Raw genomic sequence first — 48,623 nt, forward strand, 5'->3', positions numbered from 1 at the left:
GCGGGCGCGGCGGCCCGCGCGGCCGCGGCCGCGGGCGGTTCGCCGACACCCGCCCGGCCGAGGAGCTCGTGCCCCGCTCCGAGGTGGTCGAGATCCTCGAGGGCAAGAACCTGCTCCCGGCCATCTTCTTCGTCTTCAGCCGGGCCGGGTGCGACCAGGCCGTGCGGCAGGTCCTCCGCTCCGGGGTCCGGCTCACCGAGCGGCACGAGCGCGACGAGATCCGCGCGATCGTCGAGGAGCGGTGCCGCACCATCCGCGACGAGGACCTCGCAGTCCTCGGCTACTGGGAGTGGCTCGACGGCCTGCAGCGCGGCGTCGCCGCCCACCACGCGGGCATGCTGCCGGCGTTCAAGGAGGTCGTCGAGGAGCTCTTCCTCCGCAAGCTCGTCCGGGTGGTCTTCGCGACCGAGACGCTCGCCCTCGGCATCAACATGCCGGCGCGCACCGTCGTGCTCGAGAAGCTCGAGAAGTTCAACGGCGAGGCGCGCGTCCCGATCACTCCGGGCGAGTACACGCAGCTGACCGGCCGCGCCGGTCGCCGGGGCATCGACGTCGAGGGGCACTCCGTCATCCAGTGGCGGGCCGGGATGAACCCGCAGGCCGTCGCCTCCCTCGCCTCCCGCCGCACCTACCCGCTCAACTCGAGCTTCCGCCCCAGCTACAACATGGCCTGCAACCTGATCGAGCAGTTCGGCCGCACGCGCACCCGCGAGATCCTCGAGTCGTCGTTCGCGCAGTTCCAGGCCGACCGCTCCGTCGTCGACCTCGCCCGCCGGGTGCGCCAGCAGGAGGAGTCGCTCGCCGGGTACGTGACCGCGATGCAGTGCCACCTCGGCGACTTCGAGCAGTACGCGGCGATCCGCCGCGAGATCGGCGAACTCGAGCGTCGAGGCGCCGTCCGCGGTGAATCCGCTTCGCACGCCGAGCGCGAGAAGCGTCAGGGCCAGCTCAACTCCCTGCGCCGCCGGATGAAGGCCCATCCGTGCCACGCCTGCTCCGATCGCGAGCAGCATGCTCGCTGGGCCGAGCGCTGGTGGAAGCTCCGCCGGGAGACGGACGAGATCGAGCGTCAGATCCGCTCGCGCACCGGCGCCGTCGCGAAGGTCTTCGACCGGATCACCGAGGTGCTCCTCGAGCTGGGCTACTTCCGCCGCGACGAGGCCGGCGAGCTCTCGCTGACGCCGAACGGTCGGACGCTGCGCCGGATCTACGGCGAGCGGGACCTCCTGGTCGCCGAGTGCCTCCGCAAGCAGGCCTGGACCGAGCTCGACCCCGCGGGGCTCGCCGCCATGGCCTGCTGCCTCGTCTTCGAGCCGCGTCGCGAGGAGGGCACGCTCAACGAGAAGTTCCTGCCGCGCGGCGGGTTCCCCGAGGCGCTCGAGAAGACGCAGCTGCTGTGGGCGCGCCTCGACGACGTCGAGCGCGACCACCGGCTGCCCGGCAGCAACCCGATCTCGACGAGTCTCGCGCTCGCGATGAACATGTGGGCCAGGGGGCTGCCGCTGGACGCGGTGCTGCGCGAGGCCGACATGGCCGCGGGCGACTTCGTGCGCTGGGCCAAGCAGACCATCGACCTCCTCGACCAGCTCTCGGTCGTCGCCGACGGCAAGGTGGGCCGTGCCGCCCGCACGGCGCTCGACTCCGTCCGCCGGGGCATCGTCGCCTACTCGACGGTCGCATGATCGCAGCGACTCCCGCGCCCCTCGGGCGCTCGGCACCTCTGTGGCTGGCGCTGATCCTCGCCGGACTCGGGGGAGCGGTCCTCGATCGGGGCTTCCCGGACACCGATCTCTGGCCGCTCGCGATCCTCGGCGCCGCGGCGATCCTGTTCGCTCTGGCCGGCCGGGGCTTCTGGAGCGGGGCCCTCGTCGGCCTCGTCGGCGGCGGCGTGTTCTGGGGCGTGCACATCGAGTGGCTGACGCTCTACCTCGGCCCGGTCCCGTGGCTCGCTCTCGCCGGCCTCCAGGCGATCTTCTTCGCCCTGTCGGCGGGGCTCATGGCGGTGCTGTCGACCCGCGGCCACCGGGTCTGGACCGGTCCCCTCGGACGCATGGTCGGCATCCCCGCCCTGCTGGCCGCTCTCTGGGCGGGACGCGAGACGATCACGAGCGTGTGGCCCTACGGCGGCTTCGCCTGGGGGCGGCTCGCTCTCTCGCAGTCGACGGGTCCGCTCGCCGACCTCGCGGCGTGGGTGGGCTTCACCGGGCTGAGCTTCGTGGTCGCCTTCCTCGCGGCCGTGCTCGCGCAGGCGGTGCGCGAGGTCGGCGTGCCCGCGAGCGCGCGGGTCGCGACGGCAGCCGGCTTCGCGATCGTCGCCCTCGTCTTCCCGGCGTGGCCGGCACCGACCGACGGCACCACGCGGATCGCCGCGATCCAGGGCGACTCCGACGCCGGGCTCTTCTCGGCGAGCTACCGGGGCCAGATCCTGGAGGATCACACCTCCGCCACCCTGCCGGTCCTCGACGAGGACGTCGACATGGTCGTCTGGCCGGAGAACGGGGTCGACATCGACCCCACCAGGAACGCGCAGTCCGCCGCCGTGCTCGACTACCTCAGCCGCACCATGGACGCGCCCTTCATCGTCGGGACCATCACGAATCCTGCCGAGGACGTCTTCTACAACAGCTCGCTCCTCTGGAAGGCGGGGGAGGGGGCGACGCAGGTCTACGACAAGGTGCACCCCGTGCCCTTCGCCGAGTACATGCCCGATCGGGCGTTCTGGCGGATGTTCGCGCCCGACCTCGTCGACCTGGTGAGCCGCGACTACTCGATCGGCACGAAGCCCAACGTCTTCGACATCGACGGGGTCCTGGCGGGGATCGCGATCTGCTTCGACATCTCGGACGACGCCCTGACCAACGCGATGATCGACGGCGACGCCGAGATCATCCTCGCGCAGACCAACAACGCCGACTTCGGCCGCACCGACGAGAGCGTGCAGCAGCTGGCCATCGCCCGGTTGCGGGCGATCGAGACGGGCCGCAGCGTGGTCAACATCTCGACGGTGGGGACGAGCGCCGTCATCGCGCCCGACGGCTCGACGCTCGACTCCCTGACATGGTTCGAGCCGGGTGCCATGGTGGACGAGGTCCCCCTCGCCTCCACCACGACCCCGGCCCTCGTGTGGTCCCGGAACCTCGGCTGGTACTTCCTCGCCGCAGGTCTCGCGGGCCTGGTCTCGTTCGTCCTGCGGACGCGCGATCCCCTGCCCCGGGACGCAGGTCGGCGCTAAGCGCCGATCTTGTGCTCGCCTCGACGGGCACGGAGGTAGGCGAGCCGCTCCTCGAGCAGCTCCTCCAGCTCCGCACGGGTCCGGCGCTCGAGCAGCATGTCCCAGTGGGTGCGGGGAGCCTTCTGCTCTCCGCGATCCACCACGACGGGCTTCGAGTCCACCAGAAGGGTGGCCTCGTGACCGCAGGAGCGGCACTCCCAGGTCTCCGGCGCTTCGGCGTCGGCCGAGAACACCATGTCGGTGTCGTGGCCGCAGTTGGTGCAGTGGTAGGTGTGCGTCGACCGCGGTGAGAAGACGACGCCTTCCTCGCTCTGCAGGCTCTGAGAGCCCAACCTCATTCCGCGCAAGCTTCGATCTGCCATTGTGTGGTCTCCTCTCGCTGTGCTCCGACAAGTGTCGACCGCGTACCTGGAGGTGGTCTTGCGGTCCGGTCCTTTGCCAGAGAACCTTCAGGTCGTCGGAGTAGTTCCGGTCTCCCGGGCGTGGAGGGCGTCGACGGCCGCGCGGGCGAGGTCGGTCCGGTCGGTGACCAGGCCGTCCACTCCGAGGGCGAGGAGCTGCCGCATCCGCTCCGGATCGTTGATGGTCCACAGGTGGATCTCGGCTCCGGAAGCGCGCAGACGGGCGAGGATCGGGGAAGCGGTGACGCGCAGACCGAGGGCGGACTCCGGGACCTGCAGCGCGTCGATCCCTGCGAGGGCGAGGCGGACGAGGAGCGGCGCTCTCAGGTGCGCACCGACGAGGGCCGCGAGGAACCGCGGCGCGGAGGCGGACGTGGCGACTCCGGGGAGCAGCCGGACCGCGGCGGCGCGACGCCGCTCCGAGAAGGAGGTGAGCAGGACGCGATCCGCTGCTGCGGAACGACCGACGGCGTCCACCGTGGGGACGACGGCCTCGCGCGCTTTCACGTCGATGTTGAACCGCGCCTGCGGCAGTCGGTGCAGCGCGTCCTCGAGACTCACCAGGCGCTCTCCTCCCGGCAGGACCACGCGCGCCAGATCCTCCCACCGCTCGTCGGCGATCCGGTGCACGGCGCCGCTGTCGTCGAGGACCTCCGGGTCGTGCACGAGCACCGCGATCCCGTCGACGGTGGCGCGCACGTCCGTCTCGAGCAGATCCGCCCCGGCGGCGATCGCGCGTTCGAAGGACTCGAGCGTGTTGCCGATCCGGTCGGGGCCGAAGCCGCGGTGGGCGATCACGCGCGGCCGCCGTCCCTCCAGGAACGGCGGCCGACGATCGATCACGCGCGTCGCTCTAGAGACCCGGGGCCGGGGGAGCGGCCGCGCTGTCCTGCGGGCGGTCGGCGCGCTGGGCGTTCTGGCCGAACGCGGTGCCGATGCCCTTGAGCGCCTCGGTCAGCTCGCTCGGCACGATCCAGAGCTTGTTCGCGGTGCCGTCGGCGATCTTCGGAAGCGTCTGCAGGTACTGGTAGGCGAGCAGCTCCTTGTCGGGTCGACCCTGGTGGATCGCCTCGAACACCGTCGTGATGGCCTTCGCCTCGCCCTCGGCACGGAGGACGGCGGCCTTGGCGTCACCCTCGGCGGCGAGGATCGCGGCCTGGCGGTGCCCCTCCGCGTTCAGGATCTGCGACTGCTTCGTGCCCTCCGCGGTGAGGATCACGGCGCGGCGGTCGCGCTCTGCGCGCATCTGCTTCTCCATGGAGTCCTGGATGGAGATCGGCGGGTCGATCGCCTTCAGCTCGACGCGTCCGACGCGGATGCCCCACTTGCCGGTGGCCTCGTCGAGCACGATGCGCAGCTGGCCGTTGATGTTGTCCCGGGAGGTCAGCGCCTCCTCGAGGTTCAGCCCGCCGACGACGTTGCGCAGGGTGGTGGTCGTGAGCTGCTCGACCGCACCGAGGTAGTTCGCGATCTCGTAGGTGGCGGCGCGGGCGTCGGTCACCTGGAAGTAGACCACCGTGTCGATGGAGACGACGAGGTTGTCCTCGGTGATCACCGGCTGCGGCGGGAACGAGACGACCTGCTCCCGCAGATCGACGGAGGGGCGGACCCGGTCGATGAACGGGATGACGAGGTTCAGACCGGGGAGCAGGGTGCGGTGGTACTTGCCGAGCCGTTCGACCACGCCGGCTGTCGCCTGCGGGACGATTCGGATCGCTTTGAAGAGGACGACGAGCGCGAGGACGACGATGACCGCGACGATCACCAGTGTCACTGCGGCGGAGGGATTCACGAGCGGCTCCTTTCGGCGGGGACGACGACAGCGGTCGCGCCGTCGATGGCGGTGACGACGACGCGTTCGCCGACACCGAGTGGACGCTCCTCGACGAGGGGGGACAGTCGTGCCGTCCACGTCTCGCCGTTCACGAGCTTCACCTGATCAGGACCGGGGCCGGCGACCACGACACTCCCGCCGAGGCCGAGCAGGGCGTCGGCACCGGTCGGCGCGGGATCGCCTCCACGGGCGAGCAGGCGGAGCAGCGGAGGCCGGACCGTGAGCAGGAGCAGCACGGCGAGGACGGCCGCGACGGGCACCTGCACCCAGAAGGGCGCGCCGAGCAGCCCGGCGACGAGGCCGCCGATGCTTCCGACGGCGAGCATCAGGAAGGTGAACTCGAGGGTGAGCGTCTCGACGACCACGAAGATCAGGATCAGCGCGAGCCAGAGGATCCACGCGTACTGCATCAGAGCGTCCATGCCGGGTGCTCCTTCCCCTCGACGAGCGGTCCCACGCTAACAAGAGCGCCGGAGAACGGGCTGGGAGGGGGAGAGGCCGAGTGAAGGGCCCGTTCGGTAGGATCGCCTGTCGGGGCTCCGGCCCGACATCGTGCCCGCTCCGGTCTTCGCGCCGGCGTCCTGGAGGAACTCCTCGTGCCCAACCCCCTCGCTCCCGGCTCGCTCGACGGCAAGCGCGTCCTCGTCACCGGGTCGTCCCGTGGCATCGGCGCCGACACGGTCCGCTACTTCGCCGAGGCCGGTGCCCGCGTCGTCGTGAACTACCGCTCGAAGGCCCCCCGCGCGAACAAGCTCGTCGACCAGATCGTCGCAGCCGGAGGATCCGCGTTCGCCGTCGGCGCGGACCTCACGGACGAGCAGTCCCGTGCGGAGCTGTTCGCCCGCATCCGCGAGGAGCTCGGCGGTCTCGACGTGCTCGTGCTGAACGCGTCCGGCGGAATGGAGAGCAACATGGGGGAGGACTACGCCATGGTCCTCAACCGCGACTCGCAGGTCGCCGTGCTGGAGGCGGCGCTGCCGCTGCTGGGCGAGGGGTCCCGCGTCGTCTTCGTGACCAGCCACCAGGCCCACTTCATCCGCTCGACGCCGACCATGCCCGAGTACGAGCCCGTCGCCCTGTCCAAGCGCGCCGGCGAGGACGCTCTGCGCGACCGGATCCCCGAGCTCGCGGAGCGCGGGATCGACTTCGTCGTCGTCTCGGGGGACATGATCGAGGGCACGATCACGGCCACCCTTCTGGAGCGCTCGAACCCGGGAGCCATCAGCTCGCGCCGTGAATCGGCGGGGAAGCTCTACAACGTGAGCGAGTTCGCGGCCGAGGTCGCCTCGGCGGCCGTCGACCCGATCCCGACGGAGAACACCCGGCTCGTGGGCGACACCTCGGACTTCATCGGGGCGTGACCGCCGGGCTCATCAGCTGATTCCCAGCTTCGGGGTCCGCGCTGAGTCCTCGGCGGACCACTTCGGCGCTGTCCCGATGGGCCTCGTCGTCGGCACCGCGCGCGATCCCTCGCGTCCTCAACGGGAGCGGACCGCTCGACGGGCGGCGCGCACGCTTCTTCCGTGGATCGCGGCGTCGACCATCGATCCCGCGGTCGGCATCCTGCGTCCCGGCAAGTCCGCGGGAAAGGTGCAGCGTGAGTGACGCTCACCCGCTTCCCCGATATCCGATAATGCACATTATGTCAGTTCGCGGGTCCGTGTCGGCGACGGCGCTTCCTGTTTTTGGACTGTCACAACCGATCTGACCGCGACCGGCGTCGCTTGATCACAGCGACGTAGTGCCCGTGCGGGACGCATCCTCGCCGATTGTTTCGGTCGGCGTTGTTGGTAGGGGTTTTCCGGTGATGAAGTCGGTCTGCGGTTCCCCTCGTTTTGCTCGAGCGATGTTCTCGCTCATGTGAGCGATCCGCGCTTCCCAGTCGCCTCCATCGGACACTCCGCCGGACAGCACCAGATTACGTTCTCGAACAAGATCGTTCGCCGCATCGATGACAGCCGCGTTGTCACCCCAGCAGCGGTCGAGGACCCAGCCGGTCACTTCCTCCATCGCCACCAAATACGGACTCAGAAGCGGGGACACCCGCAGGCGCATCAAGCGGCGGTCGTTCACGCTGGAAGGAATCGGTGTCCAGGGAGGCACCCCATGCTCGCTCATCCCCCCAGTATCGAGACCACCACCGACACGAGTTCATTGAATCCTCTGCATCGACGGTTGCCGACTGTGGCTGCAGGCGTTCGATGGCGCTGAAGCTGACAGCCGTCGAGCCCCAGGCCATCAACGGATCGCGCCCGCGACCCCGCCGTCCAGTGCTCCGACCCCTGCGACAGCGCAGGGCGCGCAGTTGACACGTGATAAGCATCGTGATTCACTCCGTTATCACGTGGTAAGTCGCTGCGCGCAAGATCTGTTTCCGGCACCCCGAGGCCGGATGACGAAGGAGTCATGATGTCGGACAACCCCCTCGCGTTAGGCGCGCCCGGCGCGTCGCCCTCACCGGCCCAGCAGGCTCCCGAAGCGGAGTCGCACCGCCGGGCCGACGCAGTCGGAATCGCTGCTGGACTGGGCGATGGGACAACCTTCCCGATCACCGCTACACCGACAGCAGCCGAGGCCGGCGCTGGGAGTGAGCGCGGTGTCGTCGAAGAGGACGACCGACCTCGAGTGTCCCGGCGGTACATCACGTTCCTGCTCCTGGCGCTCTTCGGCGCGAACCTCGCGTTCGTCACGCCGATCGCCATTTCCCTCGCGATCCAGGTGCAGAACCTCGCGCCGGAGAACGTCGAGTACCTCGGGCTAGTCCTCGGTCTCGCCGCGGGAAGCGGCGTCCTCCTCGCTCCCCTGTTTGGAGTGCTGAGTGACCGCACTCGCTCGCGTCTCGGCCGACGTCGTCCCTGGATGATCATCGGCCTCATCGTCGGTCTTCTCGGCCTCACCGTCCTCGCACTCGCACCGAACATCGTCGTCCTGGCGATCGGCTGGATCATCTCCACGCTCGGATGGGGCCAGGTCATCGGCGGCCTGCAGAACTCCCAGGCGGATCGCCTCCCTGCCTCCCAGCGCGGCAAGGTCGCTGGGCTCACCGGAGTCATCGGGCAGGTCGCGCCCGTGGTCGGTGCGGTCGCCGGCGGAGGACTGGCATCGAACTCCTTCCTCCTCTTCCTCGTTCCTGGTGTCGTCGGCGTCGTGCTCGTGCTGCTGTTCCTGCTCTTCGTCAACGAAGCCGACTCGCGCGGGATGGTCCACGAGGACAGGCTCGACGTGCGCGGGATGCTGGGCAAGTACGTGTTCCAGCCCAAGCGCTACCCCGACTTCTCCTGGAACTTCGTCGGACGCTTCTTCTTCTTCTTCGGCCTCACCCTGAACTCGACCTTCACCGCCTTCTTCATCGGCTCCAAGCTCGGTCTCCCCGTCGATCAGATCGGCGGAACGATCGCACTTCTCGGCCTGCTCGGCATCGTCGGCACCATGGGCGGTGCGATCGGCGGTGGCTTCCTCTCCGACAAGCTGCGGCGCAGACGCCTGTTCGTGATGACCGGCGGCGTGATCTTCAGCGCCGGCGCGGTGATCGTCGCCTTCGCTCCCAGCCTCGAGGTCATCATCATCGGCTCCGTGCTCAGCAACCTCGGCATCGGCGTCTTCTCCGCGGTCGACCAGGCCCTCGTCCTCGACGTCCTCCCCGAACGCAACACCCAGGCTGCTCGGTTCAACGCCCTGAACAGCTTCTCCTTCACGCTCCCCCAGGCGCTCGCCCCCCTCATCGCTCCGGCATTCCTCCTCATCGGTGCTGCAGCGGACGGGGACAAGAACTACACGCCGCTCTACCTCGCCTCCGCTGTATTCACGATCGTCGGAGGACTCGTGGTCCTCGCGAAGGTGAAGGCCGTGCGATGACCTCGAGCACCACCTCCGCCACCCCGCCCAGCGCAGAAAGGCCCCTGATGACCTCGGACCTCCCCTACCGGAACTCCGACCTCCCCACCGCCGAGCGCGTCGAGGATCTCCTCTCCCGCATGACGATCCAGGAGAAAGCGGGGCAACTCACCCAGTACTTCCTCTTCGATGTCGGTGAGCTCCCCGACGACTTCGATATCGACTCTCTACCCGAGGAGCACCAGGTCTTCGTCCGGCAGCCGCGCATCGTCCTGGCCGCAGCGAAGAACGGCGGAGTCGGCTCTCTGCTGTTCATCAAGGACCCCGCCGTGGCCAACCGGTACCAGCGGGAAGTCGTCGAGAACAGCCGGCACGGCATCCCCCTCCTCTTCGGATTCGACGTCATCCACGGCCTGCGCACCGTCCTCCCCGTCCCGATCGCTCTCGCCGCCACCTGGGACCCTGCCATCGTCGAAGCCGGACAGCGCATCGCCGCCCGCGAGGCCCGAGCCTCAGGCATCCACTGGTCCTTCGCGCCCATGATCGACATCGCGCGCGACCCCCGCTGGGGCCGCATCGTCGAAGGAGCCGGAGAGGACCCGCACCTCGGATCGGCCGTCGCCGCAGCCCAGGTCCGCGGCTTCCAGGGCGACCTTGGACCGAGCAGCGTCCTCGCCGGCCCCAAGCATTTCGCCGGCTACGGCGCCGCACGTGGCGGCCGTGATTACGAGGACGCCGAGATCTCGGAGTCCGAGCTGCACAACGTCTACCTCCCGCCCTTCAAGGCAGCCATCGACGCAGGCGCCGCGAACATCATGAGCGCCTACATGGACCTCAACGGAGTCCCCGCCAGCGGAAACCGGCGACTCCTCACGGAGCTGCTCCGCGACGAGCTCGGATTCGACGGCTTCGTCGTCTCCGACGCCAACGCCGTCAAATCGATGGAGACGCAGCACTTCGCCGCCGACCCCACCGACGCCGCCGCCCGCGCCATTCGCGCCGGCAACGACATGGAGATGGCCATGTCCGAGCCCGCGTTCGACAACCTGCCGGCCGCCATCGAACGCGGACTCCTCGACGAGGAGCAGCTCGACACCTCCGTGCGTCGAGTCCTCACCGCGAAGTTCGCACTCGGCCTCTTCGAGAACCCCTACGCCGACGCCGAATCCGCCGAAACGGTCCTCACGGACCCGGCTCACCGGCAGGTTGCCCGCACAGCAGCTGAACGCGCCATTGTCCTGCTCAAGAACGACGGCGCACTCCCCCTCGCCGACGACCGCGGAACGATCGCCGTCATCGGCCGCCTCTCAGACAGCAAGCGAGACACGCTCGGGCCGTGGGTCTTCGGTCACCACACCGAGGACACCGTCACCCTCCTCGAGGGACTGCGATCTCGCGCCGTGGACTCCGCCGCAATCACTTACGCGCCCGGCGTCGGAATCCCTGACCGCCTCTTCCCGTCCCCCTTTGATCGGCAGGACCCCGATCCCGGCGAGAACCCGTGGGCGTCCGTCGACGACGAGCAGGAGCTCACGCGAGCAGTGGAGACCGCCGCGGCAGCCGACGTCGCGATCGTCGTTGTCGGAGAGCGGCAAAACCAGATCGGGGAACTCGCATCCCGATCCACTCTCGACCTTCCCGGCCGCCAGCTCGAAATGGTCCAGCAGATCATCGCCACCGGTACGCCCGTCGTCGTGGTCGTCATGTCGGGTCGTCCGCTCGACCTCCGTTGGATCGACGCACACGCCGCAGCGGTCCTGCAGGTCTGGTACCCGGGCACCCAGGGTGGAGACGCCGTCGCCGCCGCTGTCTTCGGCGACGTGTCACCCGCGGGGCGTCTCCCCTTCAGCTGGCCGCGTCACGTCGGCCAGGTGCCGATGATCTACTCCCACAACCGCACCTTCTCCCCCGAGAACAGCGGAACCCGGTACTGGGACGAGGAATCCACGCCGCTCTACCCGTTCGGGTTCGGTCTGAGCTACGCGACCTTCGAATACTCCAACCTACGAGTTGAGAAGACGAGTCGGTCCGCCGACGAGTTCGTCACGGTCTCCGTTGACGTCGCGAACACCTCCGATCGTGACGGTGACGACGTGGTGCAGCTTTACCTGCACCAGCGCTACGGCACCTCCTCTCGCCCGGTCCGTGAGCTGAAAGGCTTCGAGCGCGTGCATGTCGCCCGCGGAGACGTCCGCACGGTCCGCTTCGAGCTCGGACCCGACCAGCTTCGCTACTGGAGCGCAGCCACCGGCTCGTGGGTGCAAGACGACACGGTTTTCGACGTGTGGGTGGGCGGAGCCTCGACCGCGACGCTGACAACGACGTTCGAGTCATCGCTGTAGAAGTAGGCGAAGAGCAGTGGGCGGCACTCCGTGAAGGAGTGCCGCCCACTGCTCTTCGCCCTTCTCCCACCTGCTGGTGTTTGTGCGCGACCGACTCACCCGTCGGCTACTGCACCGACCAGCCGCCGTCTGAGGCGAGGACGACGCCGTTGACGTTCGCGGAGTCGTCGCTGAGCAGCCAGGTGATCGACGCGGCCATCGTGTCGGCCTCGACCACCGGCGGGATGAGGGTGAAGAACGGCGCGAGGCGCTTGCGCGCGAAGTCGCTCGACATCGTCCCTTCGATCCCCGTGGCGGTGGGGCCGGGAGCGACAGCGTTGGTACGGATACCGGAGGGACCGTAGAGGAAAGCCGAGCTCTTCGTGATGCCCACGACCGCGTGCTTGGACGCTGTGTAGGCGGTGCCGGCCGCGTTACCGCGCAGCGACGCCTCCGACGCCACGTTCACGATCGCCCCGCGACCGGCCTCGAGCATCGCCGGCAGCACCGCGCGGCTGAGCGCGAACGTGCCGTCGACGTTCACTGAGAACACGCGACTCCAGAGGGCGTCCTCCGTCTCGTGTAGCGGCGTCATGCCGTCCATGATTCCGGCGATGTTCGCCAGCGCATCGATCTGCGCGCCGGCCGCGGCGACGATCGACGCGACCCCCTCAGCCGACGTGATGTCGGCGGCGACGGCGACGACGGAGCCTTCCGGGGAGGCGGCAGCGAGGGCTTCGATGCCGGTCGGTACGACATCGACGGCGATCACTCGTCCGCCCTCGCGGAGGATGCGGCGGGCCGTTGCACGTCCGATGCCGGATCCTGCGCCCGTGACGATCACGGTCTTCCCGGTGAAGCGCCCGACTGCGCTCTCCGGCGCGTCGTCGGTCTCCTCCCGCGGGATCACCCCGCCGTTCGCCTGCTCCACCATGGCGTTCACGAGTTCCTGCGGGAAAGCGTCACCGCCCATCTCGACCATGGCGCGCAGGCTCAGGTGCCGAGCGGGCTGCAACGACTCCTCGGAGTGGCCGGCGTGGGTGAGCAGTTCCCGCAGGATGCGGCCGCCGACCGGGTCGTCGAGCCACTGCTGCAGCGTGTTCTTCGAGGTGAGGGTCATCTCTGTTCTCCAGAAAGGGTGTCTCTGTTCTCCAGAAAGGGTGTCGTGGTGATTGTGGAAGATCCCCGCAGTCATAAACCTCGCCTGGAAGGTCCGGTGAGACTGCGGTCGACGGTGTGGTGTGCGGATGAGTGTCAGGCCGAGCGGGATGTTGAGGACTCGAGCAGCCGTGCTACCCAGGAGTCCCGGGCGGCGGCCGCCAGCTCTGCAAGTGGTGTTCCGTGCATCAGTGCTTCCCAGCCGTGGGTCATGCCGGGCCAGACGTGCAGCTCCGCGTCGCCGCCGTCGCGCCACAGTGATGACGCGTAACTCACCACCTCGTCGCGGAACACCTCCGCGCTGCCGACGTCGAGGTAGGTGGGCGGGAGGCCGGTAAGGTCCGTCGCCCGGGCAGGGGCGGCGTAGGCGGAGACATCGTCGGTTCCGCGACGGCCGCCCAGGAGGGATTTCCAGCCGACGGAGTTGCTGCCGCGATCCCACAGCCCGATCCCGTCGAATTGGCGGGTGGAGACTGTGGCGTCGCGGTCGTCGATCATCGGGCACAGCAGAAGCTGACCCAGGAGAACCGGTCCGCGTCGGTCTCGGGCGAGGAGCGCCACTCCTGCGGCAAGGCCTCCGCCGGCGCTGGCGCCCGCGATCAGGATCCGGCCCTGATCGATTCCAATGTCGTCTGCGTTCGCTGCGATCCACAGCAGCGCGGCATAGCAGTCCTCGACCGGAGTCGGGTCGGGATGTTCCGGCGCGAGCCTGTACTCGACGGTGGCGACGACGGCGTCGTGCTCGAGCACCCATCCGGCGACGAGGGAGATGCCGGTCATCCGGTCTCCCATCACCATCCCGCCGCCGTGGATGTGCAGGATGCCGGGTCCTGCGCCGGCATGGTTCTTGCGCCGGAGCACCGTGAGGGCGAGCTGCGTGCCGTCTGCGCTCGGGAGGGTGTATTCGCGCTGCTCGAGATCCAGGGCGCTGATGTCTTCGGGCACGCTGTATCCGCGCATCGTCGGGATCGACTCGGAAGTGAGTGGCGCGAAGATCGGAAGATCCGCGAGAGCGTTCAGTCCGGCTTGAACCCGCGGGTCGAACGGTGGCCGCGGGATCGAGCGGGCGTTGCTGTCCTCAGTGACGTGCATGGCTCCTCTTTACTGATGGGGTGTGCGGAAGTGGGGCGCTTACGCGCGCATGCTGGTTCCACCGTCGACGCTGAGGATCTGCCCGGTCGTCCATTCGGAGAGGTCCGACATGAGGAAGGCGACGGTGGCGCCGATGTCGTCCGGTTCGCCGAGACGGTGCGACGGAGTACCGCCGAGGATCTGCTCACGGAACTCTTCCGGGAGGTTGTTCTTGGTCTGCTCGGTGAGGACCATGCCGGGCGCGATGCCGTTCGAGCGGATGCCCTGCTTGCCATAGGCGCGAGAGACGTGACGGGTGAGGGCGCCGATTCCAGCCTTGGTGACGGAGTAGGCGACTTTGTCGGCCATGCCGGCGTAGACCGCTCCGGAGAGGGTGTTCACGACGGAGCCGCCGCCGCCCGCGATCATGTGCGGCAGTGCCGCGCGGAGGGTTCGCAGGTAGCCGGTGAGGTTGATGTCCAGGCTGCGGTTCCACGCCTCCAACTCGATGTCGATGACGGTGGTGTCGCGTGCGACTTCGTCGGGGGCGATGTTCGCGGCGACGTTGAAGAGTCCGTCGATGCGGCCGTATTCGCTGATCGCGAGGTCGATGAGTGCTGCGACGTCGGCGTCGTCCGCGATGTCCACCCGCAGGGCGTTCCCGCGGCCGCCGGCGGTCGTTGCGGCTTCCACGGCGCGTTCCGCGGCGCGGACGTCGATGTCGCCGATGACGACGGTGGCGCCGCTCGCGCCGAGGTAGCGCGCTGCGCTGGTGGCGATGCCGCCGGCTCCGGCGAAGACGATGACCTTGTCGGTGAGGCCTTCCATGGCTGACTCCTACTTCTCGTGGTGCGGGCGACGGGTGGTCGTCCGGATGCAGAACGGGGTGACGCGGTTCACGATGCGTCCAAGTGCGCGCCGCCGGTGCGGGCGACCTCTCCCAGCCACGCCAGGCTGGGCTTGGGGGTTCGGGTGAAGGTGGTGCGGTCGACGGCGATGAGGCCGAAGGTGGGTTCCCAGTGGCCCCACTCGAAGTTGTCCAGCGCGGTCCAGTGCAGGTACCCGCGCACGTCGATGCCGTCATCGATGGCGGCGAAGAGGTGCTGCAGCGCCTCGGTCGTGTAGGCGATGCGTCGCGTGTCGTCGTCGGTGGCGATGCCGTTCTCCGTGATGAGGATCGGCACTCCCCCGGTGATGTCCCACGCGTGGCGGACCGCGATGCCGAGCGCGTCGGGACGGTACGCGGTGCCGACGAGGGTGTTGTCCGGGTGCGGCGGGTGCGGGACGAGCCCGTCCTCGTTGACCTCCTGCGTGGAGTAGGCCTGGACGCCGAGGAAGTCGTCCCCGCGGGAGGCCTCGAGGAACACGTCCTCCCGGGCGTACCGTTCCGAGCGGAGTCGTTCCTCGGAGGCGGGGTCGGCGGCGGAAAGTGCGAGGCCTGCGATGGTCCAGCCGACCTTGGCGTTCGTGCGTTCTCGCACGATTGCGCGGGCGGCGTGGTGCGCGTCGATAAGGCGTCGGGTGCCCTCGGGAAGCGGAAGCGGGAGCGTGAATCCGCCTTCGGGCTGAACGGTGGGTGTGTCCATCGCCGGGATGGAATCGCTGTTGATGGAGCCGGCCATCAGCATCATGAACGCGAACATGTTCGGTTCGTTGATGGTGCAGACCCACTCGACGCCGTCGAGGATGTCGCAGACCCGCGAGATGTAGGCGGCGAAGCGTTCCAGGGCGGTGTCACCCAGCCATCCGCCTTCCTCGATGAACCAGCGGGGGCTGGAGAAGTGGTGCAGGGTGACGATGGGGGTCAGCCCGAGGTGGAGAGCGGTATCGATCATCCGGCGGTAGTGCGCGAGCTCGGCGAGGGAGAACTGGCCCGGGAGGGGTTCCACGCGCGCCCATTCGACGCCGAAGCGGTAGGCGGTGAGTCCAGCTTCTGCGAGCAGTCGCATGTCCTCTTCGTAGCGGTGGTAGCTGTCGACGGCGTCGCCACTGGGCGCGAACATCGGCAAGCGCTGTTCGTAGACCCACCAGTCGCTGTTGTCGTTGTTTCCTTCGATCTGGTGGGGGGCGCTCGATGCTCCCCAGAGGAACGAGTCGGGCTGTGTGGTCATCGGAAGTCCTTCGTCGGGGTGGCAGTTGTGAGGAGCGGTGCGTCAGCGTGAGACGTGGCCGCCGGGACGGTGCTGGTGGGCGCGATGCTCGTACCGGTCCCGCGGCGAAGCGGCGGCGGCGCAGGAGACGGAGCCGGTCGGGACGTTCTCGAGCCTGGGTACAGAGCGGCGGGCGCTCAGCCCTGGGGGGCGGTCGTGTAGGTGAACGACTGGAGCAGCGTCTGGCCGATGAGTGGCTCTACGCCAATGACTCGTCCGGTGAAGCCGCCCGCGACCTCGGTGGAGAGGTAGCGGCCGTCGAATTCGCCGAAGACGTGCTCGCCGGTCGAGTCGGACGCGGCGAGCTCGATGAGGTCGGGTTCCATTGAGACACCGTGAGGAAGGACCTGGGGCGGCTTCGCGCTGATGCGCAGAGCAGGCGTATCGCCTGCCGCGGGTGTCCAGCGGCCGACGAGGTGCTCGAACGGGCCGATGGTGACCGTGGCGGTGACGATTTCCCCGTCGTAGAGCAGCCCGTACCAGTGCCGGTCGTCCAGGCGCAGCGAGAACCGGGCGGTGCCGTCCTCGACCCAGAGGCGGGTGGTCGCGGTCCACACGTCGTCGGTGGTGCGGGTGCACAGCAGTGCACGGCCCTGGTCCGGGTCGGCCTCGAGGAGGAGACCTCCGTCTTCGGTGGGGCGGCTGAAGGAGGAGGGGAAGCGTCCGACTCCGAGCCAGCGCTGATCGAGCACTTCGCTGTCGAACCGATCCTCGAACGAGCGGTCGATGGCGGGGACGGTGAAGCGGTCCTCGTCGAAGACGGGCCATCCGTTCACCCAGTCGATGCCCGCGAGGAAGGTTTCGCGGCCGTTGACGTGGAAGCCCGGGGTCTGGCCGCGAGGGCGGACTCCGAGGTGCACGGCGGCCCAGCTTCCGTCGGGAAGCTCCACGAGGTCGGCGTGACCGACGTTCTGCACGGGGTGGGGCAGGCTGCGATGGCTGAGGATCGGGTTCACGGGGGCCGGCTCGTACGGGCCGTCGATGGTTTGGGCTCGGGCGATGGTGACCGTGTGTCCGCGTTCTGTGCCTCCCTCGGCGAGCAGGAGGTACCACCAGTCGTCTTTGCGGTAGAGGTGCGGGCCTTCGGGGAAGGAGAGACCGCTTCCTTCCCAGAGCTGGCGAGGCGGGGCGAGGAGGGTGCCGGTGCTCGTGTCCACGGGAGCGGATTGGATGCCGGGGTTCTCGGAGTCGAGGGAGCACCAGGTGACGTGGGCGGTCCCGTCCTCGTCCCAGACGATGTCGGGGTCGATTCCGATCGCTTCGGGGATGTGGACCGGCTCGGACCAGGGGCCGGCTGGGTCTTCTGCGTGGAGGAGGAAGTGGCCGCGCCCGAGAGGGATGTCGTTGACGTTGGTGCCGATGAGCCAGAACTGGCCGTCGTGGTGGCGGAGGGTGGGGGCGAAGATGCCGGCGCTTCCGTAGCCGCGATGCTCGGCGATCTGCTCGGGTCGGGTGAGTGCGTTGCCGATCTGGGTCCAGGTGGTGAGGTCGGTGCTGCGATGCACCGGGATGCCGGGGAGGTATTCGAAGCTGGAGGTCGCGAGGTAGTAGGTGTCGTCGACGCGGCAGATGGTCGGGTCGGGGAAGAATCCGGGGATGATCGGATCGGTGGTCATGACTGCTCCTTTGTGCCGAGCACTGCAGTGCCGGCGTGCTCGGGCGGGAGGTCGGTGAGCGCCTCCACGGTGATGGTCGCGCTGCCGTGCTGATCAGAGGCGACGCTGAGGGTGATGAGGCCGGGTTCACCGGTTCCGCGGAGGATGGCGAGGGCTCGGCCGCGGTAGGTGCTGTGCTCGTCGTCGACGAAGCTCTCGCGTGTGGACGGGGCCGCGCTGGCCAGGCTGATCAGCGAGGCCGGTCCTGTGACGGTGACGCGGACGCGATCTTCAGCGACGGTGTCGACGGTGCCGTCGTGGTCGGCGAGCTCGATCCACGCGAAGCACAGGTCGTCGGCTCCGGTGATCTGCGTCGACTCGGGCCGGAGGGTGAGCTGGGGTGCTGCGGCGGAGCGGAGTGTGCTGCGTCCGATCTCCGCGCCGTTCCGGTAGGCGATCGCGGTCAGCTCGCCCGGCTCGTACGGTGTGCTGAATTTTGTGAGGAACCCGGTCTTGGCACCGCTGCGGCGCCGACCGAGGGATCGGCCGTTCAGCTGCAGCTCGACCGTGTCGCCCGCGGAGTACACCTCGATCTCTGCTCTTCCGGTCAGGTCGCCCCAGGACCAGGAGGACACGGCGTCGGTGAAGAGCCATGGTGTCTTGTTGGGGCGTTGACCGGTGCGGTCGAGGGGGCGGACGGCGATGCCGGGGCGATCGGTGATCCCCCAGACCGCTTGGATCAGGTGGACGGGCGCTCCGGGTTGTCCGGTGATGTCGAAGACTCCGCAGCCGGCGAGGATGCCGGGGTGCGGTTTGGCGATGCCTCCGGGGTCGGAGCCGTAGCTCCAGTAGCCCAGTCCGACCTCGCCGAGGTAGTCCCATCCGGTCCAGCTGAAGTCGCCGATCATTCCGGGGATCGAGGTGACGCGCTTCCAGATCGCAGGGAGGTCGCCGACCATGGATTCGGTGCCGAGGATGACCCGGTCGGGGGTGCGTCGACGGGCGCCCTTGTACCCGGCGTAGCCGTAGTTGTAGCCGGCGATGTCGACGACGTCGAATACGTCCCGGGTCGCCCGGTCGGCGGCGGGGAGCATGGAGGCGAGGACCATCAGGCGCCCCATCTTCGCGGTCAGCTGATTAGCGACCGTGCTGGTCGCGGGTGAGCGTTCCGGAGGCCCGCCCTCACTGGCGTCTTTGGCTTTCGCTGCCATCATCGCCAGCAGCGGGTTGACGGCGATGGTCGTCGGCCGAGTCGGGTCGAGCTGCTGGAAGCGCCGGTGGATTTCCTGCGCGGTCTTCACACCTGCCGGGGTCGCCGATTCGGCGATCTCGTTGCCGATGGAGTACAGGATGACGCAGGGCCGATTGCGGTCTTCCGCGATCATCGCGGCGACGTCATCGGGCCACTCCTCGTAAAAGCGCGGCGACTCGTCGTGCGGTGTCTTCTTGCGGAACCAGATGTCACTGAGCTCGTCCATGACGTAGAGCCCGATCTCGTCGCAGGCGTCGAGGAACGCCCGGGAGAGAGGGTTGTGGGCGCTTCGGATCGCGTTGAACCCGGCGTCCTTCAGCAGCCGTGCTCGACGTGTCTCGGCGGCGTCGAAGGTCGCGGCTCCGAGTGGGCCGTTGTCGTGATGGACGGCGGTTCCGCGCAGCAGCACCCGCTGTCCGTTGATGCGGAGCCCGTGCTGCGCGTCGACCTCGATCGTCCGCAGTCCCGTGCGGACGGTGCGTTCGTCCTCGATTCCGCCATCGAGTGCGATCAGGCGAGTGCGCACCGTGTACAGGTGCGGATGCTCGGCGGACCACGGTCGGGCCGAAGGCACGTGCAGTTCCAGATCGACGCTCGCGCCCTCGACCGGGTGCGAGGTGCGGGCGAGGATCCGACCGTCGTCCTCGAGCTCTACCTCGACCGAGGCGAGATCGACGTGATCCCCCTGAATGGCGATGTGGACATCGACGACGGCGGCGGAGGGGGCTGTTGCTCCGATGCTTCGCGTGTGGACTCGGACGCCGTCCGACGCGATCCGGGTCACAGCGACGCTGGTCAGCCAGACGGGTCGGTAGATGCCCGATCCCGTGTACCAGCGGCTGTTGGGTGTCTTGGAGTTGTCGACGCTCACCTCGATGAGCACCTGCTCGTCGGGGGTCAGGTCCTTCAGGGGAAGGGTGAACTTCCGGTAGGGGCTGTTGTTGCGGCCGATCTCGGTGCCGTTGACGGACACGATGGCGGCGCCGTAGACGCCTTCGAAGCTGAGCGAGTACTCGAGCGCGTCCGCGTCGCTGGGGACGCTCCAGGTCTTCCGGTAGAGGTAGGTGCCGCCGGGGAAGAACCCGCCGTGGTTTCCGGTGCCGCCGGTCTCGGTGCGGGGCTCCGCGATCATCGCGTCGTGAGGGAGGCGGACAGGGGCGCCGGTGGTGTCCCCGCTGCGGTGGAAGGTCCAGCCGTCGGTGAAGAGGGTGGTGGTCATGGTGCTGCTCCAGGTCGAGGGTCAGGCGTGATCGCGGTGTCGACCTAGCGGACGCCCTTGACCTTCCACTGGACGATGACACCGGCGACGATCGTGAATCCTGCGGCGACGAGGAAGAGGAGGCCGTAGTTCTTCTCGTCGCCGCTCACGCCGATGAGGATGAGAGGTGCGGCGAGCAGGGGGGCCATGGCCTGCGCGATCGAGGTCGAGTAGCCGTTGATGCCGAGGAAGCGTCCGGCGTTGGTGTCCCTCTCGGGCAGCACGTTGAGCACAAGCGCTTGGTCGACGGAGGAGAAGACGCCTAGCGCGAGTCCGGTGAGGCACGAGCCGGTGAGGAGGATCGCGAGATCGCTGCCGCCCAGGGCCAGGATGACGGCGCCGATCGTGTAGACGATGCCCGAGCCCAGCACGAAGATCCTGCGGCGCTTGAGCTTGTCGGAGAGGAAGCCTCCCAGAAGAGCTCCGGCGCCGGTGACGACGATGCTGACCAGCGACAGGCCGACGATGATGCCGCCGATGTCGGCGACCTGCCCTCCCGCGCTGAGTCGGGACGCGAAGAACAGGGAGGTGAACGTCGAGGAGAACGTGACGCCCGTCATGAACAGCAGGCGGGCGAGCCAGTTCCAGGCGAAGTCCGGGTAGCGGCGTGGATTGAAGACGAGGCTGCCGAACACCTTGCCCACGGTGAGGTGGTCCTCGAAGACGGCGTCTCGCGTGTCGCGCTCGCGGATGAAGACGACCCAGGCGAGAAGCGCCAGCAGTCCGACGGCGCCCGGGACGAGGAAGACGAGGAAGTTGTTGCCGATGAAGGCGCTGGCGATCCCGACGCCGGCGACCGGAGCGACCATCTGGACGAACCCGGTCAGCCCGGCGACGCGGCCGTACTGCGACTCGGGCAGACGGTCCGCCTGGGACTGGATCAGCGAGTTCATGCTGCTGCTCCACCCGGCGGAGGTGATGGTCCATCCGATGAGCAGGACCGGGATGCTCGGCGCCTGCGCGATGATCACCAGTCCGACGAAGCCGAGGAGAGCTGACCCGATCGCGAAGGGGCGACGGCGTCCGAAGCGGGATCGGGTGCGGTCGCTCCAGATGCCCACGAGGGGACCGGTGATGGTCGTCACGATCGCTGCGATGCCGATGACGTAGCCGAGCACTTCGACGTTCGATGGGGCGAGCTCCTGAATGCGGAGAGAGAGGGAGAGCCCGATCGGCGCGACCAGAGCGACGTACGCGCCGAACATCGCGAGAAGCAGGAATGAGATGTACTTCCGCGGAACGGGAGTCCGGATAGTGCCGGTGGGCGTGCTCTCGGCCTGCGTGTCCGCGGCGAGAGCCTGCTGGGCCGGCGAGGTCGACGCGCCTGGTGCGGCCGACGCGAGGGGGTTGTCCGACATCATGACTCCTTCGTCATCCGGCTCGGGCGCCGGAACAGATCTCCGAGGTGGCGTTTACCACGTGATAACGGAGTGAAGCACGATGTTTATCACGTGTCAACAGCACGATGTTGTGGTTAGACTCGCCACCAACGACGGGAGCATCGATGGCTGTGACGAGTGCGGACGTAGCGCGACGCGCTGGTCTCTCGCGAGCAACGGTGAGTCAGGTCCTGAACGGCTACACCGACCGTTTCGCGGCCGACACGACGGAACGGGTGCTCCGCGCCGCCAAAGAACTCGACTACGAGCCCTCCGCCGTCGGCCGAATGCTCCGGACGGGCTCCAGCAACTTCGTCATCGCGCTCATCCCCAACACGACCTTCGGCGGCAATCTCCAGGACATCTTTGACACCGTCACCGCCCTCCTGGCGGATCACGGACTGAGCCTCGTCCTGCACCTCTCCACGCAGTCCCCCGGCGCACTCGATCGGATCCTGAGCGGCATCCGACCGCGCGCCGTCCTCTCCCTCCAGCCCTTCACCCCCGACGAGCGCCGCATCCTCGCAGAAAGGAAAGTCCCGGCCTTCGATCCAACGATCGATGGCGACACGAACTATGACATCGGACTGCTACAGGCCGAGTACCTCATCGGTCGGGGCTACCAGAGGCTCGCTTTCGCGCATCTGCACGATCAACGCTCCGACCCCTACGGCTCCGGGCGCGAGAGAGCAGTCACCGACGCGTGCGCCGCAGCCGGCCTACCCGCGCCCGAGAGCCTCGGAGTCGCCATCGATCAGCCGTCCGCGGACGCCGCTCTCGCAACGCTTCAACCCGGAACCGGCGTGATCTGCTACAACGACGACGTCGCCATCGCGTTGATGACCGCAGCTGCACGACGGGGATGGCGGGTGCCCGACGAGGTCGGACTCATCGGCATGGACGACACTCCCCTGGCTCAAGTGATGAATCCCCGCCTGACGACCGTGGGATACAGCCTCGCCGCAGCCGCTCACCAGACCACGGAAACAGCCCTGCTCGCGATCGGCCAGGAAGTCACCGCGTCGCCCATGGACATCGGCCTGCGCATCGTCCACGGCGACTCCTGCTGATCCGCCCACTCCACTAGCCGACCAGTCCGAACCGCCGCGTAGTGCGGCAGAGATCTTTGGCGCACCATTTTGCGCACTCGAGGTGCGGCCCCGATCCGGGGACCCACCGCAGTTCGACGTGCCTTCACGTCCTCGGCTTCACCGGGGACCGACCATCACCAAGGAAAGAGAGAACACATGGGAAAGCTCGACGGCAAGACGGTCATCCTCACCGGAGCCTCCTCCGGTCTCGGTAAGCAGCAAGCGATCCGCATCGCCGAAGAAGGAGCGAACCTCGCGATCTGCGCCCGCACCCAGAGCAAGCTCGACGAAACCCGCGCGCTCTGCGAGCAGGCCGGCGCCACCGTCCTCGCCATGCCGGTCGACATCACCGATTACGACGCCCTCGTCGGCTTCGTCGACGCGACCGCCGAGACGTTCGGCACGATCAACGCTCTCGTGAACAACGCGCACACCGTCACCACCCCCGCTCCGTTCCTCGAGAAGACGATCGAGGACCTCGACATCGAGATGCGCAGCTCGGTCTACGCCTACTGGCACCTGATGAAGCTCTGCTTCCCGCACATGAAGGACCACGAAGGCGCGGGCGCCTCCATCATCAACTTCGCCTCCGAGGTCGGCATCACCGGAGAAGCCCTCTACGCGCCCTACGCCGCGTCCAAAGAGGCAGTCCGCGCACTCTCGCGCGTGGTCGCCCGCGAATGGGGCGCACACAACATCCGGGTCAACACCATCTGCCCCAACGGTCTCACCGACAACATCGCCCAGGGCATCGACTGGATGCCCACCGAAACCCGCGAGCACATCGAACGGCTCTTCGTCGCCAACCCCTTCGGACGCCCCGGCGACCCCTACTCCGACGTCGCCCCCGTCACCGTGTTCCTCGCCTCCGATGACAGCCGCTGGCTGACCGGGCAGAACCTCAACGCCGCAGGCGGAGGACTCATCACCGCGTAGCGAATCCGATGGTGCGCCCAGACCACCTCGGCAGTTCGCCCCCGCGACGAACGTCGACGAAGGAGCGGTCGAGGTGGCCTGGGCGTACGTACTCTCCTCGCTGTTACCGCCGTGGAAACTCGATGCCAGATGCCCGTTGATGGAGCAGAGGTGACGGGGCCAGGTGAAATTGATGGGTCTAGAAGATGCGTCCGACGACTAATTATTGATATTATGTCAGTTTGCAGAACCGCGAGAGCGGGAGTGGTGGTCCGTTCCCGCCCCCGCTTCCGTCCTCGTGCGCCGAGTAGCCCCCGTCCACGAGGTGGTAGCTGCCCGAGATGAACGAGGCGGCGTCGCTCAGCAGGAACAGCGTCAGTGCGGCGACCTCGGCGTCGGTGCCCAGGCGTCGGGCGGCGTGCTCGTTCTCGAGCGTCGTGATCGCATCGCTCGACAGGCTGGCGCGGACCAGCGGCGTGTCGATGAAGCCGGGTCCGACGGCGTTCGTGCGGACGCCCTGCGCGGTGTACTCGAGCGCTGCGACCTTGGTCAGGCCGACGAGCGCGTGCTTGCTCGCGACGTAGGCCGCGTCCTCGGCGATCCCCACCGATCCCAGCACCGACGCCATGTTCACGACGGCGCCTCCGCCGGCCGCGACGATCGCCGGCAGCTCGAACTTGAGTCCGTAGAAGACTCCGTCGAGGTCGACGGCCCGGACGCGGTCCCAGGCGGCGATGTCGTAGTCGCCGATCATCTGGAGTGCGGCGCCGATGCCGGCGTTGTTGACCGCGAGGTGCAGTGCGCCGTAGGTCTCCTGCGCGAAGGCGACGGCGGCCTGCGAGTCCTCCCACTTCGCGGTGTTCTGCTCGAACGCGCTCGCTACTCCCCCGGCGGCGACGATCCCGTCCACCACTGCCTGAGCCGCGTCCTCATCGATGTCGGTCACGACGACCGACGCGCCTTCGGCGGCGAGCTCCCGGGAGATCGATGCTCCGATGCCGCTCCCGCCGCCTGTGACGAGCGCCGTCTTCCCTGCGAAACGGGTCGTCCCGATCACGTCCTTCCGTCGCGGACCTGCCGCGCCGGGTGCGCGACGTCCGGAACCACTGCGCCGCAGTTGTCGTTCTGCACTCCTGAGCGGGTGCCCGATCCCCCTGTCGTTCACAGTCGCCGCACATGTCGCTGAGTATCGTTCGGAGAAACGGAGGTCATCATGAACACTTCTTCTTCCTCGACCGGCGCGTTCGGCTCCGGCAACCCGATCGACAGCATCTGGCAGGCCATGGAGCAGGCGCGCTCGAGCTTCGAGAAGCGCGTCGGCACCCGGGTCGGGCGCGGCGACGTCCGTGCCGCCGTGCTGGCGCTGCTCGCGGAGCAGCCCATGCACGGCTACCAGATCATCCACGAGATCGAGGAGCGCAGCGGCGGCAGCTGGAAGCCCAGCCCGGGCTCCGTGTACCCGACGCTCCAGCTCCTCGCCGACGAGGGTCTGATCTCGGCCGACGAGTCGAACGGTCGCAAGACGTACTCGCTCACCGAGGCCGGTCACGCCCAGGTCGCGGCATCCGGAACCGGCTCGCCCTTCTCGGAGGGCGACCAGGTCGAGGCGGGGGCACTGCCGAAGGCCGGCATCGCGCTGGCCCAGGCCGCCGCCCAGGTCCAGCGCTCCGGCACCCCTGCCCAGATCCGGCAGGCCGTGACCGAGCTCGAGGACGTGCGCCGCCGCCTGTACGCGATCCTCGCGCAGGACTGACCCGGGTGTCGTCGGTCAGCCCGGGTCCGAGTGACCCGGGCCGCCGAGCGAGCAGTGAACGGCGGCGCTACCGCCGCATCCTGCGATTCGCCGCCTGGCACCTCGCGGTGACCTGGTGGTTCGATCTGGTCCTCCCCCGGTTCGGGCTGTCGGTGATCGCTCTGCGCACCCGCCCCGCCCGGATGCGGCGCTTCGCGCGCAGCTTCCACGTGCTCGCGGTCGAGCTGGGCGGGCTGATGATCAAGGTCGGCCAGTTCATGTCGTCGCGCCTGGACGTGCTGCCGCCGGAGATCACGCGCGAGCTCGAGGGGCTCCAGGACGAGGTGCCGCCGGTGCCGTTCCCGGGGATCCGAGCTCTCGCCGAAGCGGAGCTGGGGATGCCGCTGGATCGCGCCTTCGCGCAGGTCGACGAGTCCCCGGTGGCCGCGGCGTCGCTGGGGCAGGCCCACCGCGCGCGCCTCTCGGCGCTGGACTCGGGAGACACCGGGCACAGCACGGCGATCGTCAAGGTGCAGCGTCCCGGCATCGACGCGATCGTCGACGTCGACCTCGCCGCCCTGCGCCGGGTCGGTCGGTGGCTCACCCACGTGCGCCTCGTCTCGGACCGCGTCGATGCTCCCGCACTCGTCGAGGAGTTCGCGGCGACCAGCCTCGAGGAGATCGACTACCTGCGCGAGGCGGCCAACTCGGTCCGCTTCGCCGCAGACTTCGCCGGCGACCCGCGGGTGAGCGTGCCGGACGTCGTCTGGGAGCGGTCGACCCGCAAGGTCCTCACGCTGCAGGACGTCACGGCCGTCAAGATCACCGACGCCGACGGACTGCGCGCTGCGGGCATCGATCCCCGCGACGTCGCTCCCGTCTTCGCCGCGGTCATGTTCGACCAGCTCTTCACCACCGGCTGGTTCCACGCGGATCCGCACCCCGGGAACGTGTTCGTCACCCCGACTCCCGATGAGGAGCTCCCGTGGAAGCTGACCTTCATCGACTTCGGCATGATGGGCGAGGTGCCTCCGACGACCCGGGCCGGGTTGCGAGCGATGCTGATCGCCGCAGCCTCCCGCGACGGCAAGGGCCTCGTCGACGCCGCGCGCGATGTCGGTGTCCTCCTCCCCTCCGCCGACTCCCGCGAGCTCGAGCGGGCGATGACCCAGCTGTTCGCGCGGTTCGGGGGCATGGGCTTCGCGGAGCTGCGCGAAGTGGATCCACGGGAGTTCAAGGAGTTCGCCGTGCAGTTCGGCGACGTGGTGCGCTCCCTCCCGTTCCAGCTGCCCGAGAACTTCCTGCTGATCATCCGCGCCATGTCGTTGACGTCCGGCGTGTGCAGCGCGCTCGATCCCGCCTTCAATCTGTGGGACTCGGTGGAGCCCTACGCGCAGCAGCTGATCCGGGAGGAGCGCGGCAACGTCGTGCAGGATCTCGGCCGGCAGGCCGTCGACAATCTCGCTCTGCTCTGGCGTCTGCCGCGCCGCCTCGACGCGCTCGCCTCGACGCTCGAGGACGGGACGCTCGCCGTCACGGTGCCGAGTGTGGAGCGGCGCCTGAACCGCCTCGACGCCACGGTGCGCCGAGTGGTCTCGGCGGTGCTGTTCGCGGGGCTGCTGATCGCAGGGGCCGTGATCCGGCCCGACGACGCGGTCCTCGGCTCGGTGCTGATGATCGCGTCGGTCGTGCCGCTGCTGCACGCGCTGTTTTCAGGGCGGCGCGCCGCCTGAGGCGCTCCCCCGTTGCCGCTGCGCCTCCTGGGCGCGACCGGTCCCGCTAGGGTGACCGGTCGGGCCCGTCGGGGACCGGTCAGGGGGCGGGTGTGGACACGCTGAGCGCGGTCGTGCTGCTGGTCGTCGCCGTCGGAGCGGTGTGCCAGATCGTCTCGGGAGTCGGATTCGCACTCGTCGCGTCTCCCCTGCTCGTCCTCGCGCTCGGGCACGATCGGGGTGTCCGCACGGTGCTCCTGCTGTCGATCCTCCTGAACGTCGTGGTGCTCGTCCGCTCGTTCCGGCACGTGCGCGCAGCGGATGCCCTGCGACTCCTGGTTCCCGCCGCGCTGCTGGTCGTGCCGGCCGTCCTGCTCTCGAACGCGTTCCGGCCCGCAGTGCTGGCGGTGGTCGCCGGTGCCGTCATCCTGCTCGCCACCGGCCTCGTCGCGGCCGGACGCGCACTCCCCTTCCTCGACGGAGCACGAGGGGCGGTCCTGGCGGGTGCTCTCAGCGGGGTGTTCACCGTTCTGGCAGGAGCAGGCGGCCCACCGGTCGCCCTCTTCGCCGCGCAACGGCAGTGGCCGTCCGCGGTGGCCTCCGCCACGCTCCAGGCCTTCGCGCTGCCCCTGAACGTCCTGACGCTGCTGGTGCTCACTCCGTCCGCCGACGACCTGCGGGGGCTGGGCTGGGCACTCGCGGGTCTCACCCTCGGCACTCCGGCAGCCCTGCTCCTGGCCCGACGGGTCCCGGCCGCCGCCGTGCGGCGCCTCACTCTCGCCGTGGCCGCACTCGGCGGGGCGAGCCTCGTCGTCGGCGGCCTGGCCGGCGTCGCCTAGCGCAGGGGCCACTCCGCGTTGAGGACAGGGCTCCGGCGTAGGGTGTGGCGATGGGCCTCGCCGTCGTCGTCTTCGTCGCGGTCCTCGTGCTCTCCGAGGCAGCGCACTGGCGCGCGTCGCGTCGAGAGGTGAGGCCGGTGCCGCGCGACGTGGGCCGCGAGTCCGTCGTCGTGCTCGGGTTCCGGAACCGCGGCCCCCGGGCGAACGCGGTGAACCGCTATCGCGTGCGCGCCGCCCTGCGCTCCCGGCACACCCCCGGGAGCGTCCTCGTGCTCTGCGGCGGGAGTGTCGCCGGGTCGGTCCCCGAGGCCGAGCTGATGGCTCGGTACGCACGCCGCGAGAGGCGCTACCGCGGTCCCCTCGTGCTCGAGCGCGAGAGCCGCACGACCGAGGAGAACCTGCGGAACGCCGCCGCGCTCCTGGACGGGTCCGACACCGTCGTCCTCGTCTCGAACTCCCTGCACGCCGAGCGCGCCCGTCGGCTGCTCCGGCGGCTGCGCCCCGACCTCGCCGCCCGGCTCGTCCGCGCCGAGGAGCACCGGTTCGGCGAGATCCCGCTGCAGAAGCTGGTCGCCGCGGTCCTGGAGGCGGCTCGCGCCACCGGGGGTGCCGCCCCGCTAGGGTGAACCCACCGCAGCGCGAAGGGGGCCTCGATGGCGCGGAGCAGCACACGGCGACGAGGGCGGATCGGGGCCGTCGCGGCAGCACTGCTGGTGCTGCTGCCGCTCGCCGGGTGCGCCGGACCGACGCCCTACTCCGACTTCGAGCGGGAGCGGACCGAGGCTGACGTGCTGCCCGAGGCGGGCGGCATCGACACGGGCATCGATCCGGAGTCCGTCCGCTTCGTCGGCACCGCGGAGGGGGTCGACGTCTACATCGGCCTGTCGGACGAGCGGGGCCGCTGCGTCGTCGTCGACGACGGCGCCGACTCCGCGAGCGGCTGCAGCGGCAGCGGTGGCCTGGAGACCTCGAAGCCGGGAGCCTGGACCGTCCGCGTGCATCCCGACGGGGAGGGACCGGAGGACGCCCCCGGGCTCGACTGGACGGCGCTCGGGGAGAACGTCTCCGTCCGCGCGGGCTGACACCGCTGAGCGGGTCGGCCCTCGTCCGGCATCGTGGCCTACCGTGGACGCATGCCCAGAACCGTCTCCACGAGCACCGAGGTCGACCGCGAGGGCATGCTCTCCTTCGTTCGGCCGAGGCACCGGATGATCGTCGCCACGACTCGCGCCGACGGCCGCCCGCAGATGTCGCCGGTCTCCGGCGGAGTCGACGAGCACGGCCGGATCGTCATCTCCACCTACCCTGGCCGCGCGAAGACCCGGAACGCCGAACGCCGTCCCGCCGCCTCCGTGCTGGTGCTGTCGGACGACTGGGACGGCGCGTGGATCCAGGTCGACGGCGATGCGGAGGTGCTCCACATGCCCGAGGCCGCCGACGGGCTGGTCGACTACTACCGCTGCATCGCCGGCGAGCACCCCGACTGGCAGGAGTACCGGGAGGCGATGGCCCTGCAGGACAAGTCGCTGCTGCGCATCGCGCCCGCACGCTGGAGCCCCGTCTCCACGGGCGGGTTCCCGGCGGACGTCGCCGAGCGGCTCGACGCCCGCTGACGGGAGCGCGGAACAGGGGTCGGCTCAGGGTTCTCCCTGATCCGCCCGGGAGGCCCGGCCGGGATGCTCGGAGCATGCCCTCCGCGAGACGCCCTCTCCTTCTCCGCGCCGTCGCCGTCGCGATCGGAGGAGGACTTCTGCTGGGAGCCCTGACGAGCCTCCTGCAGACCGTGCTGCCGCCCTCGGTCAACTCCTTCGCGAACTCCGCCGGCGGCTGGTCGATGCTCGTCTTCGCCCTCGTCCGGCTGGGGCGCGCCCGTCCGGTCGTCGGCGCGGTGCTCGGGCTGCTGGCCTTCTTCGCGATGCTCGAGGGCTACGACATCGTGACGGGCCTCCGGGGCTTCGGCTGGTCCCCTCCGTTCTCGGACCCCTTCTGGCTGCTCGCCGTGCCCGCCGGCCCGATCCTGGGGGTCGCGGCCTCGCTCACCCTGCACGGGACCCGGGGGTGACGGGTCCTCGCCGTCGCGCCCCTCTCGGGAGTGCTCCTCGGCGAGGGGATCTGGGCGCTGGGCGCGGTCGTCGACACCACGAGCCCCGTCTACTGGTGGCTCGAGATCCTGCTCGGCGTCGGCTTCCTCGTGCTGGCCGTCGTGCGCCGCCGTCCGCGTCCCGTCGTGGTCCTCGCGGCCGCGGTGGTCACCGCCGCCGCGGCGTGGTGCTTCGTCGTGGTCTACTCGCTGTTCTGACCTCCGGGAATGCACGGCCGCCCGCCGTTGCTGAACGAGGGGGCTGAGGAGGATCACGTGGAACTTGTGCACTGGCTGTTCGACGCGCAGATCGTCCTGGGCGACCAGAGGGTCCTCTGGCGCGAGGTGATCGGCAACGCCTTCGGCCTGGCGAGCGCTCTCGGCGGGATGCGGCGCAAGGTCTGGGCCTGGCCCGTCGGCCTCGTGGGGAACGCGCTGCTGTTCACGGTCTTCATGGGCGCGCTCTTCGGCACTCCGAACCCCGTCAACCTGCTCGGTCAGGCGGGCCGGCAGGTCATGTTCATGATCGTGAGCGTCTACGGCTGGTACCGCTGGACGCACCGCCCCGACGCCTCGACGACCGTGCTCGAGCCTCGGTGGGCGTCGTGGCGCACCCGGGGCCTCCTCGTGGTGGCGATGGTCGGCGGCACCGCGCTGCTGACTCCGCTGTTCCGCGCGCTCGGCTCCTACGAGCCCGTGTGGAGCGACGCCTGGATCTTCGTGGGATCGCTGCTCGCGACCTACGGCATGGCGAAGGGCTGGGTCGAGTTCTGGCTGATCTGGGTCGCGGTCGACGTCGTGGGCGTCCCGCTCCTCTTCTCGGCCGGGTACTACGCGTCCGGCCTGATGTACGTGGTCTACGGAGGGTTCACCCTGGTGGGCTTCTTCGTCTGGATGCGGCACGGCCGCACGCCCTCCAGCGCGGCCGTCACCGTCGGCTGACTCCCCCGGTCAGCCCGGGAGCGGCGTCCCGGTGGCCGCGGCGAGCGCCGTGAGCACCCGCCGTCGTGCTCCCCCGCGAGTGCGACGAGCGGAGGGTGGCGAACGGGACTGCGTGCGCGGTGGAGAGCGGCCCGTAGGCTGGCACGATGACGTCCCGGGTGCGCCTCCTGCTGGCCTCGTCCCACCCCGGGCCCACGGTCGCGGTGACGGTGCTCGCGTCAGTGCTCGCCGCCGCCGCGGGCCGCCCCGCGGGCGCCGTCGTGCTGGTCGCCCTCGCCGTCGTCTCCGGTCAGCTCTCGATCGGCCTCGCCAACGACTGGATCGACGCCGACCGCGATCGCGCCGTCGGCCGCACCGACAAGCCGGTCGCGTCGGGCCTGATCGATGTCCGGACTGTCCGGGCGGCGGCGATCGGCACGGCGGCCGCGTCGATCCTGCTCTCCCTCCTGCTCGGACCGGTGGCGGCCGTCGCCCACCTCGTCCTCGTCGCGGCCGGCTGGGTCTACGACGCCGGACTCAAGCGCACCGCGTTCTCGGTCGTGCCCTTCGTCGTGGCCTTCGGCCTCCTGCCCGTCGTCGCCGTCTCGGCGGGAGGAGGGCCGCTCCCCGCCGCGTGGGCGATCGCCACGGGCGCCGTCTTCGGGATCGCGATCCACTGCACGAACGTGCTCCCCGACCTGGTCGACGACGCCGCCACCGGGGTCCGGGGCTTCCCGCACCGGCTCGGCCTGCGCCTGTCCGGCGTCGTCGCCTTCGGCTCCCTCGTCGCGGGGGCGCTCCTCGTGCTGCTCGGCCAGCTGTCGGGCGAGGACCGCGTGAGCGGTGCCGGTGCCCTCCTGGCGGTCGTCGGCACCCTCGCGGTCGTCGTCCTCGCCGTCGTCGGCGTCCGTCTCGTGCTGTCCGGGCCGCCGACACGGCTGCTCTTCCGGATCGTCATCGCCGCCTCGCTCGTGCTGGTGCTCGAGCTCGGCCTGTCGGGCGCGCGTCTGGTCGCCTGAGGTCAGGACCACCGCATCGCGTACACCCTCGCCAGGACGTGCGACGTCGGCAGCGCGAGGAGCACGCGCAGCAAAGCCGTCCGCCCGCGGTGCGCGGCGGCTCCGAGCGGTCTCCCGAGCGCCATGTTCAGCTCCGCCTGGCGCGCGGCCCGCCGTGCGGCCCGGGTCCGCCGCCGTGCGTAGGACGGCCAGGGGCCGAGTGCCCCCGAGCGGAGCGACTCCGCCAGGAGGGGAGCCAGCGCCGCGGCGTCGAGCCAGCCCAGGTTCATCCCCTGACCGCCGATCGGGCTGATCTCGTGCGCGGCGTCGCCGACGAGCACGACCCTGCCGTCGTCGAGCGCGCCGGCCTCGCGACGGCGGACCCGGAAGCCACTCAGCATGGTGCAGGTCCCGGCGTCGACCGCGGCGCCCGTGCGGGAGCGGACGACCGCCGCGAGCCGCACCGCCGCGTCCCGATCCGGCGGGTCCTCGGGGCGCCAGGCGGGAGCGCCGAGCGAGGCGTCCGCTCCGACGAGCGCCACGTAGCGTCGACGACCCCCGGGTAGCGGGAACGACTCCACGACCCCGGCCGGCCCGACGTCGACGAGGGCCGAGCCCGAGAGGGAGGCCGGCTCGGGATCGGCGAAGTCCCCCATCACGTAGCGGTCGGGGTAGTCGCGGCCCGAGACGCCGACGCCGAGCAGCTCGCGCACCGTGCTCCGTGCGCCGTCCGCCCCCACGACGAACGAGGCCTGCACGGTGGTCGTCCCGCCGCCGTCCGTCCGGCCGACGGCCTCGACGAGCGGACCCTGCCGGTGAAGACCCGTCAGGGAGATCCCGGGTCGCAGCGCCCCGGGCGAGAGCTCCTCGAGCCGCTCCCGGAGGATCGACTCGGTGCGGTGCTGATCGAGGGTGGCGACGTAGGGGTGAGTGCGCGAGGCGCGGGCGAACGACAGGGCACCGAGGTCGCGGCCCCGGCTGCGGGCGATCCCCCGCCTCACGAGCGCCGCCTCCGCGAGGACGGGCTCGGCCGCACCGATGCCGGCGAGCACGTCGAGGGACGGCGGATGGATGCCGATCGCCCGCGATCCCGCGGGGAGCGCGATGCGGCTCTCCCACACCTGCACGTCGATCCCGGCCCGGGCGAGCAGCGCGGCGAGCAGGACGCCCACCGGACCCCCGCCGACCACGAGCACGTCCGTCCGCTCCGCTTCCACGCTCCGAGACTACGGAGCCGGCGACCCGCTCGCGGGCACTCGTGCAGGCGGCGCCCGGTCGTTAGGGTGACGGCATGACCGACCGCGTGCTCGCTCCGGAACCCCCCGCCGACGGCTCCAAGCCGAAGGGGCCGGCGTCCTACTTCACCAGCATCGAGAAGACCTACGGGCGCCCCGTTCAGGAGTGGCTCGACCTGGTCGACGCGCGGCTCGACTCCGAGCCGCACATGCAGGTCGTGGCCTGGCTGAAGTCCGAGCACGGCCTCGGGCACGGGCACGCCAACGCGCTCGTCGCCTACGTCAAGGCCGCTCGGGCCTGATCAGAGCTTCGCGGCTGCGCGCGCGGCCCTCGCCGCCTCGCGCTTCGCGACCGCAGCGGCCGCGCGCTCGCCGACGCGTCGGCGGTTGAGGGCGATCGCCTCCTGCACGAGTGCGGTCAGGGCGTCGGCGTCCACCCGGTCGCCCTCGGCGAACTCGACGGAACGGCGCTGATTCCCCCCGAGCTCGCCGTTGAAGATCCCCTGCGGGTCCGGCAGCGAGGCGCCGTGGAGGAAGCCGAGCTTGACCTTCGCCCGGAAGACGTTGCCGACGCAGAGGATCCCGTCGAGCTCCCACACCGGCGCCCCCATCCACTTCCACTCCTCGACGATGCCGGGGTCGGCGGCGCGGACGACGCGACGCAGCTCGGCGAGGGTCTCCCCGCGCCAGTCGGGCGTGCGGGCGATCAGGGCGTCGATCTCGTCGCTCGGGGTCATGGGGTCCTCTCGTCGCGGGAACGCGCCGATGCTACTCCGCGGTGCGGCGGCGCGCCCGTCAGGAGAGGATCCGCCGCACGGCCTCCTCGACCAGCGCGTCGTCGGCCGGCTCGTCGTCCAGAGCGCGGTGGATCGTCAGCCCCTCCATGAGCGCGTCGAGCATCCGCGCGGTCGCCGGATCGAAGTGCTGCTCGAGCGCCGCGCGCGTCCTGGCCATCCACGAGTGCGTGAGGCTCCGGAACGCGGGCTGACGCGCAGCGAGCGTGTAGAGCTCGTGGGTGAGGACGAGCTCGCGGTGGCTGCCCAGGACGTCGTGCACGACCAGGTCCACGAGCGCCTGCCGGGCCTGCTCGGGCGAGCCGGCCGCGTCCATCCGCCGCTGCGCCTGGTCGGCGACCGAGTCGGCGAAGCGCGAGAAGGCGGCGTGGAGCAGCTCGTCCATGCCGGCGAAGTGGTAGGTCATGGAGCCCAGGGGCACGTCGGCGGCCGCCGCCACCCGTCGGTGCGAGGTCCCCGAGACGCCCGCCTCCGCGATCACCTCCAGGCACGCGTCGATGATGCGGTCGCGCCGATGCGGATCCGTCCGCCGCGCCGCACGCGCCGGAGCGTCCTCGCTCACTCGTCGACCCTCCGGATCACCCTGGCCGGGCTGCCGACCGCGACGACTCCGCACGGGATGTCGCGGGTCACGACCGCCCCCGCTCCGATCACGCTGTCGTCGCCGATGCTCACGCCGGGGCAGACGATCACGCCGCCGCCGAGCCAGACGTTGTCGCCGATCGTGATCGGCCGGGCGGCCTCGAGCTTGTCCCGTCGCGGGCCGGGCTCGATCGGGTGCGTCGGCGTCAGCAGCTGGACGTTCGGTCCGATCTGGCAGTCCGCGCCGATCGTGATCGGCGCGACGTCGAGGGCGGTGAGGTGGTAGTTGACGAAGGTCCGAGCACCGATGCGGATGTTCTCGCCGTAGTCGACGAACAGCGGCGGCTTGACGAAGGCGCCCTCGCCGAGGTCGCCGAGGAGCGCCTCGAGGAGCGGTCGGGCGGCGTCCTCGTCGGCGAGCGAGGCGCGGTGATAGGCGTCGGCGAGGCGCACGGCGCGCTGCGCGATCCGGATGCTCTCCGGATCATCGGCGAGGTAGAGGTCTCCGGCGAGCATGCGCTCGCGATTGGTGCGGTCGTCTCCCGCGAAGTGATCGGTAGTCATGTGCACGATCGTACACACTGCGTGTACGGTCGTACGCATGTCTGCTTCCGCCGCCGCTCCTCCGAGCAGAGAGGTCCGTCGCGCCCGCGGTGCGGTCGCCGCTCTGTTCCTGACCAACGGGGCGCTCTTCGCCAACCTCGTCCCCCGCTTCCCCGAGATCAAGGCCGACCTCGGGCTGGACAACGCCGCATACGGAGTCGCGATCGCGGCGTTCCCGGCCGGTGCGATCCTCGCGGGCCTCGCGTCCGGCACACTCCTGCGCCGGATAGGGAGCGGTCGCGCGGCCGTCCTCGGCACGATCCTCACGGCGATCGGCACCGTGGTCGCGGGCGTCTCGCCGACCCTCCTCGCGTTCGCGGCAGCGCTGCTCGTGTCCGGCGCGACCGACGCCGTCACCGACGTCGCGCAGAACACCCACGGTCTGCGCGTGCAGCGCCGCTTCGGCCGCTCGCTCATCAACTCCTTCCACGCCCTCTGGTCGATCGGAGCGGTCCTCGGCGGGGCGATGGCAGCGGGAGCGATCGCCGTGGGCCTCCCCCGCTCGACGCACCTCGTGCTCTCCGGCACCCTCTTCGCGATCGTGGCCCTGACGGCGCTGCGCTTCTGCCTCCCGGGCCGCGACGACGCGGAGCGCCCCGAGAGGACGTCGACCGGTCCCCGGTCGAGCGTGAAGGGCCGCGTCGTGCTCCTGCTCGTCGCCCTCGTGGGCGTCGCGATCGCCGGAACGCTGGTCGAGGACGCCGCCTCCACCTGGGCCGCGGTCTACCTCTCGGGGGAGCTCGGGGCGACGGCCGCCGTCGCCGCGACCGGGTTCGTCGCCCTCGTCGGCGCGCAGTTCGTCGGGCGGATCCTGGGCGACCGTCTCGTGGACCGCTTCGGTCAGCGCGCGGTGGTGCGGACCGGCGGGGCGATCGCGCTCCTCGGGATGGGCGCGGCGCTCCTGCTCCCCTCCGTTCCCGGCACGATCCTCGGCTTCGCCGCCGCCGGTCTCGGTCTCGCCACGACAGTGCCCGCGGCGATGCACGAGGCCGACGAGATCCCCGGGCTGCGCGCCGGCACCGGAGTGACGCTCGTCTCGTGGCTGATGCGCCTCGGATTCCTCCTGTCGCCGCCGCTGGTCGGGCTCGTGTCCGACAGTGCAGGTCTCCGCGCAGGCCTGGCCGTGGTCCCGCTCGCCGGCCTCCTCGCCGTCGTCCTCGCGCCCGCCCTGACGGCCCGCCGCAGGACCGGATCCGCGTCCGCGAACGGGGTCGCTGCGTGAGGGGGCCGCTCGCCGCCGTCCTCTGGGACATGGACGGGACGATCGTCGACTCCGAGCCCGCCTGGATGGCCGCCCAGCACCGACTCGTGGCCCACTGGGGCGGCGAGTGGAGCGAGCACGACGGGCTGGCCCTCATCGGCTCGACCCTCGAGCAGACCGCCCTCGCACTCCGGGGCGCGGGGGTCGGGCTCGACGACCGCGCGATGGAGGAGGAGCTCGAGGGCGACGTCGCGGCGGCCCTGCGCGCCGGGATCGCCTGGCGGCCCGGAGCCCTCGAGCTCCTCCGCAGCGTCGCGGCCGTCGGTATCCCCCAGGCGATCGCGACCACCTCGTCCCGTCGTCTCGCCTCGATCGTGGCGGCGGCGCTCGCCGAGCACGTCGTGCTCGCCGGTGTCGTCACGGGAGACGACGTCTCCCGCGGCAAACCGGATCCCGAGCCCTACCTCCTCGCCGCGCGCCGACTCGGTGCGCCGATCGCCGACTGCGCGGCCGTCGAGGACTCCCCCGTCGGGCTCGCCGCCGCGGTCGCCTCGGGGGCCGCGGCGGTGGGGGTCCCGCACCGGGTACCGCTGGCGGAGGGCCCGGACCGCACCCTCTGGCCGACCCTGCACGGCCGCACCGTGGAGGATCTGCGCGCACTGCTGCTCTGACCGGTCCCGCCCGGCCGACGACTACTGCCGGTACGACGCCAGGAAGTTGCCGAGCCGCTCGATCGCCTCCGAGATCACCCGCTCCTCGGGGAGGGTGACGATGCGGAGGTGGTCCGGCGTCGGCCAGTTGAAGCCCGTCCCCGGCACCAGCAGGATGTGCTCCGCTAGCAGCAGGTCGTAGACGAGCCTCCCGTCGTCCCGGATGTCGTGCACCTCGGGATCGAGGCGCGGGAAGGCGTACAGGGCCCCTCTCGGCAGCTCGCACGACACGCCGGGGATCCGCTCGAGACCCGACCACGCCGCGTCCCGCTGCCGGTGCAGGCGCCCCTCCGGTGCCACCAGCGCCTCGATCGACTGCACGCCGGAGAGGGCGGCCTGGATCGCGTACTGCCCCGGGACGTTCGGGCACAGCCGCGTCGAGGCGAGGAGGGTGATGCCCTCGAGGAACCCCTCCGCGTGGTCGCGCGGACCGGTGACCGCCATCCAGCCCGAGCGGTAGCCCGCGACGCGGTAGGTCTTGGACAGCCCGTTGAAGGTCAGGCACAGCAGGTCCGGAGCCAGCGACGCGAGCGGGATGTGCTGAGCGTCGTCGTAGAGGATGCGGTCGTAGATCTCGTCGGCCAGCAGCAGGAGGGAGTGCTCGCGGGCCACGGCGACGAGTCCCTCGAGCACCGCGCGGCTGTACACCGAGCCGGTGGGGTTGTTGGGGTTGATGACGACGATCGCCTTGGTCCGCGGAGTCACCTTCGAGCGGATGTCCTCGAGGTCCGGCTGCCAGCCGTCCTCCTCGGCGCAGCGGTAGTGCACCGCCGTCCCGCCCGAGAGGCTCGTCATCGCGGTCCACAGAGGGTAGTCGGGGGCGGGGATGAGGACCTCGTCGCCGTCGTCCAGGAGCGCCTGCATGGTCATGGTGATGAGCTCCGACACCCCGTTGCCCAGGAACACCCACTCGGGGTCGACGGGAGGGAATCCCGGGATCTCCTCGTAGCGGTACGTCACCGCCTGACGAGCGGAGAGGATCCCGCGGCTGTCGCTGTAGCCGTGCGCGTTCGGCACGGCGGCGATCATGTCCCGCACGATCTGGTGCGGGGCCTCGAAGTCGAAGCCCGCCGGGTTGCCGGTGTTGAGCTTGAGGATGCGGTGCCCCTCGCTCTCGAGCCGCGACGCCTCGACGAGCGCCTTCCCCCGGATCTCGTAGAGGACGTTCCGGAGTTTCGCGGACTGCTCAAGGGGGCGCGGAGTGCTCATCCGGCCAGGGTAGTCACCGGGCGGGGCCGGCACCGCCTCCCGCGCTGCACGGCGGAGCACGTGTCACGCTGGAGGCATGAGCGACGCCGCCGATCCCCGCACCTACGACCTCGACGCCCTGCGTCGTCGCGTCCTCGCCGACGAGCTCGAGGACGACGGAGTCGTCGACGACAGCATCCCCGAGCTCGCCGCGGCCGACCCTCGACTGTGCGGCCTCGCTCTCGTGCTGCCGGACGGGTCGGTGCGCTCCAGCGAGCAGGCCGACGTGCTCGTCAGCATCCAGTCCGCCGTGAAGCCGTTCCTGTTCGCTCTGGCGCTGCTCGACACCGACGGGGAGGCTCTCGAGCGCGTGGGCATCGAGCCGACCGGCGAGGCCTTCGATGCGATCAAGCTCGAGAGCGGGACGGGCCGCCCGCCGAACCCGATGGTGAACGCGGGCGCGCTGCTCACCGCTTCCCTCGTCGACGGCGGCGGTGCCCGGGAGCGCAGTGAGCGCATCCTCCGCGGCCTGTCCGCCTTCGCGGGACGCCCGCTCGAGGTCGACGAGGGGGTCGCCCGCAACGAGCACCTGCTCGGCGACCGCAACCACGCCCTCGCGCACCTCATGCGCTCGGAGGGGACGATGCACGTCGGAGCCGACGACGCGGTCTCCTCCTACGCCCGCGCCTGCGCGGTGCTGGTCGACGCCCGGGCGCTCGCCGTGATGGGCGCCACGCTGGCGTTCGGCGGAGTCAATCCGGTGACCGGGGAGCGTGTCGTGCCGCCCGCGGTGGCTCGCGACGTCCTCTCGGTGATGGCGACCTGCGGCGTGTACGACGGATCCGGCCGCTGGATGCAGGCGGTCGGCATCCCGGCGAAATCGAGCGTCTCGGGCGCCCTCGTCCTCGCGGTGCCCGGCCGCCTCGGCGCCGCCGTGGTCAGCCCTCCGCTGGACGCGTCCGGGACGAGCGTGCGCGGCCGCCTCGTGAGCGATCGGCTCAGCGCCGATCTCGACCTGCACGCGTTCGGCCACCGCGGCACCGGCGCCTGAGTCCGGCGCTCGCCGACGAGGACTCCGGCGTCCTAGGGTGACCGTCATGACCGCTCCGCTCCCCTACCTCGCGTTCCCCGGCACGGCGCGCGACGCCCTCGGCTTCTACCGCGACGTCTTCGGCGGCGACCTGTCGCTGCACACCTTCGAGCAGTTCGGTCGCACCGACGGCCCGGGTGGGCTGATCGCCCACGGCGTGCTCACGGGGCCGGTGTCGCTCGCCGGCTCCGACACCGCGGTCGGCGAGGAGCCGCTGCATCTCGAGGGCGTGCTCTTCGCGCTCCTGGGCACGGCGGCGCCGGACGTCCTCGCACGCTGGTTCGACGCCCTCGCCGAGGACGGAGGGGTCGTCGACCCTCTCGAGGCGAGGCCCTGGGGTGCGACCGACGGACGGGTGCGGGACCGCTACGGCGTGTCCTGGCTGGTGGGCTGGGAGCACTGACCTCGCGCCCGCGCGCGGTGTCGACCCCCGGACGCGTCCAGCACCCGCCCGCTACAGTGCCATGATGCGCCGCTGGGGAGTTCGTCGATGACCGCCGTCCGCTACGTCGCCATCGGCGACTCCTTCACCGAGGGCGTCGGCGACGAGCTGCCCGACGGGTCGACCCGGGGCTGGGCCGATCTCGCCGCGCAGGGCTGGGCCGAGGCGAGGGGCGAGCGGATCGAGTACGCCAATCTCGCGATCCGCGGCCGGCTCATCCGCCCCATCGTCGAGGAGCAGCTCGAGCCCGCTCTCGCCCTCGAGCCCACCCACCTCTCCTTCAACGGAGGTGGCAACGACATGCTGCGGCCGCGTGCCGACATCGAGCGCATCGCCGACTCCTACTCGCGAGTGCTGCAGCGCTGCGACGAGGAGGGCGTGGTCCTCATCGCCCTGGCCGGAGCCGATCCCTCGGCCAGGCTCCCCCTCGGCCGGATGATCAAGCGGCGCGGAGACGCGCTGACGAGCGCGGTGCTGCGCCGGATCGAGGCCCGGGACGACATCGTGGTCGCCGACAACTGGAACGACCCGGCGTTCCAGAACCCCCGGATGTGGTCGGAGGACCGGCTGCACATGGGACCCCGGGGCCACCACCGCGTCGCCTCGAAGGTGCTCGGCGCGCTGGGGCTCACTCCCCCGTCGCAGTGGCGGGAGATGCCGTCGGACCGGGCGTCACGACTGGGCTCCGCGCGCTACTACCGCGAGCACGTCGCGCCCTGGGTGCGCCGGCGCCTCACCGGCACCTCCTCGGGGGACGGCCGCACGGCCAAGTTCCCGGAGTTCGTCCCGATCGACCCGATCGGCTGAGGGAGAGCGGTCAGCGCCAGCCGTAGCGCGTCGAGACGGTCCGGGCGACGGTGTCGAAGCGGGAGCGCTCGAGCACCGCGCCCTCACGGCGCATGCCGGCGGGGTGGATGCGGAAGACCCGCTCCGGATCGACCCAGCTCGGCCGCCCCTCGGCGTCCCACTCCCCGGTGCCGACCGGCAGGTAGCCGTCGTGCTGCTTCGAGCTCAAGCGCACCGCGAGCACCGTCCCGGCCTTCTCGACCGCGAGGACGAGCACCGGGCGGTCCTTGCCGCGTCCGTCGTCCTCCTCGTAGGGCACCCAGGTCCAGACGATCTCGCCCGGGTCGGGGTCGCCGTCGGCGGTGGGCGCGTAGCCGGCGTGCACCCCGCGGAGGCGGGCGGGGTCGACCTCGACGGTGCGGCCGACGCCGCTCGCGCCGGGGGTCGTCGCCGTGGGCGTCAGGAACGGACGCTGAGCCGGCGGTCCCGCGTCGGGCCTCGGCGCGACGGTGCGGCCGAGGAGTCGGAGGAGCAGGGACACGACCGAGCGTGAGGAAGTCACCCGGGAACCCTAGCCCGGAAGCACGGCCGCGCGGGGGAACGCGAACGGGGTGCCGCCCTCGGGAGGGCGGCACCCCGTCGGGTGCAGTGCGGTGGGGAGGGGTCAGTCCGCGAGGACGTAGCCCGCCTCGCCGTGGATCGCGGTGTCGATGCCGGCGACCTCGTCCTCGTTCTTGACGCGGAACCCGATGGTCTTCTGGATCACGAAGCCGATCAGGAGGGTCATGAGGAACGAGTAGGCGAGGACTGTGAAGGCCGCCAGGGCCTGAGCGCCGAGCTGAGCGAAGCCGCCGCCGAGGAAGAGGCCGACGTCGGTGCCGAAGAAGCCGATGTAGAGCGTTCCGATGAGGCCGCCGACCAGGTGGACGCCGACCACGTCGAGCGAGTCGTCGTAGCCGAGGCGGTACTTGAGGTCGATCGCCAGGGCGCAGACCGCACCGGTGATGACGCCGAGGACGATCGCCCAGAAGGGCGAGAGGCTGGCGCACGCCGGGGTGATCGCGACGAGGCCCGCGACGGCACCGGAGGCGGCACCGATCGAGGTGGGCTTGCCGTCCTTGATCTTCTCGACGACGAGCCAGCCCAGGATCGCGGCGGCCGGAGCGGCGATGGTGTTCAGGAACGCGATCGCGGCGATGCCGTCGGCGGCGAGCTCCGAGCCGGCGTTGAAGCCGAACCAGCCGAACCAGAGCAGACCCGCGCCGAGCAGCACGAACGGCGGGTTGTGCGGCTGGTGCGCGCCCTTGGTGAAGTTGACGCGCTTGCCGAGGACCAGGGCGAGGGCGAGGGCCGCCGCACCGGCGTTGATGTGCACCGCGGTGCCGCCGGCGAAGTCGATCGCTCCGACGTTGTAGGCGATCCAGCCGCCGTCCACGACGCCCTCGTCACCGAGGGTGAAGTTGAAGACCCAGGAGGCGACCGGGAAGTACACGAGGGTCGCCCACACGCCGGCGAAGACCATCCAGGCGCCGAACTTCGCGCGGTCGGCGATCGCACCCGAGATGAGCGCGACGGTGATGATGGCGAACGTGGCCTGGAAGGCCGCGAAGGCGATCGTCGGGTAGGCCGCGGTCTGCTCGCCGAGCGCGTCGTTGTAGAGGCCCTGCAGACCGATCTGCGCGACGTCGATGCCGAGGAAGCCGTCGATCCCGAAGAAGGTGTCGGTGCCGGCGGGGCCCGCGGGTCCGTTGCCGAACGCGATGGCGTAGCCGTAGAGGACCCAGAGGACTCCGATCAGCCCCATCGCGCCGAAGCTGAGCATCATCATGCTGATGACGCTCTTCGCCCGGACGAGACCGCCGTAGAAGAACGCCAGTCCCGGCGTCATCAGCAGCACGAGTGCCGCGGCGATGAGAAGGAAGGCGGTGTTGCCTTGATCCATTCTGAAACCTTTCTTCGGGTGCGCAGGAGCGACCCGGAGAACGCCTGGGCGTCAGCGGAGTCGAGTCGCTTGAGTACGCCCGTCAGTCTGGTGGCGCGACGTTTCGGTTCGAGGGGACCTGCGTTTCGAGCGCGTTACAGGGAAGCCGTTCGTGTGAACAACGCGTTACACGGACCTGCCGAGGTGCTCGGCGCGGGGGCGACGGCGGGGCGTGGAGCCCCCGATCCTACGAAGCGGACGCCCGGAACGGGCTCATGCTCGTGAGCGCGATGAGGCGGGACATCGAGCGGAGGTACTTCTTGCGGTAGCCGCCGGTGAGCATGTCGCCGCCGAAGACCTCGTCCAGCGGCACACCCGAGGCGAGCACGGGGATCTGCGCGTCGTAGACGCGATCGATGAAGGCGACGAGGCGGAGCGCATCGGTCTGATCGGTCAGCGCGGTGACGTCGCGGAGCACGATCGCGTCCACGCCGTCGATGACCTTGATGTAGCGGGACGGGTGCACGGAGCCCAGGTGGTCGACGGCCGCGCGGAAGGCGTCGTCGGTGACGACCGCCCCGGAGGGGGCCTGCGCGAGCGCGGCCGAGATCTCGTCGTCGGTGCGCACGACGGCGTGGCCCTCGATGTCGCGGCGGCGGTAGTCGGTCCCGTCGATCCGCATGGTCTGGAAGTGCTCCGCCATCGCGTGGATCTCGCGGAGGAAGTCGGCCGCGGCGAACCGGCCCTCGCCCAACGCGTTCGGCGGCGTGTTCGAGGTCGCCGCGATGCGGGTCCCGGAGGCGACGAGCTCCCCCAGCAGGCGGGTCATCAGCATCGTGTCGCCCGGATCGTCGAGCTCGAACTCGTCGATGCAGAGCAGCGCCGATCCCTTGAGGAGGGACACCGTCGCCGCGTAGCCCAGCGCCCCGACGAGGGCGGTGTACTCGATGAACGTGCCGAAGTAGGTGCGGCCGGGCACCGCGTGCCAGATCGCCGCGAGGAGGTGCGTCTTGCCGACGCCGAAGCCGCCGTCGAGGTACACGCCGGGCTTCACCTCGGGAGCCTTCTTCCGGCCGAAGCCGAAGAACCCGCCGCCGCCCCGCGAGCCGCCGCCCGCGGCGAACGCGCGCAGCGCCTCGACGGCCTCGGCCTGCGAGGGGTACTCCGGGTCCGGGCGGTAGCTCTCGAAGGTGGCGCCCTCGAACTGCCGCGGCGGCACGAGCGTCGAGGCGATCTCGTGACCGCTGATCTGCGGCGAGCGCGTCGTGAGGCTGCTCGTCGAACGGACGTCGTCGGGGATCACGCGCACCTCGCATCGTGCGTCCGGAGGGGGCCGGCCGCTCAGTCTGACTCTGCATCGAACCGTCCGACCCGGCGCCGGAGGGCTCCCGGCTCTGTGTCGAACTCTTACGGCGCCTTCCGTGCACCCGCGCTCGGGGGCGCGTACTGTCGCTGAAGGGCGGGCTCCAGCGTAGCCCGCTCCTGGATTCACGCCCGCGCTCCGCGCACCACCCTGGAGGTCCTCCTTGTCCGTTGAACTCGATCCGTCGCCGAAGTTCGCCGCCTACGCGCACCCCGAACGACTCGTCAGCGGTGAGTGGCTCGAGCAACGCCTCGGCACCCCGGGTCTCGTGGTGGTCGAGTCCGACGAGGACGTCCTGCTCTACGAGACCGGGCACATCCCGGGATCGGTGAAGATCGACTGGCACACCGACCTCAACGACCCGGTCGAGCGCGACTACATCGACGGTGCGGCCTTCGCCGCCCTCCTCGGCGCCAAGGGCATCACCCGCGACACCACCGTCGTCGTCTACGGCGACAAGAACAACTGGTGGGCCGCCTACGCGCTCTGGGTGTTCACCCTCTTCGGCCACGAGGACGTCCGCCTCCTGGACGGCGGCCGCGACAAGTGGATCGCCGACGGCCGCCCCGTCACGACCGACGCGTCGACGACCGACGCGGTCGAGTACCCCGTCGTCGAGCGCCGCGATGCCGACGTCCGCGCGTTCAAGGAGGACGTCCTCGCGCACTTCGGCAACCCGCTGATCGACGTCCGGTCCGCCGAGGAGTTCTCGGGCGAGCGCACCACCGCTCCGGCGTACCCGGAGGAGGGCGCCCTGCGCGCGGGCCACATCCCGAGCGCGCAGAACGTGCCGTGGGGCAAGGCCGCCGCCGAGGACGGCACGTTCCGACCGCTGGACGAGCTCAACGGCATCTATCGCGACGGAGCCGGCCTGCAGGACGGCGACGCCGTGATCGCCTACTGCCGGATCGGCGAGCGCTCGTCGCACACCTGGTTCGTGCTCACCCACCTGCTCGGCTTCGAGGGCGTCCGCAATTACGACGGCTCGTGGACCGAGTGGGGCAGCGCCGTGCGCGTCCCGATCGTCAAGGGCTCCGAGCCCGGCGAGGCCCCCGCGGCCCGCTGACCGATGTCCAGGAGACCCCGACCGCTCCGCGGCCGGGGTCTCCTGCTCTGAGAGGATGGACGGGATGACTTCCGACGACCTTCTGCCCGACGCTCTGCGCGACATCCGCGACGAGTTCCTCGCCCTCGAGAAGCCCGAGCGGCTGCAGCTCCTCCTCGAGTTCTCGAACGATCTGCCCGAGCTGCCCGAGCGCTACCGCGACCACCCGGACCTCTTCGAGCGGGTCGAGGAGTGCCAGTCCCCCGTCTTCATCGTCGTGGAGTTCGACGGCGACGTGATCCACCTGCACGCGACGGCGCCGCGGGAGGCTCCCACGACCCGCGGCTTCGCCTCGATCCTCGCCCAGGGGCTCGATGCACTGACCGCGGAGCAGGTGCTCGCCGTCCCCGACGACTTCCCGCAGACGATCGGCCTGTCCGAGGCCGTCTCGCCGCTGCGCCTGCGCGGGATGAGCGCCCTGCTCGGCCGCACCAAGCGCCAGATCCGCGCCCACCTGGCCGCGTGATCCTCCAGCCGCTCGTCCCCGCAGGACCCGCGGTCCGCCTGGGGGACGACGGCGCCCGAGCCGCCGTCGAGGAGGCCTACCGGCCGTCCGACTCGGTGCGCGTCCGGCTGAACATGATCGCGAGCGTGAACGGCTCGAGCATCGGGTCGGACGGCACGAGCGAGACGCTCACCAACCGCGTCGACCGCACGATCCTCGGAGTGATCCGCGCTCAGGCGCAGGTGGTCCTCGTCGGCGCTGCGAGCGTCCGCGCCGAGGGCTACCGCGTCCCCCGCCGGGTTCCGCTGGCGATCGTCTCCTCGAGCGGCGATCTCGCCGGTCACCGGCTCGAGCTTCAGGAGGGCGCTCGCGTGCTCCTCCTCGTGCCCGAGTCGCTCCCCTCCCCCGCCGCACTCCCCGACGGGGTCGAGGTCGTCCGAGTACCCGCACGGGACGGGCGGATGCGCGTCGAGGAGGTGCTCGCCGCCCTGGCCGCGCTCGGTCTGGACCGCGTCGTCTGCGAGGGCGGGGCCTCGCTGTCCGGCCAGCTCCTCGCCTCCGGACTCGTGGACGAGATCTGCCTGACCACCGCTCCGCGCGTCGTCCTCCCCGGGCTGCCCGTCGCCGCGACGGGCGCGGTCGTCGACGACGCCTACTCGCTCGAGCGCCTCGCCGTCGACGACGCGGGCTTCACCTACGCGCGCTGGACCCGGATCCGCTGAGCGACCGCCTCCGCAGCCAGCCCTCGACGGCCCGCTCCCAGCGGTCGGGGTCGTCGTTCCAGATCCTGGTGTGACGAGCCCCGTCCACCAGCACGAGCTCGACGAGATCGGGGCGCGCCGCCGCGAGCGCCTCGGAGGGCCCGCTCGGCACGAAGTCGTCGTCGGCGCTGTGCAGGAGGAGGACCGGAGTCGTGAGCTCGTCGGCGCGGGACACGAGGTCGAGGTCCGCGAGCGGCACGACGGCGCTCTGCCCGGTGAGGGCGGTCGACAGCGGGCTCTGCATGGCGGTCAGGGCGAGCGCCGCGATCACCGGCGGGATCCGCCGCAGCCGAGCCTGACCGCGCAGGGTCTCGTGCCAGTCGACGACCGGCGAGTCGAGGACGAGTCCGGCGATCAGGTGCCGCCGGGGCGAGCGCAGCACGGTCTGCAGAGCGATCGCCCCGCCCATCGACCAGCCCACGAGCACGACGGAGCGTGCGCCCCGCTCCTGGGCGAAGCGGATCGCCGCGTCCACGTCCCGCCACTCGGTGTCGCCGAGGCCGTAGCGACCGTCGGGGCTCGAGGGGGCGTCGCCGTCGTTGCGGTACGAGATCACGAGGGAGGTGAGGCCCGCGCGGTGGAGGACCGGCACGCCGCGGAGCGTCTCCTCGCGGTGCGTCGCGCGGCCGTGCACGTGGACGGCCCACGTCGCCCCGTCGCCGCCCGGGAAGAGCCAGGCGGGCGCGGGGCCGTACTGGGTCGGGACCTGCTCCGCCGTGAACGGGATCCGCGTCTGGCGCGGCGAGAGGAACAGCCAGCCGTTGACGCGCCCGCGGGCGCCGGCGTGCAGCCGTCCGCGATCCACCGTCTCGAGCTCGCGCACGACCCTGCCCGCACCGGTGGCGAGGATCCGACCGACGCGGGCGTGACCCCGCCCGCCGTCGAACCAGAGGCTGAAGCCGCCTCGGACCGTCGTCTCCGGCCCGGCCGCGAGGACGATCTCGCGCGCGTCGGGCCGCACGTCCAGCACTCTCGTGTCCTCGCTCCGTCGCGACGGCGGGATCACGACCCCGCGCAGGAAGGCGGTGACGAGGGCCGACGCCCCCAGGGCGAGCGTCGCGGCGAGAGCGGGCGGGGCGAGCAGAGCGAGCAGGAGGGCGCCGGTGCGCCGACCGCCCTCCGCGGCGTGCCTGCGGGGATCGGGCATGCGGGAACTCTAGTCTTCGGAGCGTGCCCGACTTCTCAGCGCCGTCTCAGCCACCGGAGGAGTTCCGGGCCGCGACGGAGGCGATCCGCGCGGTCTCGACCCGATCCGAGCTGACCGTGTCCGAGATCCCGTCGCCGACCGGGCTCGCTCCGTGGGCCCTCGCCCTCTCGGCGGACGTCGCGCCGCATCCGCACGGGCGCGACTCCGAGCTCGGCACGGGGCGCTTCATCCTCCTCTACGACCCCGAGGAGCCCGAGCAGTGGGGCGGCGCCTTCCGCGTCGTCTGCTTCGCGCAGGCACCGCTCGAGGTCGAGATCGGCACCGACCCGTTCCTCGCCGAGGTCGCCTGGTCGTGGCTGATCGATGCGCTCGACACCCGGGGCGCCGCCTACCACGCGGCGTCCGGCACGGCGACGAAGGTCCTCTCGACCGGATTCGGCGAGCTGGCCGCCCAGGGCGACGGCGCCCAGATCGAGATCCGCGCGTCCTGGAGTCCCGAGGATGCGCAGCTCGCCGCCCACGTGGAAGGCTGGGGCGAGCTGTTGTGCATGCTCGCGGGCCTCCCGCCCGTATCGAGCGACGGTGTGACCTCGCTCGCCTTCCGACGGAACAACCGTGACTGATTACCGCGTCCTCTCCACCCGCGACGAGTTCCTCGCCGCCGTCGACGCCCTCGCCGCAGGCGAGGGGCCCGTCGCGGTCGACGCCGAGCGCGCCTCCGGCTTCACGTACTCGCAGCGCGCGTACCTCATCCAGGTGTACCGCCGCGGTGCCGGCGCCTTCCTCTTCGATCCCCCCGCGATCGGCCGGATGGACGCTCTGCAGGAGGTCATCGGCGACGAGGAGTGGGTGCTGCACGCCGCCAGCCAGGACCTCGCGTGCCTGCGCGAGGTTGGTCTGGATCCGACCCGCATCTTCGACACCGAGCTGGCCGCCCGCCTGCTGGGGCTCCCGAAGGTCGGTCTCGGGGCGGTCGTCGAGGACCTGCTGGGCATCCACCTCGCCAAGGAGCACTCGGCAGCGGACTGGTCCACCCGTCCCCTCCCCCAGAGCTGGCTCGTCTACGCCGCGAAGGACGTCGAGCTCCTGGTCGACCTCCGCGACCGGATGGAGGAGATGCTCATCGAGGCGCGGAAGACCCGCATCGCCCGCGAGGAGTTCGAGGCCACCCTGGCCCGGCAGCCGAAGCCGGCCCTGCCCGACCCGTGGCGGCGGCTCTCGGGCATGCACTCGCTGCGCGGACTCCGCGCTCTCGCGGTCGCCCGCGAGCTCTGGCTGGCGCGGGACGCCTTCGCCCGGGAGCGCGACATCGCTCCGGGCCGCCTGATCCCCGACTCCTCCATCGTCGCTGTCTCGCGCAACATCCCCAGCAGCATCGGCCAGCTCTCGGGCCGCCGCGACTTCACCGGCCGTGCGAGCCGGGGCGAGGTGGAGCGCTGGTGGGCGGCGATCCAGCGCGGCCTGAGCACCGAGGACC

At 70.6% G+C, this 48,623-nt stretch carries 49 protein-coding genes and 1 pseudogene; 28 read left to right on the forward strand and 22 right to left on the reverse strand.

The features are described 5' to 3' along the window. Both NB037_RS06290 and lnt read left to right on the forward strand, forming a co-directional pair. Nucleotides 1–1,682: DEAD/DEAH box helicase (locus NB037_RS06290; RefSeq protein ID WP_251944445.1), on the forward strand; the 1,682-nt coding region annotated here is incomplete at its 5' end. Beyond that, on the forward strand, nucleotides 1,679–3,232 hold the full coding sequence (gene lnt / locus NB037_RS06295; RefSeq protein ID WP_251944447.1) for an apolipoprotein N-acyltransferase: 1,554 nt from the start codon (nucleotides 1,679–1,681) through the stop codon (nucleotides 3,230–3,232). The genes NB037_RS06290 and lnt, both read left to right, overlap by 4 nt. Here the strand turns inward: lnt and NB037_RS06300 are convergent. The 4 genes from NB037_RS06300 to NB037_RS06315 form a co-directional block, all read right to left on the reverse strand. Beyond that, nucleotides 3,229–3,594 (reverse strand): RNA polymerase-binding protein RbpA, encoded by a 366-nt coding sequence (locus NB037_RS06300; RefSeq protein WP_207402556.1) that lies wholly within the window; start codon nucleotides 3,592–3,594, stop codon nucleotides 3,229–3,231. The genes lnt and NB037_RS06300 overlap by 4 nt on opposite strands. A gap of 87 nt (nucleotides 3,595–3,681) precedes the next feature. Further along, nucleotides 3,682–4,476, reverse strand: a complete 795-nt coding sequence (locus NB037_RS06305) for a glycerophosphodiester phosphodiesterase family protein (protein WP_251944449.1) — start codon at nucleotides 4,474–4,476, stop codon at nucleotides 3,682–3,684. A 10-nt stretch (nucleotides 4,477–4,486) separates the two neighbouring features. Further along, entirely contained in the window at nucleotides 4,487–5,401 is a 915-nt protein-coding gene (locus NB037_RS06310) for an SPFH domain-containing protein (RefSeq protein ID WP_279308658.1), read from the reverse strand. A gap of 20 nt (nucleotides 5,402–5,421) precedes the next feature. Further along, nucleotides 5,422–5,889, reverse strand: a complete 468-nt coding sequence (locus NB037_RS06315) for an NfeD family protein (protein WP_251944451.1) — start codon at nucleotides 5,887–5,889, stop codon at nucleotides 5,422–5,424. A 174-nt stretch (nucleotides 5,890–6,063) separates the two neighbouring features. On the opposite strand from NB037_RS06315, the gene NB037_RS06320 reads away from it, so the two are divergent. Continuing rightward, nucleotides 6,064–6,828: an SDR family oxidoreductase gene (locus NB037_RS06320; protein ID WP_251944452.1), complete on the forward strand. Its 765-nt coding sequence runs from the start codon at nucleotides 6,064–6,066 to the stop codon at nucleotides 6,826–6,828. Nucleotides 6,829–6,904: 76 nt separating this feature from the next. Then, nucleotides 6,905–7,072: a hypothetical protein gene (locus tag NB037_RS06325; protein WP_251944453.1), complete on the forward strand. Its 168-nt coding sequence runs from the start codon at nucleotides 6,905–6,907 to the stop codon at nucleotides 7,070–7,072. Nucleotides 7,073–7,195: 123 nt separating this feature from the next. Here NB037_RS06325 and NB037_RS06330 read toward each other — a convergent pair whose 3' ends face one another. Next, nucleotides 7,196–7,585, reverse strand: a complete 390-nt coding sequence (locus tag NB037_RS06330) for a hypothetical protein (protein ID WP_251944454.1) — start codon at nucleotides 7,583–7,585, stop codon at nucleotides 7,196–7,198. Nucleotides 7,586–8,092: 507 nt separating this feature from the next. Between NB037_RS06330 and NB037_RS06335 the strand changes: the two genes are divergently transcribed. Further along, nucleotides 8,093–9,322, forward strand: a complete 1,230-nt coding sequence (locus tag NB037_RS06335; protein WP_251944455.1) for an MFS transporter — start codon at nucleotides 8,093–8,095, stop codon at nucleotides 9,320–9,322. Then, the gene (locus tag NB037_RS06340; protein WP_251944456.1) at nucleotides 9,319–11,643 is read left to right on the forward strand and encodes a glycoside hydrolase family 3 N-terminal domain-containing protein; all 2,325 of its coding nucleotides are present in this window, start codon (nucleotides 9,319–9,321) and stop codon (nucleotides 11,641–11,643) included. The genes NB037_RS06335 and NB037_RS06340 overlap by 4 nt, the downstream gene beginning before the upstream one ends. A 106-nt stretch (nucleotides 11,644–11,749) precedes the next feature. Here the strand turns inward: NB037_RS06340 and NB037_RS06345 are convergent, their stop codons facing one another. The 7 genes from NB037_RS06345 to NB037_RS06375 form a co-directional block, all read right to left on the reverse strand. Continuing rightward, the gene (locus NB037_RS06345) at nucleotides 11,750–12,742 is read right to left on the reverse strand and encodes an SDR family NAD(P)-dependent oxidoreductase (protein ID WP_251944457.1); all 993 of its coding nucleotides are present in this window, start codon (nucleotides 12,740–12,742) and stop codon (nucleotides 11,750–11,752) included. A gap of 134 nt (nucleotides 12,743–12,876) precedes the next feature. Continuing rightward, complete coding sequence (locus tag NB037_RS06350; RefSeq protein WP_251944458.1) at nucleotides 12,877–13,872, reverse strand: alpha/beta hydrolase; 996 nt, start codon at nucleotides 13,870–13,872, stop codon at nucleotides 12,877–12,879. 39 nt (nucleotides 13,873–13,911) lie between these two features. Beyond that, entirely contained in the window at nucleotides 13,912–14,679 is a 768-nt protein-coding gene (locus NB037_RS06355) for an SDR family NAD(P)-dependent oxidoreductase (RefSeq protein WP_251944459.1), read from the reverse strand. 68 nt (nucleotides 14,680–14,747) lie between these two features. Further along, entirely contained in the window at nucleotides 14,748–15,962 is a 1,215-nt protein-coding gene (locus NB037_RS06360; protein WP_123733284.1) for a family 1 glycosylhydrolase, read from the reverse strand. Nucleotides 15,963–16,138: 176 nt separating this feature from the next. After that, on the reverse strand, nucleotides 16,139–17,617 hold the full coding sequence (locus NB037_RS06365; RefSeq protein WP_251944460.1) for a glycoside hydrolase family 43 protein: 1,479 nt from the start codon (nucleotides 17,615–17,617) through the stop codon (nucleotides 16,139–16,141). Next, nucleotides 17,614–20,067 carry a glycoside hydrolase family 2 TIM barrel-domain containing protein gene (locus tag NB037_RS06370; protein ID WP_251944461.1) on the reverse strand — a complete coding sequence of 818 codons (2,454 nt, stop codon included), beginning with the start codon at nucleotides 20,065–20,067 and terminating at the stop codon, nucleotides 17,614–17,616. The genes NB037_RS06365 and NB037_RS06370 overlap by 4 nt, the downstream gene beginning before the upstream one ends. A gap of 44 nt (nucleotides 20,068–20,111) precedes the next feature. Further along, nucleotides 20,112–21,464, reverse strand: a complete 1,353-nt coding sequence (locus tag NB037_RS06375) for an MFS transporter (protein WP_251944462.1) — start codon at nucleotides 21,462–21,464, stop codon at nucleotides 20,112–20,114. A 146-nt stretch (nucleotides 21,465–21,610) separates the two neighbouring features. On the opposite strand from NB037_RS06375, the gene NB037_RS06380 reads away from it, so the two are divergent. Together NB037_RS06380 and NB037_RS06385 are read left to right on the forward strand one after the other, a co-directional pair. Continuing rightward, nucleotides 21,611–22,555 (forward strand): LacI family DNA-binding transcriptional regulator, encoded by a 945-nt coding sequence (locus NB037_RS06380; protein WP_279308655.1) that lies wholly within the window; start codon nucleotides 21,611–21,613, stop codon nucleotides 22,553–22,555. 177 nt (nucleotides 22,556–22,732) lie between these two features. Then, complete coding sequence (locus NB037_RS06385) at nucleotides 22,733–23,512, forward strand: SDR family NAD(P)-dependent oxidoreductase (RefSeq protein WP_251944464.1); 780 nt, start codon at nucleotides 22,733–22,735, stop codon at nucleotides 23,510–23,512. A gap of 211 nt (nucleotides 23,513–23,723) precedes the next feature. On the opposite strand, the gene NB037_RS06390 is transcribed toward NB037_RS06385, so the two are convergent. Then, complete coding sequence (locus NB037_RS06390; RefSeq protein WP_251944492.1) at nucleotides 23,724–24,545, reverse strand: SDR family NAD(P)-dependent oxidoreductase; 822 nt, start codon at nucleotides 24,543–24,545, stop codon at nucleotides 23,724–23,726. 159 nt (nucleotides 24,546–24,704) lie between these two features. Here NB037_RS06390 and NB037_RS06395 point away from each other — a divergent pair, with 159 nt between their 5' ends. The 9 genes and pseudogenes from NB037_RS06395 (at nucleotide 24,705) to NB037_RS06435 (ending at nucleotide 31,794) form a co-directional block, all read left to right on the forward strand. Continuing rightward, on the forward strand, nucleotides 24,705–25,244 hold the full coding sequence (locus NB037_RS06395; RefSeq protein WP_251944465.1) for a PadR family transcriptional regulator: 540 nt from the start codon (nucleotides 24,705–24,707) through the stop codon (nucleotides 25,242–25,244). A 5-nt stretch (nucleotides 25,245–25,249) separates the two neighbouring features. Beyond that, the gene (locus tag NB037_RS06400) at nucleotides 25,250–26,956 is read left to right on the forward strand and encodes an ABC1 kinase family protein (protein WP_251944466.1); all 1,707 of its coding nucleotides are present in this window, start codon (nucleotides 25,250–25,252) and stop codon (nucleotides 26,954–26,956) included. A gap of 92 nt (nucleotides 26,957–27,048) precedes the next feature. Then, nucleotides 27,049–27,774: a TSUP family transporter gene (locus tag NB037_RS06405; protein ID WP_251944467.1), complete on the forward strand. Its 726-nt coding sequence runs from the start codon at nucleotides 27,049–27,051 to the stop codon at nucleotides 27,772–27,774. 50 nt (nucleotides 27,775–27,824) lie between these two features. Beyond that, the gene (locus tag NB037_RS06410; RefSeq protein ID WP_251944468.1) at nucleotides 27,825–28,400 is read left to right on the forward strand and encodes a YdcF family protein; all 576 of its coding nucleotides are present in this window, start codon (nucleotides 27,825–27,827) and stop codon (nucleotides 28,398–28,400) included. 27 nt (nucleotides 28,401–28,427) lie between these two features. Further along, nucleotides 28,428–28,856 carry a hypothetical protein gene (locus NB037_RS06415; protein WP_251944469.1) on the forward strand — a complete coding sequence of 143 codons (429 nt, stop codon included), beginning with the start codon at nucleotides 28,428–28,430 and terminating at the stop codon, nucleotides 28,854–28,856. A gap of 51 nt (nucleotides 28,857–28,907) precedes the next feature. Further along, nucleotides 28,908–29,387, forward strand: a complete 480-nt coding sequence (locus NB037_RS06420; protein ID WP_251944470.1) for a PPOX class F420-dependent oxidoreductase — start codon at nucleotides 28,908–28,910, stop codon at nucleotides 29,385–29,387. A 74-nt stretch (nucleotides 29,388–29,461) separates the two neighbouring features. Then, nucleotides 29,462–30,073: pseudogene (locus tag NB037_RS06425) on the forward strand (DUF6518 family protein). Nucleotides 30,074–30,130: 57 nt separating this feature from the next. Then, the gene (pnuC, locus tag NB037_RS06430) at nucleotides 30,131–30,796 is read left to right on the forward strand and encodes a nicotinamide riboside transporter PnuC (protein WP_251944471.1); all 666 of its coding nucleotides are present in this window, start codon (nucleotides 30,131–30,133) and stop codon (nucleotides 30,794–30,796) included. A 146-nt stretch (nucleotides 30,797–30,942) separates the two neighbouring features. Next, complete coding sequence (locus NB037_RS06435) at nucleotides 30,943–31,794, forward strand: UbiA family prenyltransferase (protein WP_251944472.1); 852 nt, start codon at nucleotides 30,943–30,945, stop codon at nucleotides 31,792–31,794. 2 nt (nucleotides 31,795–31,796) lie between these two features. Here NB037_RS06435 and NB037_RS06440 read toward each other — a convergent pair whose 3' ends face one another. Continuing rightward, nucleotides 31,797–32,990, reverse strand: coding sequence for an FAD-dependent oxidoreductase (locus NB037_RS06440; protein WP_251944473.1), 1,194 nt, complete (start codon nucleotides 32,988–32,990; stop codon nucleotides 31,797–31,799). A gap of 74 nt (nucleotides 32,991–33,064) precedes the next feature. On the opposite strand from NB037_RS06440, the gene NB037_RS06445 reads away from it, so the two are divergent. Next, on the forward strand, nucleotides 33,065–33,310 hold the full coding sequence (locus NB037_RS06445) for a DUF4287 domain-containing protein (protein ID WP_251944474.1): 246 nt from the start codon (nucleotides 33,065–33,067) through the stop codon (nucleotides 33,308–33,310). On the opposite strand, the gene NB037_RS06450 is transcribed toward NB037_RS06445, so the two are convergent. The 3 genes from NB037_RS06450 to NB037_RS06460 are packed head-to-tail and all read right to left on the reverse strand — an operon-like array spanning nucleotide 33,311 to nucleotide 34,948. Further along, nucleotides 33,311–33,745 carry a DUF1801 domain-containing protein gene (locus NB037_RS06450; RefSeq protein ID WP_251944475.1) on the reverse strand — a complete coding sequence of 145 codons (435 nt, stop codon included), beginning with the start codon at nucleotides 33,743–33,745 and terminating at the stop codon, nucleotides 33,311–33,313. Nucleotides 33,746–33,803: 58 nt separating this feature from the next. Further along, on the reverse strand, nucleotides 33,804–34,364 hold the full coding sequence (locus NB037_RS06455) for a TetR/AcrR family transcriptional regulator (RefSeq protein WP_251944476.1): 561 nt from the start codon (nucleotides 34,362–34,364) through the stop codon (nucleotides 33,804–33,806). Beyond that, entirely contained in the window at nucleotides 34,361–34,948 is a 588-nt protein-coding gene (locus NB037_RS06460; protein ID WP_251944477.1) for a sugar O-acetyltransferase, read from the reverse strand. The genes NB037_RS06455 and NB037_RS06460 overlap by 4 nt, the downstream gene beginning before the upstream one ends. 37 nt (nucleotides 34,949–34,985) lie before the next feature. On the opposite strand from NB037_RS06460, the gene NB037_RS06465 reads away from it, so the two are divergent. Next, nucleotides 34,986–36,209, forward strand: coding sequence for an MFS transporter (locus NB037_RS06465; RefSeq protein WP_251944478.1), 1,224 nt, complete (start codon nucleotides 34,986–34,988; stop codon nucleotides 36,207–36,209). Beyond that, nucleotides 36,206–36,859, forward strand: a complete 654-nt coding sequence (locus NB037_RS06470) for an HAD family hydrolase (RefSeq protein WP_251944479.1) — start codon at nucleotides 36,206–36,208, stop codon at nucleotides 36,857–36,859. The genes NB037_RS06465 and NB037_RS06470 overlap by 4 nt, the downstream gene beginning before the upstream one ends. Before the next feature lie 21 nt (nucleotides 36,860–36,880). On the opposite strand, the gene NB037_RS06475 is transcribed toward NB037_RS06470, so the two are convergent. After that, a complete protein-coding gene (locus NB037_RS06475) occupies nucleotides 36,881–38,107 on the reverse strand; it encodes a pyridoxal phosphate-dependent aminotransferase (RefSeq protein WP_251944480.1) in 1,227 nt (408 codons plus the stop codon). 76 nt (nucleotides 38,108–38,183) lie between these two features. On the opposite strand from NB037_RS06475, the gene glsA reads away from it, so the two are divergent. The 3 genes from glsA (at nucleotide 38,184) to NB037_RS06490 (ending at nucleotide 40,425) form a co-directional block, all read left to right on the forward strand. Continuing rightward, a complete protein-coding gene (gene glsA / locus NB037_RS06480; protein ID WP_251944481.1) occupies nucleotides 38,184–39,137 on the forward strand; it encodes a glutaminase A in 954 nt (317 codons plus the stop codon). A gap of 46 nt (nucleotides 39,138–39,183) precedes the next feature. After that, the gene (locus NB037_RS06485; RefSeq protein WP_251944482.1) at nucleotides 39,184–39,579 is read left to right on the forward strand and encodes a VOC family protein; all 396 of its coding nucleotides are present in this window, start codon (nucleotides 39,184–39,186) and stop codon (nucleotides 39,577–39,579) included. 87 nt (nucleotides 39,580–39,666) lie between these two features. Continuing rightward, on the forward strand, nucleotides 39,667–40,425 hold the full coding sequence (locus NB037_RS06490; protein WP_251944483.1) for an SGNH/GDSL hydrolase family protein: 759 nt from the start codon (nucleotides 39,667–39,669) through the stop codon (nucleotides 40,423–40,425). A 10-nt stretch (nucleotides 40,426–40,435) separates the two neighbouring features. Here the strand turns inward: NB037_RS06490 and NB037_RS06495 are convergent, their stop codons facing one another. The 3 genes from NB037_RS06495 to zapE form a co-directional block, all read right to left on the reverse strand. Further along, a complete protein-coding gene (locus tag NB037_RS06495; RefSeq protein WP_251944484.1) occupies nucleotides 40,436–40,966 on the reverse strand; it encodes a type II toxin-antitoxin system PemK/MazF family toxin in 531 nt (176 codons plus the stop codon). Between the two features lie 102 nt (nucleotides 40,967–41,068). Then, nucleotides 41,069–42,346 (reverse strand): ammonium transporter, encoded by a 1,278-nt coding sequence (locus NB037_RS06500; RefSeq protein WP_251944485.1) that lies wholly within the window; start codon nucleotides 42,344–42,346, stop codon nucleotides 41,069–41,071. 226 nt (nucleotides 42,347–42,572) lie between these two features. Continuing rightward, nucleotides 42,573–43,628: a cell division protein ZapE gene (gene zapE, locus NB037_RS06505; protein ID WP_251944493.1), complete on the reverse strand. Its 1,056-nt coding sequence runs from the start codon at nucleotides 43,626–43,628 to the stop codon at nucleotides 42,573–42,575. Between the two features lie 223 nt (nucleotides 43,629–43,851). Between zapE and NB037_RS06510 the strand changes: the two genes are divergently transcribed. The 3 genes from NB037_RS06510 to NB037_RS06520 all read left to right on the forward strand — a co-directional run bounded on the left by NB037_RS06510 (nucleotide 43,852) and on the right by NB037_RS06520 (nucleotide 45,960). Then, nucleotides 43,852–44,754: a sulfurtransferase gene (locus tag NB037_RS06510; RefSeq protein WP_251944486.1), complete on the forward strand. Its 903-nt coding sequence runs from the start codon at nucleotides 43,852–43,854 to the stop codon at nucleotides 44,752–44,754. A gap of 64 nt (nucleotides 44,755–44,818) precedes the next feature. After that, nucleotides 44,819–45,259 carry a SufE family protein gene (locus NB037_RS06515; RefSeq protein ID WP_251944487.1) on the forward strand — a complete coding sequence of 147 codons (441 nt, stop codon included), beginning with the start codon at nucleotides 44,819–44,821 and terminating at the stop codon, nucleotides 45,257–45,259. Further along, complete coding sequence (locus NB037_RS06520; protein ID WP_251944488.1) at nucleotides 45,256–45,960, forward strand: dihydrofolate reductase family protein; 705 nt, start codon at nucleotides 45,256–45,258, stop codon at nucleotides 45,958–45,960. Before NB037_RS06515 ends, NB037_RS06520 begins: the two co-directional genes overlap by 4 nt. On the opposite strand, the gene NB037_RS06525 is transcribed toward NB037_RS06520, so the two are convergent. Further along, nucleotides 45,929–47,146, reverse strand: a complete 1,218-nt coding sequence (locus NB037_RS06525) for an alpha/beta hydrolase (protein ID WP_251944489.1) — start codon at nucleotides 47,144–47,146, stop codon at nucleotides 45,929–45,931. The two genes, NB037_RS06520 and NB037_RS06525, sit on opposite strands and share 32 nt — an antisense overlap. A gap of 23 nt (nucleotides 47,147–47,169) precedes the next feature. On the opposite strand from NB037_RS06525, the gene NB037_RS06530 reads away from it, so the two are divergent. Together NB037_RS06530 and NB037_RS06535 are read left to right on the forward strand one after the other, a co-directional pair. Continuing rightward, the gene (locus tag NB037_RS06530; RefSeq protein WP_251944490.1) at nucleotides 47,170–47,769 is read left to right on the forward strand and encodes a DUF3000 domain-containing protein; all 600 of its coding nucleotides are present in this window, start codon (nucleotides 47,170–47,172) and stop codon (nucleotides 47,767–47,769) included. Further along, nucleotides 47,762–48,623 (forward strand): HRDC domain-containing protein (locus NB037_RS06535; RefSeq protein ID WP_251944491.1); only part of this gene is annotated, 862 nt, incomplete at its 3' end. The genes NB037_RS06530 and NB037_RS06535, both read left to right, overlap by 8 nt.

Source organism: Rathayibacter rubneri, from assembly GCF_023743255.1.
Taxonomy (GTDB): Bacteria; Actinomycetota; Actinomycetes; order Actinomycetales; family Microbacteriaceae; genus Rathayibacter; species Rathayibacter rubneri.

Excerpts from the sequence above, each read along its gene's own strand:
- NB037_RS06395 (WP_251944465.1), top strand. The coding sequence starts at position 24,705 with ATGAACACTTCTTCTTCCTCGACCGGCGCGTTCGGCTCCGGCAACCCG.
- NB037_RS06465 (WP_251944478.1), top strand. The coding sequence starts at position 34,986 with ATGTCTGCTTCCGCCGCCGCTCCTCCGAGCAGAGAGGTCCGTCGCGCC.
- NB037_RS06500 (WP_251944485.1), bottom strand. The coding sequence starts at position 42,346 with ATGGATCAAGGCAACACCGCCTTCCTTCTCATCGCCGCGGCACTCGTG.
- NB037_RS06375 (WP_251944462.1), bottom strand. The coding sequence starts at position 21,464 with ATGTCGGACAACCCCCTCGCGTCGGCCGCACCAGGCGCGTCGACCTCG.
- NB037_RS06490 (WP_251944483.1), top strand. The coding sequence starts at position 39,667 with ATGACCGCCGTCCGCTACGTCGCCATCGGCGACTCCTTCACCGAGGGC.
- glsA (WP_251944481.1), top strand. The coding sequence starts at position 38,184 with ATGAGCGACGCCGCCGATCCCCGCACCTACGACCTCGACGCCCTGCGT.
- NB037_RS06420 (WP_251944470.1), top strand. The coding sequence starts at position 28,908 with ATGCCCAGAACCGTCTCCACGAGCACCGAGGTCGACCGCGAGGGCATG.
- NB037_RS06515 (WP_251944487.1), top strand. The coding sequence starts at position 44,819 with ATGACTTCCGACGACCTTCTGCCCGACGCTCTGCGCGACATCCGCGAC.
- NB037_RS06485 (WP_251944482.1), top strand. The coding sequence starts at position 39,184 with ATGACCGCTCCGCTCCCCTACCTCGCGTTCCCCGGCACGGCGCGCGAC.
- NB037_RS06300 (WP_207402556.1), bottom strand. The coding sequence starts at position 3,594 with ATGGCAGATCGAAGCTTGCGCGGAATGAGGTTGGGCTCTCAGAGCCTG.
- NB037_RS06450 (WP_251944475.1), bottom strand. The coding sequence starts at position 33,745 with ATGACCCCGAGCGACGAGATCGACGCCCTGATCGCCCGCACGCCCGAC.
- NB037_RS06415 (WP_251944469.1), top strand. The coding sequence starts at position 28,428 with ATGGCGCGGAGCAGCACACGGCGACGAGGGCGGATCGGGGCCGTCGCG.
- NB037_RS06525 (WP_251944489.1), bottom strand. The coding sequence starts at position 47,146 with ATGCCCGATCCCCGCAGGCACGCCGCGGAGGGCGGTCGGCGCACCGGC.
- NB037_RS06350 (WP_251944458.1), bottom strand. The coding sequence starts at position 13,872 with ATGCACGTCACTGAGGACAGCAACGCCCGCTCGATCCCGCGGCCACCG.
- NB037_RS06460 (WP_251944477.1), bottom strand. The coding sequence starts at position 34,948 with ATGACTACCGATCACTTCGCGGGAGACGACCGCACCAATCGCGAGCGC.
- NB037_RS06345 (WP_251944457.1), bottom strand. The coding sequence starts at position 12,742 with ATGACCCTCACCTCGAAGAACACGCTGCAGCAGTGGCTCGACGACCCG.
- NB037_RS06365 (WP_251944460.1), bottom strand. The coding sequence starts at position 17,617 with ATGACCACCGATCCGATCATCCCCGGATTCTTCCCCGACCCGACCATC.
- lnt (WP_251944447.1), top strand. The coding sequence starts at position 1,679 with ATGATCGCAGCGACTCCCGCGCCCCTCGGGCGCTCGGCACCTCTGTGG.
- NB037_RS06385 (WP_251944464.1), top strand. The coding sequence starts at position 22,733 with ATGGGAAAGCTCGACGGCAAGACGGTCATCCTCACCGGAGCCTCCTCC.
- NB037_RS06360 (WP_123733284.1), bottom strand. The coding sequence starts at position 15,962 with ATGACCACACAGCCCGACTCGTTCCTCTGGGGAGCATCGAGCGCCCCC.
- NB037_RS06355 (WP_251944459.1), bottom strand. The coding sequence starts at position 14,679 with ATGGAAGGCCTCACCGACAAGGTCATCGTCTTCGCCGGAGCCGGCGGC.
- NB037_RS06410 (WP_251944468.1), top strand. The coding sequence starts at position 27,825 with ATGGGCCTCGCCGTCGTCGTCTTCGTCGCGGTCCTCGTGCTCTCCGAG.
- NB037_RS06475 (WP_251944480.1), bottom strand. The coding sequence starts at position 38,107 with ATGAGCACTCCGCGCCCCCTTGAGCAGTCCGCGAAACTCCGGAACGTC.
- NB037_RS06315 (WP_251944451.1), bottom strand. The coding sequence starts at position 5,889 with ATGGACGCTCTGATGCAGTACGCGTGGATCCTCTGGCTCGCGCTGATC.
- NB037_RS06380 (WP_279308655.1), top strand. The coding sequence starts at position 21,611 with ATGGCTGTGACGAGTGCGGACGTAGCGCGACGCGCTGGTCTCTCGCGA.
- NB037_RS06435 (WP_251944472.1), top strand. The coding sequence starts at position 30,943 with ATGACGTCCCGGGTGCGCCTCCTGCTGGCCTCGTCCCACCCCGGGCCC.
- NB037_RS06370 (WP_251944461.1), bottom strand. The coding sequence starts at position 20,067 with ATGACCACCACCCTCTTCACCGACGGCTGGACCTTCCACCGCAGCGGG.
- NB037_RS06445 (WP_251944474.1), top strand. The coding sequence starts at position 33,065 with ATGACCGACCGCGTGCTCGCTCCGGAACCCCCCGCCGACGGCTCCAAG.
- NB037_RS06340 (WP_251944456.1), top strand. The coding sequence starts at position 9,319 with ATGACCTCGAGCACCACCTCCGCCACCCCGCCCAGCGCAGAAAGGCCC.
- NB037_RS06330 (WP_251944454.1), bottom strand. The coding sequence starts at position 7,585 with ATGAGCGAGCATGGGGTGCCTCCCTGGACACCGATTCCTTCCAGCGTG.
- NB037_RS06325 (WP_251944453.1), top strand. The coding sequence starts at position 6,905 with ATGGGCCTCGTCGTCGGCACCGCGCGCGATCCCTCGCGTCCTCAACGG.